The 57,671-nt window shown below is 65.9% G+C and carries 49 protein-coding genes, 1 tRNA gene and 1 pseudogene (2 of these 51 running past the window's edge); 23 read left to right on the top strand and 28 right to left on the bottom strand.

The annotated features are described in order from the left end of the window. On the top strand, positions 1-757 hold the 3' portion of the coding sequence (locus C8J47_RS11990; protein ID WP_121885814.1) for a LysR substrate-binding domain-containing protein. 128 nt of this gene lie to the left of the window's left edge; the window shows 757 of its 885 coding nt (coding positions 129-885); its start codon lies beyond the left edge, outside the window; it ends in the stop codon at positions 755-757. Between the two features lie 120 nt (positions 758-877). Here the strand turns inward: C8J47_RS11990 and C8J47_RS11985 are convergent, their stop codons facing one another. Next, the gene (locus tag C8J47_RS11985; RefSeq protein WP_121885813.1) at positions 878-1,336 is read right to left on the bottom strand and encodes a peptidylprolyl isomerase; all 459 of its coding nucleotides are present in this window, start codon (positions 1,334-1,336) and stop codon (positions 878-880) included. A gap of 108 nt (positions 1,337-1,444) precedes the next feature. Here C8J47_RS11985 and mgtE point away from each other — a divergent pair, with 108 nt between their 5' ends. Further along, entirely contained in the window at positions 1,445-2,854 is a 1,410-nt protein-coding gene (gene mgtE, locus C8J47_RS11980; protein WP_060526149.1) for a magnesium transporter, read from the top strand. A 31-nt stretch (positions 2,855-2,885) separates the two neighbouring features. Then, on the top strand, positions 2,886-3,290 hold the full coding sequence (locus C8J47_RS11975) for a DUF1489 family protein (RefSeq protein ID WP_121885812.1): 405 nt from the start codon (positions 2,886-2,888) through the stop codon (positions 3,288-3,290). A gap of 261 nt (positions 3,291-3,551) precedes the next feature. Here the strand turns inward: C8J47_RS11975 and C8J47_RS11970 are convergent, their stop codons facing one another. From C8J47_RS11970 to C8J47_RS11945, 6 genes are all read right to left on the bottom strand, one after another. Beyond that, complete coding sequence (locus C8J47_RS11970; protein ID WP_183129085.1) at positions 3,552-4,277, bottom strand: GIN domain-containing protein; 726 nt, start codon at positions 4,275-4,277, stop codon at positions 3,552-3,554. Positions 4,278-4,314: 37 nt separating this feature from the next. After that, a complete protein-coding gene (locus tag C8J47_RS11965; protein WP_121885810.1) occupies positions 4,315-5,046 on the bottom strand; it encodes a head GIN domain-containing protein in 732 nt (243 codons plus the stop codon). Positions 5,047-5,167: 121 nt separating this feature from the next. Next, positions 5,168-5,701 carry a CarD family transcriptional regulator gene (locus C8J47_RS11960; protein ID WP_056053923.1) on the bottom strand — a complete coding sequence of 178 codons (534 nt, stop codon included), beginning with the start codon at positions 5,699-5,701 and terminating at the stop codon, positions 5,168-5,170. Positions 5,702-5,903: 202 nt separating this feature from the next. After that, positions 5,904-6,245, bottom strand: a complete 342-nt coding sequence (fdxA, locus tag C8J47_RS11955) for a ferredoxin FdxA (protein ID WP_121885809.1) — start codon at positions 6,243-6,245, stop codon at positions 5,904-5,906. Positions 6,246-6,528: 283 nt separating this feature from the next. Further along, complete coding sequence (locus C8J47_RS11950; RefSeq protein WP_259467507.1) at positions 6,529-6,837, bottom strand: RNA-binding S4 domain-containing protein; 309 nt, start codon at positions 6,835-6,837, stop codon at positions 6,529-6,531. Then, entirely contained in the window at positions 6,830-9,322 is a 2,493-nt protein-coding gene (locus C8J47_RS11945) for a helicase-related protein (RefSeq protein WP_121885808.1), read from the bottom strand. Before C8J47_RS11945 ends, C8J47_RS11950 begins: the two co-directional genes overlap by 8 nt. A 198-nt stretch (positions 9,323-9,520) precedes the next feature. On the opposite strand from C8J47_RS11945, the gene C8J47_RS11940 reads away from it, so the two are divergent. After that, a complete protein-coding gene (locus C8J47_RS11940) occupies positions 9,521-11,023 on the top strand; it encodes a M23 family metallopeptidase (protein WP_259467506.1) in 1,503 nt (500 codons plus the stop codon). A gap of 49 nt (positions 11,024-11,072) precedes the next feature. Here the strand turns inward: C8J47_RS11940 and C8J47_RS11935 are convergent, their stop codons facing one another. From C8J47_RS11935 to C8J47_RS11910, 7 genes are all read right to left on the bottom strand, one after another. Beyond that, positions 11,073-11,279 (bottom strand): helix-turn-helix transcriptional regulator, encoded by a 207-nt coding sequence (locus C8J47_RS11935; protein ID WP_121885890.1) that lies wholly within the window; start codon positions 11,277-11,279, stop codon positions 11,073-11,075. Continuing rightward, entirely contained in the window at positions 11,272-11,697 is a 426-nt protein-coding gene (locus tag C8J47_RS18920) for a hypothetical protein (RefSeq protein ID WP_147454320.1), read from the bottom strand. Before C8J47_RS18920 ends, C8J47_RS11935 begins: the two co-directional genes overlap by 8 nt. Before the next feature lie 244 nt (positions 11,698-11,941). Then, complete coding sequence (locus tag C8J47_RS11930; protein WP_121885806.1) at positions 11,942-13,636, bottom strand: ATP-binding protein; 1,695 nt, start codon at positions 13,634-13,636, stop codon at positions 11,942-11,944. Positions 13,637-13,712: 76 nt separating this feature from the next. Next, a complete protein-coding gene (locus C8J47_RS11925; RefSeq protein ID WP_056054789.1) occupies positions 13,713-14,432 on the bottom strand; it encodes a TIGR02186 family protein in 720 nt (239 codons plus the stop codon). A gap of 56 nt (positions 14,433-14,488) precedes the next feature. Continuing rightward, the gene (locus tag C8J47_RS11920) at positions 14,489-15,403 is read right to left on the bottom strand and encodes a sulfite exporter TauE/SafE family protein (RefSeq protein WP_056053938.1); all 915 of its coding nucleotides are present in this window, start codon (positions 15,401-15,403) and stop codon (positions 14,489-14,491) included. Between the two features lie 43 nt (positions 15,404-15,446). Then, a complete protein-coding gene (locus tag C8J47_RS11915) occupies positions 15,447-16,466 on the bottom strand; it encodes a hypothetical protein (RefSeq protein WP_121885805.1) in 1,020 nt (339 codons plus the stop codon). Then, positions 16,463-17,329 carry a glycosyltransferase family 2 protein gene (locus C8J47_RS11910; protein WP_259467505.1) on the bottom strand — a complete coding sequence of 289 codons (867 nt, stop codon included), beginning with the start codon at positions 17,327-17,329 and terminating at the stop codon, positions 16,463-16,465. The genes C8J47_RS11915 and C8J47_RS11910 overlap by 4 nt, the downstream gene beginning before the upstream one ends. A 169-nt stretch (positions 17,330-17,498) precedes the next feature. On the opposite strand from C8J47_RS11910, the gene C8J47_RS11905 reads away from it, so the two are divergent. Continuing rightward, a complete protein-coding gene (locus C8J47_RS11905) occupies positions 17,499-18,041 on the top strand; it encodes a hypothetical protein (RefSeq protein ID WP_121885803.1) in 543 nt (180 codons plus the stop codon). A gap of 98 nt (positions 18,042-18,139) precedes the next feature. After that, positions 18,140-18,565 (top strand): annotated as a pseudogene (locus C8J47_RS19800) (hypothetical protein); the annotation flags it as partial. 93 nt (positions 18,566-18,658) lie between these two features. On the opposite strand, the gene C8J47_RS11895 reads toward C8J47_RS19800, so the two are convergent. After that, positions 18,659-19,594, bottom strand: a complete 936-nt coding sequence (locus C8J47_RS11895; protein ID WP_121885889.1) for a glycosyltransferase — start codon at positions 19,592-19,594, stop codon at positions 18,659-18,661. Between the two features lie 249 nt (positions 19,595-19,843). Beyond that, complete coding sequence (locus C8J47_RS11890; protein ID WP_121885801.1) at positions 19,844-20,353, bottom strand: outer membrane protein assembly factor BamE; 510 nt, start codon at positions 20,351-20,353, stop codon at positions 19,844-19,846. A 144-nt stretch (positions 20,354-20,497) separates the two neighbouring features. Here C8J47_RS11890 and C8J47_RS11885 point away from each other — a divergent pair, with 144 nt between their 5' ends. After that, positions 20,498-21,004 carry a ubiquinol-cytochrome C chaperone family protein gene (locus tag C8J47_RS11885; RefSeq protein ID WP_259467504.1) on the top strand — a complete coding sequence of 169 codons (507 nt, stop codon included), beginning with the start codon at positions 20,498-20,500 and terminating at the stop codon, positions 21,002-21,004. Next, positions 21,001-21,525: a DUF177 domain-containing protein gene (locus C8J47_RS11880; RefSeq protein ID WP_121885800.1), complete on the top strand. Its 525-nt coding sequence runs from the start codon at positions 21,001-21,003 to the stop codon at positions 21,523-21,525. The genes C8J47_RS11885 and C8J47_RS11880 overlap by 4 nt, the downstream gene beginning before the upstream one ends. A 247-nt stretch (positions 21,526-21,772) precedes the next feature. On the opposite strand, the gene C8J47_RS11870 is transcribed toward C8J47_RS11880, so the two are convergent. Together C8J47_RS11870 and C8J47_RS11865 are read right to left on the bottom strand one after the other, a co-directional pair. Then, positions 21,773-22,309 carry a histidine phosphatase family protein gene (locus C8J47_RS11870; RefSeq protein ID WP_121885798.1) on the bottom strand — a complete coding sequence of 179 codons (537 nt, stop codon included), beginning with the start codon at positions 22,307-22,309 and terminating at the stop codon, positions 21,773-21,775. 8 nt (positions 22,310-22,317) lie between these two features. After that, entirely contained in the window at positions 22,318-25,017 is a 2,700-nt protein-coding gene (locus tag C8J47_RS11865; protein ID WP_121885797.1) for an ATP-dependent DNA helicase, read from the bottom strand. A gap of 223 nt (positions 25,018-25,240) precedes the next feature. On the opposite strand from C8J47_RS11865, the gene C8J47_RS11860 reads away from it, so the two are divergent. From C8J47_RS11860 to C8J47_RS11840, 5 genes are all read left to right on the top strand, one after another. Further along, positions 25,241-25,546: a hypothetical protein gene (locus C8J47_RS11860; RefSeq protein WP_056053958.1), complete on the top strand. Its 306-nt coding sequence runs from the start codon at positions 25,241-25,243 to the stop codon at positions 25,544-25,546. Positions 25,547-25,603: 57 nt separating this feature from the next. Further along, positions 25,604-27,169, top strand: coding sequence for a lysine--tRNA ligase (locus C8J47_RS11855; RefSeq protein ID WP_121885796.1), 1,566 nt, complete (start codon positions 25,604-25,606; stop codon positions 27,167-27,169). Positions 27,170-27,387: 218 nt separating this feature from the next. Next, positions 27,388-27,945 carry a 2'-5' RNA ligase family protein gene (locus C8J47_RS11850; RefSeq protein ID WP_121885795.1) on the top strand — a complete coding sequence of 186 codons (558 nt, stop codon included), beginning with the start codon at positions 27,388-27,390 and terminating at the stop codon, positions 27,943-27,945. Positions 27,946-28,036: 91 nt separating this feature from the next. Then, entirely contained in the window at positions 28,037-29,041 is a 1,005-nt protein-coding gene (locus C8J47_RS11845; RefSeq protein ID WP_121885794.1) for a histone deacetylase family protein, read from the top strand. 1 nt (position 29,042) lies between these two features. Then, entirely contained in the window at positions 29,043-30,278 is a 1,236-nt protein-coding gene (locus C8J47_RS11840) for an MFS transporter (protein WP_259467503.1), read from the top strand. 168 nt (positions 30,279-30,446) lie between these two features. Here the strand turns inward: C8J47_RS11840 and C8J47_RS11835 are convergent, their stop codons facing one another. Then, positions 30,447-31,712, bottom strand: coding sequence for a dipeptidase (locus tag C8J47_RS11835; RefSeq protein ID WP_259467502.1), 1,266 nt, complete (start codon positions 31,710-31,712; stop codon positions 30,447-30,449). A 71-nt stretch (positions 31,713-31,783) separates the two neighbouring features. Here C8J47_RS11835 and C8J47_RS11830 point away from each other — a divergent pair, with 71 nt between their 5' ends. Then, positions 31,784-32,896 (top strand): acyltransferase, encoded by a 1,113-nt coding sequence (locus C8J47_RS11830; RefSeq protein WP_259467501.1) that lies wholly within the window; start codon positions 31,784-31,786, stop codon positions 32,894-32,896. A gap of 4 nt (positions 32,897-32,900) precedes the next feature. On the opposite strand, the gene C8J47_RS19735 is transcribed toward C8J47_RS11830, so the two are convergent. From C8J47_RS19735 to sucC, 4 genes are all read right to left on the bottom strand, one after another. Further along, positions 32,901-33,662 carry an energy transducer TonB gene (locus C8J47_RS19735; protein ID WP_121885791.1) on the bottom strand — a complete coding sequence of 254 codons (762 nt, stop codon included), beginning with the start codon at positions 33,660-33,662 and terminating at the stop codon, positions 32,901-32,903. Between the two features lie 435 nt (positions 33,663-34,097). Beyond that, positions 34,098-35,027 (bottom strand): electron transfer flavoprotein subunit alpha/FixB family protein, encoded by a 930-nt coding sequence (locus C8J47_RS11820; RefSeq protein ID WP_121885790.1) that lies wholly within the window; start codon positions 35,025-35,027, stop codon positions 34,098-34,100. Further along, the gene (locus C8J47_RS11815; protein ID WP_056064107.1) at positions 35,024-35,770 is read right to left on the bottom strand and encodes an electron transfer flavoprotein subunit beta/FixA family protein; all 747 of its coding nucleotides are present in this window, start codon (positions 35,768-35,770) and stop codon (positions 35,024-35,026) included. The genes C8J47_RS11820 and C8J47_RS11815 overlap by 4 nt, the downstream gene beginning before the upstream one ends. Before the next feature lie 246 nt (positions 35,771-36,016). After that, positions 36,017-37,219: an ADP-forming succinate--CoA ligase subunit beta gene (sucC, locus tag C8J47_RS11810; RefSeq protein ID WP_056053980.1), complete on the bottom strand. Its 1,203-nt coding sequence runs from the start codon at positions 37,217-37,219 to the stop codon at positions 36,017-36,019. Positions 37,220-37,539: 320 nt separating this feature from the next. Here sucC and C8J47_RS11805 point away from each other — a divergent pair, with 320 nt between their 5' ends. Beyond that, positions 37,540-37,869 carry a PilZ domain-containing protein gene (locus C8J47_RS11805; protein ID WP_056053983.1) on the top strand — a complete coding sequence of 110 codons (330 nt, stop codon included), beginning with the start codon at positions 37,540-37,542 and terminating at the stop codon, positions 37,867-37,869. Between the two features lie 205 nt (positions 37,870-38,074). Here the strand turns inward: C8J47_RS11805 and C8J47_RS11800 are convergent, their stop codons facing one another. Both C8J47_RS11800 and C8J47_RS11795 read right to left on the bottom strand, forming a co-directional pair. Next, a complete protein-coding gene (locus tag C8J47_RS11800; protein ID WP_121885789.1) occupies positions 38,075-38,746 on the bottom strand; it encodes an RlmE family RNA methyltransferase in 672 nt (223 codons plus the stop codon). Continuing rightward, positions 38,743-39,783 carry a Ppx/GppA phosphatase family protein gene (locus C8J47_RS11795; RefSeq protein ID WP_121885788.1) on the bottom strand — a complete coding sequence of 347 codons (1,041 nt, stop codon included), beginning with the start codon at positions 39,781-39,783 and terminating at the stop codon, positions 38,743-38,745. Before C8J47_RS11795 ends, C8J47_RS11800 begins: the two co-directional genes overlap by 4 nt. A gap of 185 nt (positions 39,784-39,968) precedes the next feature. Between C8J47_RS11795 and C8J47_RS11790 the strand changes: the two genes are divergently transcribed. Next, a tRNA-Gln gene (locus C8J47_RS11790) sits at positions 39,969-40,042 on the top strand. Between the two features lie 1,041 nt (positions 40,043-41,083). Here C8J47_RS11790 and C8J47_RS11785 read toward each other — a convergent pair. Next, positions 41,084-42,385 (bottom strand): UDP-glucose/GDP-mannose dehydrogenase family protein, encoded by a 1,302-nt coding sequence (locus tag C8J47_RS11785; RefSeq protein ID WP_121885787.1) that lies wholly within the window; start codon positions 42,383-42,385, stop codon positions 41,084-41,086. A gap of 268 nt (positions 42,386-42,653) precedes the next feature. Here C8J47_RS11785 and C8J47_RS11780 point away from each other — a divergent pair, with 268 nt between their 5' ends. The 4 genes from C8J47_RS11780 to C8J47_RS11765 all read left to right on the top strand — a co-directional run bounded on the left by C8J47_RS11780 (position 42,654) and on the right by C8J47_RS11765 (position 52,704). Then, positions 42,654-47,762 (top strand): hypothetical protein, encoded by a 5,109-nt coding sequence (locus C8J47_RS11780; RefSeq protein ID WP_147454319.1) that lies wholly within the window; start codon positions 42,654-42,656, stop codon positions 47,760-47,762. Positions 47,763-47,931: 169 nt separating this feature from the next. After that, positions 47,932-50,067: a type I secretion system permease/ATPase gene (locus tag C8J47_RS11775; protein ID WP_121885785.1), complete on the top strand. Its 2,136-nt coding sequence runs from the start codon at positions 47,932-47,934 to the stop codon at positions 50,065-50,067. Then, entirely contained in the window at positions 50,064-51,455 is a 1,392-nt protein-coding gene (locus C8J47_RS11770) for an HlyD family type I secretion periplasmic adaptor subunit (protein ID WP_121885784.1), read from the top strand. Before C8J47_RS11775 ends, C8J47_RS11770 begins: the two co-directional genes overlap by 4 nt. A 184-nt stretch (positions 51,456-51,639) precedes the next feature. Continuing rightward, entirely contained in the window at positions 51,640-52,704 is a 1,065-nt protein-coding gene (locus C8J47_RS11765; protein WP_183129084.1) for an acyltransferase family protein, read from the top strand. A 4-nt stretch (positions 52,705-52,708) separates the two neighbouring features. Here the strand turns inward: C8J47_RS11765 and C8J47_RS11760 are convergent, their stop codons facing one another. Beyond that, a complete protein-coding gene (locus tag C8J47_RS11760) occupies positions 52,709-54,040 on the bottom strand; it encodes a hypothetical protein (protein WP_121885782.1) in 1,332 nt (443 codons plus the stop codon). Continuing rightward, positions 54,040-55,176 carry an acyltransferase gene (locus C8J47_RS11755; RefSeq protein ID WP_121885781.1) on the bottom strand — a complete coding sequence of 379 codons (1,137 nt, stop codon included), beginning with the start codon at positions 55,174-55,176 and terminating at the stop codon, positions 54,040-54,042. Before C8J47_RS11755 ends, C8J47_RS11760 begins: the two co-directional genes overlap by 1 nt. Positions 55,177-55,461: 285 nt before the next feature. On the opposite strand from C8J47_RS11755, the gene C8J47_RS11750 reads away from it, so the two are divergent. The 3 genes in view from C8J47_RS11750 to C8J47_RS11740 are tightly spaced (each overlapping or abutting the next) and all read left to right on the top strand, a layout consistent with a single transcriptional unit that may run on beyond the window. Continuing rightward, complete coding sequence (locus C8J47_RS11750) at positions 55,462-56,778, top strand: lipopolysaccharide biosynthesis protein (RefSeq protein WP_133029714.1); 1,317 nt, start codon at positions 55,462-55,464, stop codon at positions 56,776-56,778. Then, positions 56,775-57,353: a serine O-acetyltransferase gene (locus tag C8J47_RS19535; protein WP_121885779.1), complete on the top strand. Its 579-nt coding sequence runs from the start codon at positions 56,775-56,777 to the stop codon at positions 57,351-57,353. The genes C8J47_RS11750 and C8J47_RS19535 overlap by 4 nt, the downstream gene beginning before the upstream one ends. After that, positions 57,350-57,671, top strand: partial view of a glycosyltransferase gene (locus C8J47_RS11740; protein WP_121885778.1) — the 5' end (the start) only. It continues 914 nt past the right edge of the window; only the first 322 of its 1,236 coding nucleotides appear in the window; the start codon lies at positions 57,350-57,352; the stop codon falls past the right edge of the window. The genes C8J47_RS19535 and C8J47_RS11740 overlap by 4 nt, the downstream gene beginning before the upstream one ends.

Below are 57,671 nucleotides of genomic sequence, written 5' to 3'. Positions count from 1 at the left end.
TGAGCGGTTCATCGCCAAGCCGCTGTTCGCGCGGCGGCATCAGGCAATGGTGCTCAATGCGGATGGCGAGCGGCTGCTGGCGCAGATCGCGCCGGTGCTCGATTCGCTGTCGGACGCGGTCGAATCGCTGACCAGCACGACCGAGGTGCTGCGGCTGCGTCTCGGGATCCTACCGCTCTATGCATCGCAGAAGCTGTTCCCCAAGCTCGGCGAGTTGCGGACGTCGCATCCCGAACTGCACCTCGATATTGATACTGCGGCGCATCTGGTGTCGCGGCTCGGCGACGGACTGGATGCGGTGATCGCCTTGTCGCGCGAGATCGATCCCGCGTTCTACGCGCGGCGGCTCGATCGCAACTCGGTGTATGTGATCGGCGCGCGGAGCCTGCTGGAGCGCGCGGACCCGGTCACGCGGCCGGAACAGCTCTCGACGCTGACGGCGCTGGTGCACCGCGACATGACGGACACGTTCACCGCGTGGCGGACGGCGGCGGGGCTCGACGAGATCGAGCCGCTCGCGATCGATCATTTCGATTCGGGGGCGCTGATGCTGGAGGCCGCCGCACAGGGTCTGGGTGTCGCGTTCATGCACGCGAGCCACTTCGAGGACGCGAACGATCCGCGACTGGTCCGGTTGTTCGATATCGAGGTGGAGAGCCCGTACAGCTACTGGTTCGTGTGCCGCCCAAGGGCGTTGCAGACCAAGCCGGTGAAGCTGTTCCACGATTGGCTGATACGGACGGTGGCGGAGGTCTAGCCGCTACTCCCCTCCCGCTTGCGGGAGGGGTCGGGGGAGGGGCGTGCCTCACTGACCCGACGCCAGTACGTACGTCGCTCCCTCCCCTAGCCCCTCCCGCGAGCGGGAGGGGAATTCAGCTTACGCTGCGCGTGCCTTGACGATCTTGCCCGGCGCCTTCGGTGGCTCGCCCTTGGGCAGCGCGTCGATCAGGTCCATGCCGTCGGTGACTTCGCCCCAGACGGTATACTGCTTGTCGAGGAAGCGTGCGTCATCGAACACGATGAAGAACTGCGAGTTCGCCGTGTCGGGCTGGTTGGTACGCGCCATCGAGCAGACGCCGCGGACGTGCGGCTCGGCCGAGAATTCCGCCTTGAGGTTGGGTTTGCTCGACCCGCCGGTGCCGTCGCCGCGACCACCGTCACCGCCCTGCGCCATGAAGCCCGGGATCACGCGGTGGAACGGAACGCCGTCGTAAAAGCCTTCGTTCGCCAGCTCGGCGATCCGCTCGACATGCTTGGGCGCCAGATCGGGGCGGAACTTGATCGTGACGTCGCCGCCGTCGAGGGTCAGCGTCAGCGTTTCGGGGGTATCGGACATTCATCGTCTCCTGAATTGATGCGCGGCAGATAGGGAGCCGCACTCCGACTGGCAAATGCATGCGTGTCGCGTTAGGGCCCAACCGACCATCTTTTAAGGGAGGCAGCCATGAGCGAACTCGAGCTTCCCGAGCCCGAAACCGAAACCGCGCCCGAGACGCAACTCGATCGCGACGACCATCTGCGGCCCGAATTCGTCCGGGCCGTGCTCGATGCGGTCGAGGACGGCAACGACGAGGCGGCGCGCGCGCTGGTCGAGCCGCTTCATCCGGCCGACATCGCCGATCTGTTCGAGCTGACCCCGCAGGAGGATCGTGCCGCACTGGCGCGGGCGGTCACCGACCTGCTCGACGGCGACGTGTTCGCGGAGATGAACGATTACGTCCGCGAGGATTTGATCGACGCGCTCGAGCCGCATCAGGTCGCCGATCTTGCGTCCGAACTCGATACCGACGACGCGGTCGCGATCATCGAGGACATGGACGAGGACGAGCAGCGCGCGGTGTTGCGCGCGCTCGATCCGGACGATCGCGCGGCGATCGAGGAGGCGCTGAGCTACGCCGAGGAGTCCGCCGGTCGCCTGATGCAGCGCGAGCTGATCGCGGTGCCCGAGCATTGGACGGTCGGCGACGCGATCGATTATCTGCGCGGCCATGAGGAGCTGACGACCGATTTCTGGGAGATCTTCGTCGTCGACCCCGCGCACAAGCCGATCGGCACGTGCCAGCTGTCGTGGATGCTGCGCACCCCGCGCGGGATCGCGATCGCCGACGTGATGAAGCGCGAACAGACGTTGATTCCGGTCGACATGGACCAGGAGGAAGTCGCGCTGCGCTTCCAGAAATACGCACTGATCTCGGCGGCGGTGGTCGATCATGGCGGCCGGCTGGTCGGGATGATCACGGTCGACGACATCGTCCACATCATCTCCGAGGAAGCGGGCGAGGATACGCTGCGTCTGGCAGGCGCCGGCGATGGCGACATCAACGAGCCGATCCGGCTGACGGTGCGGACGCGGTTCACGTGGCTGGTGGTCAATCTGGGCACCGCGATGGTCGCCTCGTCGGTTGTCGGGCTGTTCCAGGGGACGATCGCGAGCTTTGCATTGCTCGCTGTGCTGATGCCGATCGTCTCGGGAATGGGCGGCAATGCCGGCACGCAGACGCTGGCGGTGGTGGTGCGCGCACTCGCGACCAACCAGCTGACGAGTTCGAACACCGCGCGGATGATCGGCCGCGAGTTCCGTATCGCGGCGGCGAACGGCGTGATGCTGGGCGCGCTGATCGGATGCGGGACGTATGTCATTTTCCGCAACACCGACCTGTCGCTGGTGATCGCCGCGGCGATGCTGGTGAACAATATCACGGCGGGGCTCAGCGGCGTGCTGGTGCCGGTGACGCTCGACAAGTTCCGGATCGATCCGGCGGTGTCGTCGGCGGTGTTCGTGACGACGATGACCGACACGATGGGGTTCTTCTCGTTCCTCGGGCTCGCGAGTCTTTGGGGTCTGCACGGTTGATTGCCGACATTTAAGGCCCATTTCCAACGCCATGCCGCTCCACCTCACCAAAGTCGCGTTCGGCGCGGAAAGCGTCGATCACCTCGCCGAGCGGCTTCGTCTGCGTGGCGAGGAGGGGCCGGTGTTCCTTACCACGCGGTATCTGCCCAAGCGGCACGAGGAAGTGGCCGGGCAGGGCTCGATGTTCTGGATTCTCAAGCACCAACTGATCGCGCGCTCGCCGATCCTCGGGTTCGGCGAGGCCGACGAGGGGCGCGTCGCGATCCATATCGATCCGAAGCTGGTGCTGGTGCAGGCGCGACCCAAGCGCGCGCACCAGGGGTGGCGCTATCTGGAAGGCGCCGATGCACCGCTCGATTTGGGCGGGGATGCGACCGGGCTCGACGTGATGCCGCCCGCGCTGATGACCAAGCTGGCGGAACTGGCGCTCATTTAAGGGGTAGGGCCCGGAGCTCGTCGAGGTTCATACCACCCTATCAAAAGCTCCATCGTCATCCCCGCGCAGGCGGGGATCCATATCCTCAGAGGATAGCGATCTCAGCGTGAGGTCGCCAGTATGGGTTCCCGCCTCCCCGGGAATGACGATTGTTGGGAAGGTATGAGGGCCGATACGGATAGGGGTGACTGGCTCGATCCAGATGCTAATTCAGGTAGGAAGGTGCCGGTGTGGATCGGGCCACAAACGCGCCATCCCCTTCTACGGAGCAGAGACCCCCGCCGCCGGCTTCCCGCAGACCACCGGTCCGCCAGCCGCCGCATCCACCCGGCATTTCGCGTTGCCCGCGACCGTTACCGTTCCCAGCCCGCTGTTCGTCACCTGCGCGGTGTAGCGCGCCGCCGCCTTCACGTCGCCGACGCCGTCGAGGTGCACGGTCAGGTCGTTGACCGCCAGCCCGGTGGCATCGATCGCGCCCGGGCCGCTGGCGATGAGGCGCGCGCGGGCGGCACGGCCGGCGAGAGTCAACTCGCCGGTGCCGATCAGCGTCGCATTCAACTGGTCGGTGTCGGCCTCCGTCAGCGCGAGGCTGCCATTGCCGCTGACCGTCACGTCGAGCTTCATCCCGCGCATCTTCGCGATCGTCAGCCGCCCGCCCGCCGCGACGCTCGCCGAGACGAGGCCGGGGGTCGAGAGCGTGACGACGATCGGCCTGCCGCCGCCGCTTGCGCCACGCGGTTGCTCGCCCCAGCCGCCGGTGCCCTTGCGGACCGACAAGGTCGTGCCATCGACGCGCACCGCCACCCCCTCGTTCACGTCGCCGGCGATCGTCGCGCGCGGCGAACCGATCGTTACGCGCACCTCGAACGGGCCCTCCACACGGATCCGGTCGAAGCTGCCGACCGAGACCGTCCGGGTGGATGCTGGCGCCGGCGCCGCCAACCCCGGTGAGGACAGAAGCAGCAGCGGCGCGAGCAGATATCTCATGCCCGCAACCGTCGTCGCTTCCGCGCCCGCCGGCAAGTCAGTTCCCGCAGCGGACGCTCCCCGAGCCCGTCTTCGAAATGGTGCAGCGCGCGTTCGGGCCGAGATCGACATCGCCCGAGCCCGACAAGCCGACCGAGGCAGGGCCGTCGACGATCGCGCGGACCTTGCCCGAGCCGGAAATGTCGACCTTGGCGGACCGCGCCTGAAGCTTCGGCGCATCGACCGCGCCCGAGCCGGCAATGTCGATGGCGAGCATCCTGGCCGTACCCAAGGCACGCACAGTGCCCGATCCGGCGATCGAGAATGCGGCGTCCTCGACCCGAATCGCGGCGATGTTGAGGTTGCCGGAGCCGGGAATCCCACCTGCGAACTTCGCGCCCTCGACATGGTCGACTGCGATGGTGCCCGACCCCGAGACCGTCGCGTCGGTCAGTCGCGGTAGCGTGACGTACACCTTGACCTTGCCGCTCTTGTTCCAGCCGAAGCTCGAATTGGTCTTGCGGCCGACGTTCAGCGTCTCGCTGCTGCGCTCGATCGTCAGCCGGTCGAGCTGATCCGACGGCCCTTCCGCCCGGACCGAAAAGCCGGTGCCGACCCGCACGTCGATATCGTCCGAGCCGCGCAGGTCGATGCCGTCGAACCCGGTGACCTGATAGGTACGGGTCGTTCCCGATCCCGCCGCCGCAGCCCCCGAGCCCTCGCTGTCGTCGTTCCAGCTGAACGAGCAGGCCGCGAGAGGAATGATCAGTCCGAGCGCAAGAAAGTTCATCGCATCCTCCTGTGTATTGCCTATGCAATACACTCGCGTGCGACATCTGCAAACCGGAATTTAACGAAAAAGGGCGGCCCCGCAGGACCGCCCTTTCGCGTTCGGATCGAGTGCGAAGGCGTTATGCCGGCACCTTGTCCTTGTTGTAGATCGCGGCGGCCGCGCGGAGGATGTCGAGAATCTTCTCCTGCGCCTTGGGCTCGTCGAGTTCTTCCATCGCCGCCAGTTCGCGCGCGAGGCGGCTGGTCGCGCCTTCGAAGATCTGGCGCTCGGAATAGCTCTGCTCTGGCTGGTCGTCGGCACGGAACAGATCGCGGACCACTTCGGCGATCGACACGAGGTCGCCCGAATTGATCTTCGCTTCATATTCCTGCGCACGGCGCGACCACATGGTGCGCTTGACCTTGGGCTTGCCCTTGAGCGTGTCCATCGCCTCGCGCATCGTCTTGTCGGACGACAGCTTGCGCATGCCGACGCTTTCGGCCTTGTTGGTCGGTACGCGGAGCGTCATGCGCTCCTTCTCGAACCGGAGGACGTAGAGTTCCAGTGTCATGCCGGCGATTTCCGAGCGCTGGAGCTCGATCACACGGCCGACCCCGTGCTTGGGATAAACGACGAAATCACCGACATCGAAGGACAGTGCCTTGGCAGCCATTTGGGGCCTTTCCGGATCAGGCCTCGCCGCGACGCCTCGACGAAGGACTCGTCGCTGCTGCATCGGGGGAGGGATAGGTCTACACGTCAGGCGGATGACGTGAATCATCGCGCCCGTCGCGGACTCTTCTAGCAGCTTTGCAACAAAATTACCAGCCGAACGTGGCAGGCGGCTTGCCCTTTTCGGGATTCGCCGCCTCTTATCAGTCGCCTGCGCCGGGCTCGGGCGAGAAATACTTGTCGAACTTGCCCTCGACGCCCTTCATCGTGTCGGCATCCGGCGGCGTCTGGTTGTCGTTGCGCGTGACGTTGGGCCATTGCGCCGAGAAGGTCGTGTTCAGCTCGAGCCACTGCTCAAGGCCGCTCTCGGTGTCGGGGAGGATCGCTTCGGCGGGGCATTCCGGCTCGCACACGCCGCAGTCGATGCACTCGCTGGGATTGATCACCAGCATGTTCTCGCCTTCGTAGAAGCAGTCGACCGGGCACACTTCCACGCAGTCCATGTACTTGCAGCGGATGCAGGCATCGGTGACGACGTAGGTCATTGCAGAACTCCTGGGCCGGATTCCTTTCCGGCGACGAACGCGCCAGCGACTATGCGCGCACGCCGGTCGCGTCAATCATAGCAAGCCTTCTGCGAGACGTTATCACGCTTTGTCGTTTCGATCACATCCTGCCCAACACCCCTCCGTCATCCTGACGAAAGTCAGGACCCAGGATACCAAGGGCAGCGTCTCGTGGCTCTGGGTCCTGACTTTCGTCAGGATGACGGCGGTTGCTCTTGCGCCGTCAGCGTCTTCGACGATCGCTAGCGTCGAGCCTCTTCAATCATTCCGAAGCCGGATCGCGCACTGTTCCGGAAGGCGTCCTCCCGGCGATCAAATCCTGATAGCATCCCTGTGCCTCAGGCGCCGGCCCGCGCCTTACCGGCAGTGCCTCAACCCGGATCACCCGAACCCGGTCCTCCACCGCGAACGTCAGCACATTGCCAATCCTCACCGGGCAATGCGCGCGATCGATCGGGCGGCCGTCGATGCGCAGATGCCCCTTCTCGGCGATCGCCTGCGCGGCGCTGCGCGTTTTCGCGAGCCGCACGAACCACAGGAACCGATCGATCCGCATCGCGCCTTCAACCATGGCGGACCAGTGCGGCCAGCCCGGCAAAGGCGTTCTGTCGCGACGGATCGATCGGGGCAGGGACGACGGCGCGAGCCGGTGGACGACCGCGCCAGACCCAGCGCGGCGTGTCCCCCGCCAGCGCCTTGAACCCGAGTTCGGCCATCAACCGCTCCAGCGACGCAGGGTCGACGCCGATCGAGGTCGCCAGCGCCGGATCGGGCGCAAACGGCGTGCGGCCCTGCCGCGAGTCGTGCGCCGCCCGCGCAATGCGCTCGATCAGGTCGATCCGGACCGCCTGAAGCCCAAGCGGACGGAACCCTGCCTCCAGAACCGCACCCTCGCCGCCACGCGCCAGCACCGTCGCGCCCTCGCGCGGGGCGGTGATCGTCACACCGCGAGCCGCCGCGAGGATACGTCGCCAGCGCGCCGATTCGGGCTTGAGCAACCGCGCGTCGAACAGGTCGAGCGCGCCGACGGTAATCCCGATCTTGCGCAACCGCTTGCGCTCCTCGGGATCGATCGCGTCGAGCGCGAGCCGCATCGGCAACCGCGGCAGGATCCCGCCGGCCTCCTCGATCGCACTCGCGACCGCGCGCAACGCCGGCGTGGCATTCGGATCACGGCTCAATTCGGCAAGGTGAACCAGCACGGCGATCCGCCGCTTCAGCATACCAGCAAGCCACAGCGACAGCCGAGCCTCGATCCGATCGCGCGCAGGCTTGTCGAGGCAATCGAGCGAGCGATCGAGGATCAGCTGCGGCCGCGCGAACGACGGCCCCGCGCCCAGCTTGGCGACCGGATGCCCTGCCCAGATGACCTGCGCCGCATCGTCGAGCGCGATATCCGCATCGGGCGCATTGACCAGCGATTGCCCGCGCCGCGAACGCTCGCCGGTAAGCCGCTTTTCCGCCGCCGCCAGCAGCAGCCGCTTGTCGCTAGCCCGCGCGTCCGCCGCGACGGTGAAGCGGAACCCGTCGAGGCGACCGATCGGATGATCCTCGACCATCACCTCGCCCTCGGGCCCGATCACCACCGGCAACGCGCCCGCATCCGCGCCGATCTGACGCATCAGCGCGGTCGTGCGCTTGTCGACGAACCGCTGAGTCAGGCTGGCGTGGAGCGCATCCGACAGACGTTCTTCGAGCGCGGCAGTACGCGCGGCCCAGAGCGTCGGCTCGGCCAGCCAGTCGGCACGCTGCGCGATATACGCCCAGATCCGCGTCGCCGCGATCCGCCCGGCGATCACCGGCACGTCGCCCGCTACCGTATCGAGCCGCGCGATCTCGTCCGCGAACCACTGGTGCGGGATATGCCCGCGTCCTTCACTCAAATGTCCGAACAGCCGCGACACGAAGCGCGCGTGTGGATCGAGCCCGACTTTACGGAAATCGGGCACGCCGCATGCCGCCCACAGCCGCGCGACCATCGCCTGGTGCCGTGCGCGTTCGCGGACCCAGCCCTCCTCCGCCAGCCGTTTCAACACCCCCAGATCGAGAGCTTGCGGCGCGGCGCGCAAAACACCGGCGGGCGGGCGCGCCTCAAGGCTCGCCACCAGCGCGTCGATGCTGGAGAAATCAGGCTCGCCCTGCCGCCAATAGAGGTTTTCCAGCCGCGGAAACCGGTGTTCCTCGATCGCCAGCACTTCCTCGGGGAGGAATGCGCCGGGACCATCGTCCGACAGCGCGCCAAACGTGCCGTCGCGCTGATGCCGCCCCGCACGACCGGCGATCTGCGCCATCTCGGCCACCGTCAGGCGACGCTGGCGCTTGCCGTCGAACTTGTTGAGGCTGGCGAACGCGACATGCGCGACATCCATGTTGAGCCCCATGCCGATCGCGTCGGTGGCGACGAGGTAGTCGACCTCGCCTGCCTGGAACATCGCAACCTGCGCGTTGCGGGTGCGGGGGCTGAGTGCACCCATGACGACGGCCGCACCGCCACGCAGGCGCCGCAGCATCTCAGCGACCGCGTAGACCTCCTCCGCCGAGAACGCGACGATCGCCGATCGCTTGGGCAACCGGCTGATCTTCTTCGCGCCAGCATAGGTCAGCGTCGAAAAGCGCGGCCGGTTGACGATCTCCGCGCCGGGGACAAGCTTCTTGATCATCGGCCGCAACGCTTCGGAGCCGAGGATCATCGTCTCCTCGCGTCCGCGCGCGCGCATCAGGCGATCGGTAAAGACATGCCCGCGCTCGGGATCCGCCCCCAGCTGCGCCTCGTCTAGTCCGACGAAAGCGACGTCGCGATCGGGCATCGACTCGGCGGTACACAGGAACCAGCGCGCGTCGGGCGGCACGATCTTCTCTTCGCCCGTCACCAGCGCAACGCGGTTCGCGCCCTTGATCGCGACCACGCGGTCATAGACCTCGCGCGCCAGCAATCGCAGAGGAAAGCCGATCATGCCGCTGGAATGCGCGCACATCCGCTCGATCGCGAGGTGCGTCTTGCCGGTGTTGGTCGGGCCGAGAACCGCCGTGATCCCGTCGTTCGCGCCGTCGTTCATTGCAGCAACATCGGGGGTAAAGTCTGCGTGCGCAATGACCTGCGCAGAGTTTCCTCGGTATTAACGATCCGGCGCCAAGACCGCACATCTCGCCGCGATCCTGGCGATGCTCACACACCGGTTAATTTGACTTTAGCAGGTTGCGACCACAACGACCGCCTGACGCCGGGGGGACCGGCACCATCGGGGCGGGCCTGCGTGTATCTTCGTAACGATCAGGGCTTCGAATTGGCGGGCGCGGCACCGGGCCAAGGGTTCGGTCGTGCGCGCGCGTCGTCGCTGCTCCAGCCGACGCGGGCGCTGTTGCGCGACCGGGGGACGCGGATCGACTGGGTGCCCGATCTGGGCACGGCGATCGGCAGTCTCGACTGGTGGCGCGGGTTCGCGACCTGCACCGCGCTGTGTGCCGCGACCTGGATGCTGTCGCCGGGGTTCAAGCCGCTCGTCGGTGCCGTGCCGTCGCCGCTCGCCGGTGCGGAGTGGGAGGAGACGCGCGCCCAGGGCATCGCGTCCTTGGCGCAGGGCGCGACGACCGGGCGGCGGATGGCAGCGAACGACCTCGTCGCGCCGCTCGCCGACGTGCCCGAGCGGCCGAGTATCGACCTCTCCGCGACGCTCGGCGACGGGGACAGCTTCGACCGGGCGCTGATCCGCGCGGGCGTCGGTCGCAACGATGCCGAGGCCGCCGCGGCGCTAGTCGCGCAATCCGTCGATCCGAAGGCGATCCCGGCGGGCACGCGGATCGCACTGACGCTCGGACGGCGGCCGGACCGGACCGTCGCGCGGCCGCTGGAAAAGCTCGATTTTCGCGCGCGGTTCGATCTGGCGCTGTCGCTCGCGCGCGGTGCGGGCGGGCTGACCGTGGACCGCAAACCGATCGCGATCGACTCCACCCCGTTGCGGATCCAGGGGCTGGTCGGCTCAAGCCTGTACCGCTCCGCGCGCGCGGCCGGCGTCCCGGCCAAGGCCGTCGAGTCGTATATCAAGGCGATCTCGACGCGATTGTCGATCGGTCGCGACGTCACCGCCGCCGACCGTTTCGACCTGATCGTCGAGCGACAGCGCGCCGCGACCGGCGAGACCCGGGTCGGCGACCTCCTGTTCGCCGGGATCGACCAGGGGCGCCATAAAGTGCAGCTCGTCCGCTTCGCCCCCGATGCGGGCAATGGCGACCTTGACGACGAAAGCAGCCGCGGCGGCTGGTTCGACGCAGCCGGACAGACCGAGCGACGCGCCGTGTCTGCCATGCCGGTCATCGGGCGCATCACCTCGAATTTCGGCCTGCGCGTGCATCCGCTGCTCGGCTTCACGCGGATGCACAAGGGCCTCGATATCGGTGCGTCCTACGGCTCGCCGATTCACGCGATGACCGACGGCATCGTCACGTTCGCAGGGCGCACCGGCGGCTACGGCAATTTCGTCAAGCTGGTCCACGGCGGCGGGATGGCGAGCGGCTATGGTCATATGAGCCGGATCGCGGTGGCGTCAGGAACACGCGTCCGCGCCGGCCAGGTGATCGGCTATGTCGGCTCGACCGGCATGTCGACCGGCCCGCATCTCCACTGGGAAGTGTGGAAGAACGGCGCGGCGATCAACCCGCGGACGGTCTCGTTCGCCAGCGTCGCGCAACTGTCCGGTGGCAAGCTGCGCGCATTCAGCGCCAAGGTCGCGCGGCTGCTGGCGGTGCGGGTCGGCGGATAGCGTACGTTCTTGATGCGCAAATCAAGAGTTTTGCATCAGCCGCTTGGTATTATTCCTCGATCTGAAACAGCGCTTCGACCGGTCGATCCAACGTACGCGCAAGCTTAAGTGCAAGCAGCGTCGATGGGACGAAGATACCATTTTCAATCGTGTTGATCGTCTTACGGCTAACGCCGATAGCTTGTGCTAGCGCACCCTGAGTGAGTCCGAGCCGCTCACGCTCAGCCTTGAGGATATTGAAAAGGCGATCACCCACGAGCTGCACGCAATTCCAGCGTGGCAAAACTAATAAGTGCCGCTGCGATCGCTGCGGTTGCGACCACACGCACGGCGTCAAATGCGCTGATAGGAGCGGCTTCCTCTACGGTGATCGCGACAGCAAACGCGGATACGATCGAAGCCCAGAAGCCCGCTGTGCAGCTCATCCGTCGATGTTCTCGAACCCCATCATCATCAAGTAGCCGGGCTACGGCGCTATTAGGTTTCAGCCAGCGAGCGAGCGGCAACAGATTGATTGCCGCTGCGAAGCTCAGTCCTGTCCATATACCTCGCAGAAGATCACTTCCGGGCATTGCCATGCTGACCCACAAGGTCACCACGCTCATCGCGGCAAAAACGTAGAAACTGGTCGCCCGATAACGGCCTTTACGTTCTGATACATCGATTGCTGTCATGTCGATCTCCTTGTAACCCTAGGGTTACATGTAACCCATAGGTTACTAGAATCAACAAGCCGTTTTGGGCAGATTGATGCAAAAATCACAAGTTCTGCATGCGGTGACAAGTGGCGAAAAGCCCAGCGGTACGACGATGCATAAATCTGATGCACACTACGTGAATCAATCGGGCGTGTTCGACCTTGATACCCGTAGTCGCCCCGTCCGGTTTTCAAAGGCATACGTCCATAATGAGACGTAGCTATTTCCCCTGCGCGCGCCAGCGCTGGATCGTGCGGGCGATGATCTGCTCCTCGCTGCCGACGTCGCGCCAGAGTTCGGAGAACAGCGGGTCGCCCGAGGCGGGGCGCTTGGCGTCCTCGAGATCGTCGAACGAGACGCGGATCGGGATCGTCACGCCTTCGCCGCAGATGATGCATTCGCGGTTGCGCAGCGCCGGGATCGAATCGAGGAAACCGCGGGCGCCTTCGGGCATCGCGGCGCGGACGAACGCCTGATCGCGGTCGTTGTTGAGCCGCATCGCGATGATCGTTCCGCACTGCGACAACACCCCCTCCGCGAGATCGGACGGGCGCTGCGTGATGAGCCCGAGCGACACGCCGTATTTGCGGCCTTCCTTGGCGATCCGGCCGAGAATCCGGCCGACCGCGGTGTCGGTGTCCTGGCCGGCGGGGATGTAGCGATGCGCCTCCTCGCACACCAGCAGGACCGGGCGTTGTGGTTCGTTGCGCGACCAGATCGCGAAATCGAACGTCATCCGCGCCAGTACCGCGACCACCACCGCGGTGATGTCGGACGGGACGCCCGAGACGTCGATTATCGAGATCGGCTTGCCGTCGCCGGGCAGTCGGAAGATCCGCCCGAGGAACGCCGCCATCGTATCGGCGACCAGCATGCCCGAGAACATGAAGCCATAACGCGGATCGGCCTTGATCTCGTCGATCTTGGTCTTGAGGCGCAGGTAGGGCGCGGTATCGCCGGCACGATCCATCTTGCCCATTTCCAGGCTGATGATGTTGGTCAGGTCGCTGAGCAGATACGGGATCGGCGCATCGACCGTCAGCTTGGCGATCTCCTGCCCGAGCCGGCTCTTCGCCTTCGCCATCAGCAGGCATTTGGCAAGGATGTCGGCGTCGAACTGCCGCGCGGAGCCGCTGCTGGTCAGGAAGACCTCGCAATGCTCCTCGAAGTTCATCAGCCAATACGGCATCTGCAGGTTCGTGACGTCGTAGATCGCGCCGTTGGTCTTGAACGCCGCGGCATATTCGCCGTGCGGATCGATCATCACGATATGGCCTTGTGGCGCCAGTTCGCAGATCCGGTGCAGGATCAGCGCGGCGCCGGTCGACTTGCCCGTACCGGTCGAACCGACGAGCGCGAAATGCTTGCCGAGCATCGCGTCGACGTACAGCGCGGCGCGGATGTCCTTGGTCGGATAGACCATGCCGACCTCGATATTGGCGCGGTCGCCGGCGGCGTAGATCTGCTTGAGATCGGCGCTGGTGACCGGAAACACCTCGCACCCCGGCATCGGATAGCGGGTGACGCCGCGACGGAACGTGTAGAGCTTGCCGGTCAGGCGTTCCTCGTCGCCCTCGCCGAGATAGTCGATCTCCGCGGCGATGCAGGTGCCGGCGGTGTCCTCCAGCTTGAGCGAACGGATGTTGGCGACCAGCCACGACGCCCCGATGCGCATCTTGATCTGGCTGCCGACCTGGCCCGCAGCGGCGACGACGGGATCGGAGTCGTCGGACAATGCGACGATCGATGCGCGATCCAGGAGTACCCGGCTGCTCGATCCGGCGATCGCGTAGACCACGCCGATCGGGGCGGGCGCCTGCACGCCGCCCAACAGGTCGTTCAGCTGCGTACCGGCGAAAGGCCCGGCCAGAGGTGAGGCATCGTGAAACGCGTTCGAGCCCGGCATTTCCGTCATTGTTCGTGGACCCCGCTCATCGCACCGACGCTATGTCGTCAAAGGCGTAAATATCCGGTGAGGATGGAGAAATTCCTTACAGTTTGCGCGCGATCCAGCCTGCGGCCCAGCCCAGGAACACCGACAGCGCGACCGCAACCAGTCCGTAGACGACCGACGAACGCTCCGCGGCGCGCGCGACGAATCGTTCGAAGCCGGATTTGCGGATGTCGATATCGCGCACCGCGGCGGCCAGCACGCGGCCGTCGCGGATCAGGAACGTCTCCGCGGTGAAGCGACCGACGGGGACGCGGGCGGGGATCGTGACGCGCGCGCGATATAGCACGTCGTCGGTGATCTCGACCGCGCGCGGCGCCTCGTAATACAGGCCGGCGCGGCGTTTCAGGTCGACGAGCCCCTTCTGGAACCGGTCCTGCGTGTCGGTCGGCGCGCTGGAGGCGGGCGACAGCTGGAGACTGTCGAGCCCGAGTTCGTAGATCGCGCGCGTGCGATCATCGACGAGTCGCCCGATGGGCTTGGACGAGGCGATCGCGTAGAAGCTTGGGGCTGAGCGATAGCGCAGCCGCGACGCGTTGACCCAGATGCCCGCGACCTTTTCCTTTTCGCGCATCAGGATCGACTGGGTCGGGCCTTTCACCACCACGACGATATCGGTCGGATGCTCGCCGCTCGGCAGGCGGCCGCCCGGATACAGGATCGCGCCGAACAGCAGCAACTCGGCACCGGTGAAGCTGTAGGCGATCTCGATATTGCGCTGCGACACGTCGGGGACGAGCACGGGCTTGGCCTGCGCCATCATCAGTGGCGCGAGCAGGACCAGCCACGCCGGCTTCAGCGCCCGGGCCCCGACCCTCACGAAAGCGTGACCGAGAAGATCTCCTCGGGCCGCCAGACCAGGCCGAGCAGGATGCGGGCGCCGACCAGCAGCACCATCACCGCCAGCGCGAGGCGGAGATATTCGGGTTTGAACTTGGTCGCGAACCGCGCGCCGATCTGCGCGCCGACCACCGAGCCCAGCAGCAGCAGCCCGGCGAGCACGATGTCGACCGCCTTGGTGGTCGTCGCGTGGACCATCGTCGCGACCGCGGTCACGAACAGCGTCTGGAACAACGAGGTGCCGACCACTACCGATGTCGCCATCCCGAGCAGGTAGATCATCGCCGGGATCAGGATGAAGCCGCCGCCGATCCCGAGCAGGATCGTCAGGATGCCGGTGCAGAAGCCGAGCAGAAGCGGTGCGAGCGGCGATATGTAGAGTCCCGATGCATAGAAGCGCGTGCGGAGCGGCAGTGCGGCGACCAGCGGGTGATGACGCCGCTTGCGCGCTTTCGGCGGGCGTCCGGTCCGCGCGCGACCGATCGTGCCAATCGATTCCTTCGCCATGAGGCCACCGATCGAGCCGAGCATGACGACGTAGACGATCGCGATCACCGTATCGATCTGGCCGCTCTGCTGGAGCAGGCGGAACAGCCACGCGCCGAAGAACGAGCCGAGGATACCGCCCGCGACGAGGACGCCGCCCATCTTGGTATCGACGCCCTTGCGGCGGAAATGCGCGAATACGCCAGACACGCTGGCGCCGGTCACCTGGCTCGCCGACGAGGCGGCGGCGACGGTCGGCGGGATGCCGTAGACGATCAGCAGCGGGGTGGTCAGGAACCCGCCGCCGATCCCGAACATGCCCGACAACAGCCCGACTCCCCCGCCGAGCAGGATGATCACGAGCGCGTTGACCGACAGGTTGGCGACGGGGAGATACAGGTCCACGCACACGCGTTACACCGGAACCCGGCGGCGCGGCTAGGCTGTCTTAAAAGTCGCTGCCGATCGACAGGGCAGGGCCGGAACCGGGGCGTGCGGCGCCGGCCACGCGTTCGCGCCAGTCGAGCGTGAGACGCAGCGATTTGCCCGCGATCGGCACGCCGACGACCAGCGACGGGCCGATGTCGAGGCGTTCGGTGCCACGTTGCGCGCTGCCCCAGATCCCGACCCCGATATCGATCCGGGCGCCCGCGACATGGCCGAGCGGATGCGTGATCCGCGCCGACGCGTCTACGAACTTTTCGACGCCATCGCGGGCTATGACGCCGGCCTGACCGTAAGCCTCGATGCGGACGCCGGGTGCGATGTCGGCGGGACCGTAGCCGGCGATGATCCCCAGCGTCGGGCCGCCACGACCGCCGTCCAGCACGAACCGCTGCTCGGCAATCAGGCGGATCGGCAGCGTGGTGGGTTGCCATTCGACGCCGAGCGCGGCTTCGCGGCCTTTGCCCCGCAACGGCGCCGCAAGACGCGCGGCCAGTGCGAACCGGCGACGGCTTCCCAGCGCGTAGGTCAACCGCACACCGCCCTGCGAGGCGCCGAGCTGACCGCCCGACACTGTGCCTGCGGGGCCGCCGCGGACGAGCAGCCACGCGCTGCCGTTCAATCGTTTTGCGTCGCGCACGCGCGCTGGTGGTGCGAACGGGGACGGTAGCGGGACGATTTGCCGTTTCCACTTAGGGGGAGGCGGGGGCGGGGGCGGGGGCGCCAGAAAGCGGAGATCGGTCCGTTCGGGAATGCCGGATGTCCGCGCACGGGCGAGGACGGGCAAGCTCGTCGTGAAGATCGGTGCGTTACTCGGCGCGGCGATGCGGCTGCCGGCCTCGCGCCGTCCTTCCGTCCGCGCCAACACCGTGGCGACGGCATCGGGAACCAGAATCCTGATCACCGCGGGAAGGGCGCCACCAACGGGCAGCGCCCGGCCATCGGACAACACGAACGCGATCCTGATCATCGTCCACCCGCCCAGCGCCATTGCCAGGAACCGCAGCGGACGGCCGCCCGTCATCCCGCGGCGGCGATGGACTGCGGCCGGCTTGACGGGAGCGTATCGGTGTCGGCCGGCCCGGTGGGGAACTCGTGGCGCGTCTTGTCCCAGACCGGCGCCGCACCGCGCAGCATGCCGATATAGACGATGACCGCGCGCGGTGCCGCGATCAGCGAGACGAGATTGCCGACCAGAAAGCGCGGCAGCGACCACAGGGCCTCGCGCAGGCCATAGCTTCGTGCGGTGAAGATCATCCGCATCGCGAGCCGCCAGATCAGCAGCGCGGCGTTGGCGACGAGCAGGACGAAGGCGATCGGGTGCGGCGCGGGATAGGGCGTGGCCGCACCGATCTGCCAGTGCAGCAACAGCGCCGTGGCCCACGCCGGAATTGCGACATAGGCGACCGCGAGGACGACGACGGCGAGCGGCGCCCGGCGGTCGCGCATCCGCATCCAGTGATCGGCGAACGCGCGGGGGGATGCCCATCCGGTACGGTCCCATCCGGCCAGCGCGATACCCGTCATCCAGCGGGTCTTCTGCCGTACCGAGGTGGTGATCGTCCCCGGGAAATATGCACGGACCGCGACCACCCCGCCAGCCTCGTCGGTCGCCACCCGCGCGAAAATGCCGCGTGCGCCGAGTTCGGCGAGGCGCAGGCCAAGCTCGTAATCCTCGGTCAGGCTGGTCGCGTCGAACGGTTCGCCGCCGCGCGCCTGGGCGATCATCGCCAGGACCTCGGGCGCGATGGCGCAGCCCGTCCCCGCCAGCGGCATCCCCGCGCCGAGCGCCGTGCGGACGATGATCTGCTTGGCATGCGACTCAGCGGCGTGCGCGTTACCCCAACTATCGTTTCGTACTGCGCCGAGGCCAACGACCTTCCCCATAAATTGCAGCGGATTGCTCGTCATTCACCGCTGCGGCGGTGTGCCCGATTGGTCAGGCGAGGAATCTGCAAGGCCACTGTTGCAAGTTTGCCCCTATCACGAAGGAAGGTTATCCACAGGTATTAACCATTTCATATTTGTGTTTGCGTTGTGCTCACAACACCCGTACATGAACCACAAGGAGTCTGAGATGGAAGCCGAGTGGATTGATCGGGCGAGGCAACTGCGGGCGGAAGCTTGGGAGGCTGTTCAGGCGACCTCGGCATTTGTGGCGTTCAAAAAATTCGATGATCTGGTTGTAGATATGGGCGGCACGACCGCTTTGGGGGAGGTTGACGTAGCCGCAACCTGGAAGGCTACCACGCAGCGGGCCATGGAAGCGGTCGCTCGCAGGCTGTCTGAAACGAAGAAGCTGAGTCAAGCCGAGGCTGCCGAAGTCGCGCTCATGCAGCGACGCGAGCCTACCCCGATCGGCTTGTTGCTCGAGGCAGCTATCGAGCGAGGGGCGGAGATAAGGGGCACTGACCCGCTAGCAAATTTTCGTTCCGCATTATCGAAAGACGATCGGTTTTACGTTCTTCGTCGGAATAACATGCACTTTTGGTGGCTGAAGGGCGAGCAAGTCCCTCCTGCTTGGCACAATGCATCCGACGAGTATCCAAAGGACGTTATCGAGGATCGTCCAAACGGCGGGGAAGCCGAAGCGACATAGCTTTCCAATCGTGCAGACTGGGGCGGAAGCGCTTCAAAACAAAAACCCCGGTCGCCTAGGGCGCCGGGGCTGTCAGGCTGAGAACAGCGTGACGTTGTGTGGAGCCACCTAGAGTGTCAGAATCAGATAGTCAACCCCCGGAAGCCGCTCCAGTCCTGCCGCCCCCCGTGCGCGCGGCAATATATATTGACGGGTTCAATCTATATTACCCGATCCATGAGTCTGGTATGCATCAGCTCAAATGGGCAAACCTGTGGAAGCTAGGAGAGCTCATTTGTGCGCCACATCAGGCGACGTTGGTAAAGGCCGTGTTTTGCACTGCTCTGCCAAAGCATTACCCCGAGAAACATGAGCGCCACGTTACCTTTAATGCAGCCCAGCGCGCCAATGGCGTGACCGTAATTCTGGGACACCATATGCATGATGGTGAAAAGTGGAATGAAAAGCAGACCGACATCAACGTAGCGCTGTCACTTATCGTTGACGGCATCGACGACGCGTATGACATCGCTATTTTGCTGAGCGCCGATTCCGATCAAGCGGCGACTGCGAAGATGTTCGCAGACCGATTGCCGAACAAAAAGCTTTTGGCGGTCTCCCCTCCCTCTCGCCCCGTGTCAGACAAAGTTAAGCCTTATGTCTGGAAATCTTTCACCCTCACCTTCCCGATGATTGAGCAGTGCGTGATGAACCAGCCAGTCATGGGGAAAACCGGACCGATTAACCGACCGCCGGAATACGATCCTCCCGCCGATTGGCTTCATCCCGACGATCGTCCGAAAGGCAAGCCGGGAAAGCCACCTAAGGTATGGAGCAAGGCATACAAAGGGTGAGGTGAGATGATTCGGCGCGCGTCCGATTTCCTCCGGACGGGAATTGAAGTCGCCGAGAAGTTGAGGTGGCATCGCGCCTAGCGAGTGGGGGGTCGCGTTCGATTCCGCGAACTCGTCGGCATAATGGCCTGACACGAGCCGCGACCCGTGGTTGACCAGCGGCAGCACCGGCAGTTGCACCACCTCGTATCGGTCGATCAGGCTGTCGAAGACGCGCAATTCCTGCGCATGGACGACGTCCTCGGCGTCGTGGAGGACGATCGCCTTGGTTCTGGCGTCGTCGCGCGCATCGTCGCGGCGCAGCGCCTTCCAAAGCGTGTTGAGGCAGTCCGCCTTGGTGGTCGGGCCGTCGCGCGGACCTATGACCAGGCGTATCCGCGGGTCGCGCTCTGCTACTGCCGCGGCGGCGTCGATCGTCGCTCGATCATTGGGATAGAGACCGACATAGATGCGGTAGTCGTCATGCTCGTAGCGCTCGACCGCCGCCGACAACATGCCGCCGATCACCGCCACTTCGTCCCATGCGGCGACGAACACCGCGATCCGACCGACGGTGTGCGGCGGCGCCAGCGTGGCGAGCGTCAGGCGCGGCCGGCGCCCATAGAGGATGCGCCTGACGATATAGACAAGGTCGATCAGCAGGTCGTCGATGCCACCGAGCAGCAATCCGACTCCGGCAAACAGCAAGGTCTCGTGCGCGAATGCGTCGACGATCCACAACGACTCGCGCACATCGCACCCCCGCAGCGGAGGGTATAGGAGGTTGTATCCGTTTCGGTCTCAACCTGATCCGAATCGAATGTTTGCCGTGCGCGGGAATGGGAGAACCTTCGCGCACCTTGCGCGTTAACCAGCCGATCCCTTTCCCCCCTTTCGGGATCGGCGCCGAACCGTTATCGGGCCGGCCGCGCCGATGCGTAGCACGCGGCGCGGCCAAACCGGCCTTAAGACGCGCGAATCACACCGAAATTACGGCCGGTCGCGGCCGCCGCCACCGGTATTGCTGCCATTGCCCGCACCACCGCCGCCGGCCCCCGCTGCGCCGACCGTGCCGATGTTGCCGAACAGATCCTGGAAGAACCCGCGTTCGCGACCCAGCGTCGGCGTCTTCTTGCCATACGGCTTGATCGAGGCGACTTGGTCGAGCCCGCCGCGACGGATCGCGGTGACGGTGCCCTTCTGGTCGAAGCTGATCTGCAACGTGATCTGCGCGTTCGGGCGCGGATTGCGGAAGGCGAGGTTGCGGCTGTCGCGCGCGAGGTAATACCAGTCGCCCTGGTCGAACTGGCCGGCGATCGTCGGCTTGCCCAGCGTCGCGAGCACCGACTGGCGGTTGTCGACGCCCGGCTGGACCGAGTTGACGAGGTCGGTGTCGACGACATAGCCCTGGTGCGAGCGCAACTGGGTGCAGCCCGCACTCGCCAGCGCGACGAGGCCGATGGCCGCGACTTGGACGATACGGGTGGAAACGACGCTCATATACTCTCCCGGGGCCATACTAAGCCGAGACTGGGTCACGCGGAACACGAGCGAACGCATTTGCATCGGCCGCCGATCGCCTCGATATGCGAGGTTGCGCGGGCAAACAAGCCGAAGCGCGGTTGCGACCTGAAGGACGACGGATTGGGCTGGTTCGGAAGACTGCTCGGCGAGAAGCCGGACGAGGCGCTGCCGCTGTATAATGCGGTGGTCGGTCGGGCGCGCGCGGAACATTGGTATGTCGAGGGCGCGGTGCCGGACACGGTCGACGGCCGCTTCGACATGATCGCGACGTTGCTGGCGATCGTCATGCTGCGGCTCGAGACGGAGCCGGCTGGTGGTGAACCTGCGGCACGTCTGGCCGAGCGATTCGTCGACGACATGGATGGGCAGCTGCGCGAGATCGGGATCGGCGACATCATCGTCGGCAAGCATATCGGCAAGATGATGAGCATGCTTGGCGGGCGGCTTGGCGCCTACCGCGACGGGCTGGCAGCGGGCGATATCGCGCCGGCTTTGGTGCGCAACCTGTACCGCGGGGTGGCGCCCGAAGATGCCGCACTGGCGCATGTTCGCGAGTCGGTGATGGCGTTTCATGCCGGGTTGGCGGCGACGCCGTTACCGAACCTGTTATCTGGAGAATTGCCGTGAAGCCCGAGTTCAGCCGCCCCGAACGCCTCGACACGATCGGCGAGCGCGAGCGGATCGTCGAAATCGCCGCGACCGAGGACGAGCGCGCGGCACTGGCCAAGCGGTTCGCGCTGCTCTCGATCACGCGACTCGACGCGCGATTGGGGATCAAGCGTACTGAGAGCGGTATCGTCGTTAAGGGGCGCGTTACCGGGGCTGCGGTGCAGGCATGTTCGGTGACCGACGAGCCGCTCGATACGAAGATCGACGAGCCGGTTGCGCTGTTGTTCGTCGATCAGTTGGTTTCGGAGGGCGACGAGGTCGAACTGTCCGACGATGCACTCAACACGGTCGCGATCGAGGGCGGCACGATCGATCTTGGCGAAGCGGCGGCGGACACGCTAGCGCTGGCGATCGACCCGTTCCCAAGGGGGCCGAATGCGGCGGCGGCGCTGACGGCGGCGGGGGTGATCAGCGAGGACGAGTTCCGGCCTGCGAATGCGTTTTCGGATTTGAAGGCGCGGATGGCGGGGAAGAGCTGAGCGGCGGCGACGGATGTGAAGGCTAGCCTATCCTAATACCCACCCCGGCGAAGGCCGGGGCCCAGTTGGAAAGGTCGTCGTAGCGAAGCGATGTCCTTCGTTAGCGACGTCCCCCAACTGGGCCCCGGCCTTCGCCGGGGTGGGGCGCGTGGCGGAATCGGTCCGCGTGGGAGAATCTCCCGCCCCCTTGTTCTCCCGCGAGGCGGGAGCCCAGACTGGGTCCCCGCCTTCGCGGGGAAACAACTCTTTATTCCGCGTCGGGGCCTAGGGTCGGATCGAGATCACGGGGGCGGATGAAGCGGATCAGGCGGGCAGTGCCGGTTGCGATGCTCGCCCACTCTCCCTCGAACTGAAGCTCCGCAATGCTCGCAGTCGGATACTTGTCCTCGACCGCGTCGCGCAGCGGATCGGCCCCATCCGCCACCAGCATCAGGACAAGATCCTCCAACCCGGGATTGTGCCCGACCAGCAACGCACTCTCCGCCTCGGCCGGAAATCCGTGCACTACGTCGAGCAACGTCGCCGCAGACGCCAGATACACCCGTCGATCCAAGTCCGGCGCAATCGTCCTGCCATAGCCGGATTCGATCTGCTCCAAGGTCTCCGAAACGCGCACCGCGGGCGACGCGATCGCATGATCGAAAGCGAGCCCCAGCGACCGCATGTGCCGCCCCACCATCGCCGCGGCACGCTTGCCCTTGGCGTTGAGCGGACGGTCGAAATCGCGCGCGACCGGATCGTCCCAGCCGGACTTGGCGTGGCGCAACAGCGTCAACGTCTTCATGGCAATCCTCAAGCCGGTTCGCGGCTTTCATGCCCTACGCGCGGGCTGGAGGAAAGCCGGCTTGCGACTCGGGCCACCGCTTCTTCGAGCGTCACGCGGGCGATCGGCACCCCCGGCGGGAACGCGCTGAGCAGACGTGATGGCATCGCGGCGGACAGCATCACGAACACGCCGGAGTCGTCGGCGCGGCGGATCAGCCGGCCGAATGCTTGCGCGAGCCGTGCGCGGACGAGCCGGTCGTCATATGCCGAACCACCGCCGGCTAGCCTGCGAGCAGCGTGCAGAACAGACGGTTTCGCCCAGGGCACGCCCTCCATCACCACTAGCCGCAGCGATTCGCCGGGAACGTCGACGCCATCGCGCAGCGCATCGGTGCCGAGCAGCGATGCCCCCGGATCATCGCGGAAAATGTCGACCAACGTGCCGGTGTCGATCGGATCGACGTGCTGCGCGTGGAGCGGCAGGCCTTCGCGTGCGAGTCGATCGGCGATGCGGCCATGCACGCCGCGCAGGCGCCGGATCGCCGTGAACAGCCCGAGCGTCCCGCCGCGGCTAGCGACGATCAGCTGCGCATAGGCGTTGGCGAGCGCACCGATATCACCGCGCTTCACGTCGGTTACGATCAGAACTTCGGCTTGGCGCGTATAGTCGAACGGGCTCTTCGCCTCGAACCGCGCAGCGGGGCGCAGGAGATGCGGTGCGCCGGTGCGAGCTTCCGCCACTTCCCAGTCACCGCCGCCGGTCAGCGTCGCCGACGTGACGAGCGCCCCATGTGCCGGTTTCAGAACGATCTCGGCGAACGGCCGGGTCGGATCGAGCCAGTGGCGGTGCAGCCCAATATCGAACTCGCGGCCCTCGATACGGTCGACCGCGAGCCAGTCGACGAAATCGGCGTCGACCGGGCCGCCGACGCGCGCGAGCAGCGACAGCCAAGACGCCACCGTCTCCGCCCGCCAGCCAATCGAGGCGATCGCGCCTTCGACTCGGGCTCGGGCGGGGGCGTCCATCCAGTCGGGGGCTTCGGCGAGGACGGCTTCGAGGCGACGGCCGAGCGTGACGAGCGGACGGACGAGTCCGTCGAGCGCGGCGGCGGCGGGCGCGGCGGCCTCGATCAGCGTCGCGTCGGGTTCGGCAAGTTCGGTCTCCAGGCCGTACCCCGCGTCGCCGGGTTGTTCGGCTCTCGCGTAGGTGAGCCCGCGGACGGCGGCGAGCAGCGTTTCGATCGGCCCGAACGGCGCGCCTTCGCCGAGGCGTTGCAGCCAGCCGTCGGACGCCAGCGCCCCCGCCGCGGTCACCGCGTCGGAGATCGCCCTTGCCCCCTGTTCGTCATAACTGGCGAGATCGGACAGGCGTGCGGCGAGCCCCCGCCGCCGCCCGCGACCGCTCGATTCGGGGCCGAGAATCCAGCGGCGCAGTTCGATCGTCTCCGCGCCAGTCAGCGCGGTCGCGAACATCGAATCGGCCGCATCGAAGATATGATGCCCCTCGTCGAATACGTAGCGCGTCGGCCGGGTCGACAGTTCGCGCCCTCGTGCGGCGTTGACCATCACCAGCGCGTGGTTGGCGATGACGATGTCGGCATCGGACGAGGCGCGGGCGGCGCGCTCGATGAAGCATTTCCGGTAATGCGGGCAGCCGGCATACACGCACTCGCCGCGCCGGTCGGTCAGCGCGGTCGAGCCGTTGCGGCGGAACAGCGTCGGCAGCCAGCCGGGCAGGTCGCCGCCGACCATGTCGCCATCCGCGCTATACGCGGCCCAGCGCGCGACGAGGTGCGCCAGAATCGCCGCGCGGCCCGCGAACCCGCCTTGCAGCGCGTCCTCCAGGTTCAGCAGGCAAAGGTAATTCTCGCGGCCCTTCCGCGTGACGACCTTGGCTTTCCGGATCGCCGCGTCGGGATAAAGCCGTGCGGTTTCCTGCCCTAACTGGCGTTGCAGCGTCTTGGTGTAGGTCGAGATCCACACCGCGCCGCCGGCCTTCTCCGCCCAAAGCGACGCCGGCGCGAGGTAACCCAATGTCTTGCCGATCCCGGTCCCCGCTTCGGCAAGGACGAGATTAGGTGTGTCGCGCATCGCCCGCGGCGCAAACGCGGCAGTCGCTGCACCCGCATAGGCGCGCTGCCCGGGGCGCTCCTCGGCACCGTGGCCGGTGAGATCGACGAGCCGCGCCTCCGCATCCCCCGGCTCGATCGTCACGGTACGCGGCGCGGGTCGCGGCGCGTGCTCCTCCCATTCGGGGAGCGATGAGAACAGCCAGCGTTCGTTGACCGTCGGCTTCTTCAGCCGCTCGGCAACGACCGGCGCCCAGGGCCAGCGCAGGCGGAACAGCGACTGCGCCGCCGTCCACGCGCCCTCACGCTCGGGCCAGTCGCCATCGGTAAGCGCCAGCATCGCCTCGGCCGCACGCAGCAGGAACGGCGCGACCTCCGCATCTTCGCTCGGCACGTCGAGCCCGGTAACCCGCGCGATCCCCTTCGGCGTCGGCACCGCGAACTGCGCCGGGCGAAGGAACGCGTAGAGTTCGAGCAGATCGAGCCCCGACAGATCGGGATACCCGAGTCGCTGCCCGACCAGCGGCGCGTTGAGCATGATGACCGGCGTATCGGCGGCGATCCGGATTGCCTCGCCACGCCCGATCGGACGCGCGCCGTCCGCGTTCGCGATCCAGATGCCGGCGTGGCTGGCGTGGAGGGCAGGACAGCGAAGCACCGCGCGACCTTGCTGCAATGAGAACGAAAGGGCAACCTTTTGTGCCGTGAACTCGCGTATTTGAAGGTGTCGCCACTAATAAAGCGCCGCCGCCGATCATCCCAATGCAAACAAGGCCGCCGACTCCGGCCTGTTACGCAACCGACATGAAGCGCGTGCGTTGCGCCTGTATCGATACCGAACCTTATCTACATCATCATCTACATAAACAGGGACGATCATCATGCGGAAGTTTCTCATGGCGCTGAGCGCGCTCTCGCTCGCAATCCCCGCCGCAGCCGTGATCCCCACGGGCAAGGCCGAGGCACGTTCGAAGCGCGAATATCGCGGGCATGATCGTCGTTACCGCGCCAAGCGTTGCCGGCATTCGAGCGGCACGACCGGCCTCGTCGCAGGCGGCGTCGGTGGTGCGGTGCTCGGCAATGCGGTCGGCGGCGGGCTGCTCGGCACGCTGGCCGGCGGTGCAGCGGGTGCGCTCGGTGGCCGTGCAGTCGACCGGACGATCACTGCGAAGGATCGTTGCCGCTGAGTCGCGAGCGGCGGTGGGGGTGACGGACACGAATGCACGCGCTAGTCGCGCTGTATCATGACCGACGAACTCCGCACCGCCGCCCTCGAGTCCAAAGCCTGGCCGTACGAGGAGGCGCGCAAACTCCTCAAGCGGTATCCGAACGGCAAGTCGGGCGACCCGGTGCTGTTCGAGACGGGCTATGGACCGTCGGGCCTGCCGCATATCGGCACGTTCAATGAAGTGTTGCGCACGACGATGGTGCGCAACGCCTTCCACGCGCTGAGCGATACGCCGACGCGGCTGATCGCGTTCTCGGACGACATGGACGGCCTGCGCAAAGTGCCGGACAACGTCCCCAACGGCGACATGCTGCGCGAGCATCTCGGCAAGCCGCTGACGCAGATCCCCGATCCGTTCGGCACGCATTCGAGCTTTGCCGCGCACAACAACGCGATCCTGCGCGAATTCCTCGACCGTTACGGCTTCGACTATGAATTTGCGTCGTCCACCGAATATTACACGTCCGGCCGCTTCGACGAGGCGTTGAAAGGGGTGCTTCGCCACTTCCAGGGTATCCAGGACGTGATGCTGCCGACGCTGCGGGCCGAGCGTCGTGCTACATATTCGCCGGTGCTGCCGATCTCGCCGACCAGCGGCATCGTGCTGCAGGTGCCGATCGAAGTTATTGACGCCGAAGCCGGGCTCATTGCGTTCGAGGATGACGGCCAGCGGATCGAGCAGAGCGTGCTCGGTGGCAAGGCCAAGCTCCAGTGGAAGGTCGACTGGGCGATGCGCTGGGTCGCGCTCGGCGTCGATTACGAGATGGCGGGCAAGGACCTGATCGATTCGGTGACGCAGTCGTCGAAGATCGCGCGCGTGCTCGGCGGCCGCCCGCCCGAGGGCTTCAACTACGAGATGTTCCTCGACGAGAATGGCGAGAAGATCTCGAAGTCCAAGGGCAATGGGCTGAGCCTGGAGCAGTGGCTCACCTATGGCCCCGAGGAATCGCTGGCCTTCTACGCATATCGCGAGCCGAAGAAGGCGAAGTCGCTGCACATGGGCGTCATTCCTCGCGCAGTGGACGAGTATTGGCAGTTCCGCGGCAATTACGCGGGCCAGGACCTGAAGCAGAAGCTCGGCAATCCGGTGCATCACATCCACGACGGCAAGCTGCCGACGGGCGAGCTGCCGGTGACGTTCGGGCTGCTGCTCAACCTCGTCGGCGTGATGGGCGATGCAAGCAAGGAGCAGGTCTGGGGGTATCTGGCCAATTATGTGCCCGATGCGTCGGCGGCCAAGTATCCCGAACTCGACCGGCTGATCGGCTATGCGCTCGCCTACAGCCGCGATTTCGTCGCGCCGACGCTGAAGCGCCGCGCGCCCGAGGGTGTCGAGGTCGCGGCGCTGGAGCGGCTGGACGCAGAACTCGCCGCGTTGCCGACGGAGGCGAGCGCGGAGGATATCCAGAACATCGTCTACGAGATCGGCAAGACCGGCGGGTTCGAGAACCTGCGCGACTGGTTCAAGGCGTTGTACGAGACGTTGCTCGGCTCGGAGCAGGGCCCCCGGATGGGCAGCTTCATCGCGCTGTACGGCGTGGCGAACTCGCGGAAACTGATTGCGGAAGCGTTGGCGCGGTAGAAGGGCGAACTAGCAACGATGCACCACCCCGGCGGAGGCCGGGGCCCAACTGGGGAACGTTGCTAACTCCCCTCCACGCTTCGTTACTGTGACCTTTCCAATTGGGCCCCGGCCTTCGCCGGGGTGGTGCATGAAGCTCATAGATTTCGCGCGCTACCTAGACGAATTTGGTAGAACATATTAGCAACAAGTCCGCCTCCCCCGATTCGGAAACCGGCATGTTTCATCGACCGCTTGCCCTTCATCGCCTGTTCTTCGCGCTCCGCCCGCCACTCCCGTTAGCGCGCCAGATCACCGCCGCAGCGTCGTGGTTCGAGACCGACGGCGACAAGCTGCGCCCCGAGCATCTCCACGTCACGATCGACATCCTCGACGACCAAGACCGCGTGTCGACCGCGCTGGAGCGAGACCTGAAGACGATCGGCGATGCGGTCGAGGCAGCGCCGTTCGCGCTCCAGTTCGACACAGCGGTCGGCAGCGAACGCTCCATCGCGCTACGGCCGCGCCACAAGAACGCATCCTTCGCCGCCTTGTACCAGCGGATCGCCGTAGCGCGTGAGGCGGCGGGGCTACGCGCCCGCGCTGGCTTTCGCTCGAGTGCTCACATGACGCTCGGCTACCGCGACGGCGCGCCGTTCACGCAAGACATCGCGCCGATCGGCTGGACGGCGGATGCGTTCGTACTGGTCCACAGCCATGTCGGCCGAACGCGACACGACGTACTCGGGCGATGGCTGCTGAGCGGCGACGACGATCGGCAACTGGCGCTGTTCTGAGGCCTCGAATTTGCCGGGCGCGCGCGATCCCGTAGGACCCCGGAAGCGATCGGTTGGTTCTTCCCTCGTGACCGCGCACCAAGGAGCAACAATGCGGCTGTTCTTCGACGACGCCCAGCGAACCCATGCGCCCGCGCGCGAACTCCACAACGGCGCGTTCACCGCCTATGCCGAGACTCCCGCGCGCGTCGACGCGATCCTGCACGCGATCGGTCCGGTCGAGACGCCGCAGGATCGTGGTGAAGGACCGATCCTCGCGGTGCACTCGCCCACCTATCTCACCTTCCTGAAAGACGCCGCGCGACTGTGGCGCGAGGCGGGGCGGGAAGGCGATGCGATCCCCTACACCTTCCCGATCCGCGGCCGCCGTCCGCTCGACCTCACCCGGATCGACGCGCTGATCGGCGCGCACAGCTTCGACGCGACCACGCCGATTACGCCCGAGACCTGGGCCGCCTCCTACGGCAGCGCCCAGTCCGCGCTCGCCGCGACTCACGCGGTCCTCGACGGTGACCGCGCCGCGTTCGCGCTGTGCCGGCCGCCCGGCCACCATGCCGGCGCAGACTATTGCGGCGGATACTGCCACCTCAACACCGCCGGGATCGCCGCGCAAGCCGCGCGCGATGCCGGTGTCGCGCGCGTCGCGATCCTCGACATCGACTATCACCACGGCAACGGCACGCAGGACATCTTCTACGCTCGCGGCGACGTGTTCTACGCCTCGGTCCACGCGGATCCCAAGACCGACTACCCCTTCTACTGGGGCCATGCCGACGAGACTGGAGAGGGCGAAGGAGTCGGCACTACGCTAAACCTCCCGCTTCCCCACGGCACGCAGATCGATGCCTTCCGGGCCGCGCAGACGACCGCGCTCGACGCAATCGCCACGTTCGATCCCGGCCTGCTCGTCGTCAGCTTCGGCGCGGACACGTGGGAGGGCGATCCGATCTCGCACTTCAAGTTGACCACGCCAGATTACGCGGTCCTCGCGCGCGATATTGCGGCACGCAACTGGCCTACCGTCATCGTCATGGAAGGGGGATACGCGGTCGATGCGCTAGGCCACAATGTCACGAGCTTCCTCAATGGGTTCTGACGTGCCAATTGCCTTGGGCACGCCCGCCTATCGTCGGCTGACGCTGGCGATGCTGTTTGCAGGGTTCTCGACCTTCTCGCTGCTGTATTCGGTACAGCCCTTGCTGCCGCTGTTCGCTGCACAGTTCGGACTGACCGCGGAGGGCGCGTCGCTCGCGGTGTCGCTCGCGACCGGGCCCTTGGCGATCGGCATATTGTTCGCCGGGTTCGTCTCTGATCGCGTGGGCCGGCGCTCACTGATGATCGTGGCAATGTTTGCAGCCGGTGCGCTGACGCTGGCGGCGGCGGTCGTGCCGGGTTGGAGTGGGTTGCTCGTGCTGCGCTTCTTGACCGGCGTCGCGCTCGCGGGCGTGCCGGCGGTCGCGATGGCCTATGTCGCGGAGGAGGTCGATTCGGGCTCGGTCGGCGCGGCGATGGGGCTGTATATCGCCGGCAGTGCGCTCGGCGGGATGGCGGGGCGACTGGTCGTGAGCGTCGTCGCCGATCTCGAAGGCTGGCGTTGGGCGCTTGCCGCGGTCGGCGTCGCTGGCCTCGCAATGGCGGAGGCATTCCGTCGGCTCGCGCCGCTCTCGCGCAATTTCACGCCAAGCGTCGGACGGTCGGGCGCGCTGCTGCGGAGTGCCGGAGCGCTGTTCACCGATCGCGCGATGCCGCTGCTGTACCTCGAGGCGTTCCTGCTGATGGGCGTGTTCGTCACGATCTATAACTATGCAGGCTTCCGGTTGATGAGCCCGCCCTACGGCCTCAGCCAGGCGGCGGTCGGCGCAGTATTCCTGTTGTATGTTCTCGGGTCCGTCAGTTCGGCAAAGTTCGGGACGCAGGCGGGACAACTCGGGCGGCGGAAGGTCTTCTGGATACCCGTCGTGCTGCTGATCGCCGGCGTCACGCTGACCGCGATGACGCCGCTGGTGCTGGTAATCTCGGGGATCGCGGTCGTTACGATCGGCTTTTTCGGCGCACATTCGATCGCGAGCGCCTGGGTTGGCCGCCGCGCACAGGTTGCAGGCGGCGGCGGCTCGCGCGGGCAGGCGGCGGCGTTCTACCTGTTCTTCTATTACATGGGGTCGAGCGTGCTGGGGTCCGCCGGCGGGTTCGCCTGGACTCACGCCGGTTGGCCGGGAGTGACGGCGTTCTGCCTGCTGCTCGGCGTGGCCGCGCTGGTGATCGGGCTGGTGCTGCGGACGGTGCCGCCGCTGATGGTCGAGCCGCCGGCGCCGCAACGGATGCCGGATCCCTGAAGCGCGGTAAACTGTCCTCGTGTTCGCTCGCAGTACAGCCAGGTAACCGTCATTCCCGCGAAGGCGGGAACCCATATTGGCTGGCTTCAGGAAGGAATCGCAAAGCGCTGAGGATATAGATCCCCGCCAGCGGGGGGATGACGATTGGGTATGTGTCGGGAACCTGCTCTACCGCGACGCCACGTCCGTCGCATCGACCGGCCGCATACCCGCCATGCTCTTCGCGACGACCTCGACCCGCTCCATGACGCGGAGGACGTTGCCGCCGGACAACTTGGCCATGTCGCCATCGCTCCACCCCCGCCGCGCCAGTTCGGCGAACAGCAGCGGATAGCCGTCGACTCCCTTCAGGCCGATTGGTCCGGTCCCCTGGATCCCGTCGAAATCGCCGCCGATCCCGACATGATCGTGACCGGCAATCTTCGCGATATGCTCAACATGATCCGCGACCGTCGCGGCGGTGACCTGCGGCTCCGGATGCGCGGCGTCCCACGCCACCAGAGGCGCAGGCGATTTCGCGCCGTAGACGTTCGCGGGCACGCCGGCCGACTTCGCATAGGCCGAGCGTGCGAGATCCCAGGCGCGCCACTCGCCTGACAGGAACGACGGGTAGAAGTTCACCATCACCACGCCGCCGTTCGCGCCGATCGCGCGCAGCAGGTCGTCGGGGATATTCCGCGGCGCATCCGCGATCGCCCGCGCGCTGGAGTGCGACGCTATCACCGGCGCCTTGGTCGCCGCCAAGGCAGCCGCCATCGTCGCGTCCGAGACGTGGGAGACGTCGACGATCATCCCGATCCGGTTCATCTCCGCGACCACCTGCCGTCCGAAATCGCTGAGCCCGTTGGCACGTGGTGCGTCGGTCGAGCTGTCCGCCCAGTTCAGGCTCTTGCCGTGCGTCAGCGTCATGTACGCCACACCGAGCGCGCGATATTGGCGCAGCACCGACAGCCGCCCATCAATCTGGTGCCCGCCCTCGACGCCGATCAGCGAAGCGATTCGCCCCGCCTTCTCGATCCGACGGATGTCCGCGGCGGTGGTGGCGAGTTCGAACGTCGCCGGGTTGGCCGCGACGAAGCGGTGGACGATGTCGATCTCCTCCAGCGTCATCTCGACCGCGCGCGGCGCATCGGCGGGGATGTAGACCGACCAGAACTGGCCGCCGACATGACCTTCGCGCAGGCGGGGAATGTCGGTTTGCAACGGGTTCGGCAACCGCGCGGTGTCCACTGAAAGATCGACCGCCTCGACCTTCGCGTCGTGCAGCTCGCGGATCTCCCACGCGAGATCGTTATGCCCGTCGATCACCGGGCTGCGCTCCAGCACGCGCGCGACGCGCCGCGCGATCTGCGGGTCCGGCACCGCGGCCGGGCTCGCCTGCGCGGCGATGAGCAGGAAGGCGGCGATCATCTCTTGGTCCCCCGTAACGGCCATTTCATCCTGAAGTAGGTGTTCGCGCGCGACAAGCCGGGTACGCCGCGCCGAACCAGAGCGAAGTGGCGGACTTGAGCACTAGAGCTATCGATATACGCGCCGGAAGCAGTGCCCGGACCAACGACACGCGCCTGTCCACTGCGATCGCGATCGCGCGGCTGATCGGGATCCTGGGGATCGTCTACGTCCACGCCTGGACCGGGCGGACCGCGGAAGAGCTGGCTGCGGTGGCGTTCAGCTGGCAGGCGGTGCTGCGAACGCTGCTCGGCGAAGTGTTCGGACGTAGCGCGGTGCCGTTGCTCGGGATGATTTCGGGCTGGCTGGTCGTCTCGACCGCGACGAGGCAACCGTACGGCGCGTTCCTGCGTGGCAAGGCGCGCACGATCCTGCTGCCGATGGTCTTGTGGAATGCAATCGCGCTGGTGTTGGTCGGGGCGGCGGCGACGTTCGGCGATCTGAAGGCGCCGACGCCGTCGAGTATCGGATGGACGTTGAACGAACTCGTTCCGATGGTGCATGCCGACGATATCAACGTGCAGATGCCGTTCCTGCGCGACCTGTTCGTCTGCATGATAATCGCGCCGGTTCTGGTGCGCGCGTCGAGCGCGTGGCTGGCGGTGGTCGCGCTGATCGTGGTGGTGTGGAGCGTGGCCGGGGTTCACGTTCCGTTGTTGCTGCGACCGCAGATACTGCTCTTCTTTACCGCTGGGATCGCCGCGCGGCGATTTGGCGTGGCGGAGCGGGTGGCGGGGTGGCCTGTCGCCCTATGCGCGCTGCCATTCGTCGTACTGATCGCGCCGCGGCTGTGGACCGCGCTGCTCGGGAACGCGTTCTTCGACGCACATCCGCATCTGATGGCGGCATTCGATATTGTGTTTCGACTGGCCTCCGCGGTGCTGTTCTGGCGGCTGGCCTGGGGCTTGGCGGGGAGCGACGTTGCGGACCGGTTGCGCGGAATCGAGCGCTACGGGTTTCTCGCATTCTGCGATCACCTGGTGCTGCTGTGGCTGTTCGGGCCGGTGATCGGGCTTGCGACCGGCGCGCTGGGGGCGGGGCTGTATCCGGCCTATCTGCTGGTCCAGCCGTTGCTGGTGCTCGGCGCAACGATCGTCCTGGGGCGGATGCTGCTGACGATCTGGCCCGCGGCGGCGCGGGTACTGAGCGGGGGGCGGTTGGGACGCTAGCTCGTCAGGGGCGGCGCGCTGGCGGGTCGAGCTGGTTCACCCATTCCTGGTTGTGGACGACGGTGGAACGGACCGGCCAACCGGTGGCGTCGAGCCAGGGGCGGTAGCGGAAGCGCAGTTCGATGAGGCGGCAGGTGGTCGCATCGAGCACCCCGTTTCCGCTGGAGCGCGTGACCATGCAGTGCGTGACGCTGCCGTCGGTCTCGACCGTGTAGCGCACGCCGACGACCCCGCCCGCGCCGATCACCGCCTCGGCGTTGGGGAAGTCCTTGTTCTTGAAGCGACCTTTCAAAAGACGGGGTGGAGTCTCGTCGCCACCGTCGCCGTCGCCATTTCCCGAGCGCCCGCTGCCGGTACCGTTCCCCTCGCCGCCTGCGCCCGTGCCGGGTCCGGGGACGGGCGCGGCGCCCGTCGTGGCGTCGTTGCCGGGGCCTGGTCTCAGTGTGGCGATAACCGGGGGCGGTGGAACGATCGGGGGGACGATCGGCTTCGGGACGACGAGTTCGGTCGCCTTCGAGCGGAGGTTCGCGGGGGACGCCGCGCCTTCGGGACGGTGGCTTTTCGCGGGGCGGGGGACGATCTTTTCGGGCCGCGGCGGTGGAGGGGATTTCGGGCTAACCGCGAACGTCTTCAGCGCGTCGGGGATAGCGGTAGGAATGCTGACACCGAGCCCGATGATAAGCGCGTAGCCGATGACGGCGCAAAGTAGCGCGGCGCTCGCAGCAGATATCAGGCGGTCGCGCGGGTTCGAGTGGACGCCGTACATGCTGGGTAATTGGGGAGGCGGTCGGTGGGCGGCAACTGCGCGTGAGAGCGCGAAAACGATCTTGGTACTCCGAACGTAATCGGTAGGTATCCCGCTTCAATAGATGCACCTCCCCGGCGCAGGCCGGGGTCCAATTGGAAAGGTCGATGTAACGAAGGACCGTCGGTCGTTACCGCCGTTTCCCAATTGGGCCCCGGCCTGCGCCGGGGAGGTGGTCACTTCGGGTGAAATAGACCTCGGTTTAGAAACAAAACCGGTTCGGCGTCGGCAGACCTGTGCGTTCGGCAGATGCTAGAACGGGCGGCGCGACTTAAGTCACACCGCCCGTTCGTGGCGCGCGCCGCGAGAGTAAATCCCGCGTCGTCGGTCGGCGCTGAAGCGCCGCCGGCCGGGCTTGCTGTTGCGCGAGGCTCCGCCTTGCGCAGCGGCGTTCGCCTACAGCTTCGCCGTCAATTCCGGCACGATCTTGAACAGATCGCCGACCAAGCCGATGTCCGCGACCTGGAAGATCGGCGCGTCCTCGTCCTTGTTGATCGCGATGATGACCTTCGAGTCCTTCATCCCCGCGAGATGCTGGATAGCCCCCGAGATACCGACCGCGACGTAGACTTCCGGGGCGACGATCTTGCCGGTCTGGCCAACCTGATAGTCGTTCGGGGCGTAGCCTGCATCGACCGCGGCGCGCGAGGCACCGACGCCGGCGCCGAGCTTGTCCGCCAGCGGATCGATCATCGCATGGAACTGGTCGCTCGAGGCGAGTGCGCGGCCGCCCGAGACGATGATCTTCGCGCTGGTCAGCTCGGGACGCTCGTTCTTGGCGATCTCCGAGCCGGCGAAGGTCGAAAGACCCTTGTCGCCGGTCGATGCGACCGCTTCGATCTCGCCCGAGCCACCCTCGGTCGCGGCCTTGGCGAATGCCGTGCCGCGCACCGTGATGACCTTCTTCGCGTCGGTCGACTGGACGGTCGCGATCGCGTTGCCTGCGTAGATCGGCCGGGTGAACGTGTCCTCGCTCTCCACCGACAATATGTCGCTGATCTGCATGACGTCGAGCAAGGCTGCGACGCGCGGCGCGATGTTCTTGCCGTGCGTGGTCGACGGCGCGACGAATGCGTCGTGGCTGGTCATCAGCTCGACGATCAGCGGCGCGACGTTCTCGGCGAGCGCATGCGCGAACGCCGCGTCGTCGGCGACGTGCACCTTGCCGACGCCAGCGATCTTGGCGGCTTCGGCTGCGACGCCGTCGACGCCCTGGCCGACGACCAGCAGATGGACTTCGCCAAGCTGCGATGCGGCGGTCACCGCCGACAGCGTGGCATCCTTGACGGCCTGACCGTCATGTTCGACCCAGACGAGCGTCTTCACTTGGCGACTCCCATTTCCTTGAGCTTGCCGACCAGCGCGTCGACATCGGCGACCTTGATCCCGGCCGAGCGCTTGGCGGGCTCGACCACTTTCAGCGTGGTCAGGCGCGGCGTCACGTCGACGCCGAAATCGGCCGGCGTCTTCTGCGCCATCGGCTTCGACTTCGCCTTCATGATGTTCGGCAGCGACGCGTAGCGCGGTTCGTTGAGGCGAAGATCGGTGGTGATGATCGCGGGCAGCTTGAGCGTATCCGTCTCGGCGCCGCCATCGACTTCGCGAGTCACGTTGACCGAACCGTCGGCGATCTCGACCTTCGACGCGAACGTGCCCTGGCCCCAGTTCAGGAGCCCGGCGAGCATCTGCCCGGTCTGGTTGTTGTCGTCGTCGATCGCCTGCTTGCCGAGGATCACGAGGTCAGGCTTTTCTTCCTCGACGATCTTGGCGAGGATCTTGGCGACGCCCAGCGGCTCGACTTTGGTTTCGCTGACGACGAGGATCGCGCGGTCGGCACCCATGGCGAGCGCGGTCCGCAGCGTTTCCTGCGATTTCTGTTCACCGATCGAGACGACGACGATCTCGGTGACGCCCTTGTCCTTGAGGCGGATCGCTTCTTCGACCGCGATCTCGTCGAACGGGTTCATGCTCATCTTGACGTTCGCCAGATCGACGCCCGTTCCGTCCGCCTTCACGCGAGGCTTCACGTTGTAGTCAAGCACGCGCTTGACCGGCACCAGCACCTTCATCGGGGTTCCTTCCAAGGTGGATATAGTTCGTTCGCTGACGGCGTTACCCGGCGGCGTTGGCCGGACAGATGGCGGTTTCGCGTCGTTTTCGCAAGTCCGGTATGGAAACATCACGATGCCGTAGCGTCACGACGAGATGCCGACCGGACCACCTGCCGAACAGTGTCCGACATCAACGAAAAAGGGCCCGGACGTTTCCGTCCGAGCCCCTCTTTTCGCAGAATCAGTATGCGAGGTCGACAGCGGTTACGCCGCGACCTTCTGCACCTCTGCGACGATCTTCTTGGCGGCATCGCCAAGGTCGTTTGCGGGGACGATGGCGAGGCCGGAGTTCGCAAGGATCTCCTTGCCCTTCTCGACATTCGTGCCCTCGAGGCGGACGACGAGCGGCACCGAGAGGTTCACTTCCTTAGCCGCAGCGACGATGCCGTCGGCGATGATGTCGCACTTCATGATGCCGCCGAAGATGTTGACCAGGATGCCCTTCACGTTCGGATCCGCGAGGATGATCTTGAACGCCGCCGTCACCTTCTCCTTGTTGGCGCCACCGCCGACGTCGAGGAAGTTGGCCGGGAACATGCCGTTGAGCTTGATGATGTCCATCGTCGCCATCGCGAGGCCGGCGCCGTTGACCATGCAGCCGATGTCGCCATCGAGCTTGATGTAGGCGAGGTCGTACTTCGAAGCCTCGAGCTCGGCGGGATCTTCCTCGGTCTCGTCGCGCAGTTCGAGCAGGTCCTTGTGGCGGAACAGCGCGTTGCCGTCGAACGCGACCTTCGCGTCGAGCACCATCAGCTTGCCGTCGTTGGTGACCGCGAGCGGGTTGATCTCGATCTGCTCGGCATCGGTGCCCATGAACGCGTCATACAGCTTCGACGCGGTGTTCGCGGCCTGTTTGGCGAGATCGCCCGTGAGCTTCAGCGCAGCAGCGACGGCGCGGCCGTGATGCGGCATGAAGCCGGTCGCCTGGTCGATGTCGATCGACTGGATCTTCTCGGGCGTGTCGTGCGCGACCGCCTCGATGTCCATGCCGCCTTCGGTCGAGACGACCATCATCACCCGACCGGTGGTGCGGTTGAGCGTCAGCGCGAGGTAGAATTCCTTGTCGATGTCGACGCCGTCGGTGACGTACAAGCGGTTGACCTGCTTGCCCGCGTCGCCCGTCTGGATGGTGACGAGCGTGTTGCCGAGCATGTCGGTCGCGGCCGCGCGAACCTCATCCTCGGTCTTGGCGAGGCGGACGCCGCCCTTGGCATCGGGGCCCAATTCGACGAACTTGCCCTTGCCGCGGCCGCCGGCATGGATCTGCGCCTTGACGACATAGAGCGGTCCGGGAAGCTTCTTCGAGGCTTCGACAGCCTCCTCGACGGTCAGTGCCGCGAAACCGGCAGGCACGGGGACGCCGAACTTGGCCAGCAGTTCCTTGGCCTGGTATTCATGGATGTTCATCGGGAAGGCTCCACGCAATTTTTAGGAAACTCGGGAATTGGTTGGCCGTAAAGCACAGGGCGGGCTGCAAATCCACCCTTAAGGCATATGCACTTGCGTCTCGTTCGCAATAGGTGCGAATTGGCTGACCAAGCGCATTGAGTTTTGGGTAGTTTTTGCGTGCCAGCGTTCCCGCGTTAGCTCTAGCTACAGCCCAAGCCTCATGTCGCGTTCCGATCGTGACGTCCTAAGATTGCCGAGAAGTATCGCCAAAACGCAGATATGTTCGGCCTGCGACCACGTTTGCATAAAAGTAACCCTTTTCAGAGCATTATCCTCGCATGACACAGCCTGCGACTCCATTGCCCCACGATCTGACCAGCGAAGAGCTCCGTCAGTCGCTCCGCAAAGCGGTGAAGATGCGGGCGCATTTGCGCGATCGTGGTCAGACACGGTTCGAGATCGAGGTCACCGACCTGTCGCTCTCGGGGTTTCGCGCGGAAACCAGCTTCACGCTCTGGCCGGGAACGGTGGTGTGGCTGACGCTACCGGGACTCGCCGCGCTGGAGGCGGTCGTGGCGTGGCGCGACAAGTTCAAATATGGCTGCGCGTTCGCCAAGCCGCTGCATCCGGCGGTGTTCGATCATATTGTTGCGCTAAGCCAGCGATAGACGGCGTTAGGCGGGGCGACGACCCCGCCGATGCGCAAAGCGCAATCGCCGGCTCGGTCGGTGGGTCGCACCAGCGAACCCATCCGACGACGGCTTTGCCGGCGGCCTTAATAGAGAGAAGCAGGTCGCGCCGTGGCAAAGCCACGTCGTCAGTCGTCGCTGTGCGACGCTGGCCGGGCTTTCGACTTATCCGAAAATAGCTGCGCTATTTCGGGTCTCGGCCTTTAAACCCCTGCGCGACCACGAACCACTCGACCGACCCCTTGCGACTCGCCGGTGGCTTGGCATGCTTCACCGTCTTGAAGTTGCGCTTCATCTCCGCGACCAGCTCCGAATCGGCACCGCCCGCGAACACCTTCGACACGAACGTGCCACCCGGCTCCAACACCTCGCACGCAAAGTGCAGCGCGGTCTCGACCAGGGCCATCGTCCGTAACGCGTCGGTCTGCGGATGCCCGACCGTGTTGGCCGCCATGTCGGACAGCACCAGATCCGGCGCGCCGCCCAAGGCCTCGATCAGCTTGCCCGGTGCCGCATCGTCGAGGAAATCCATCTCGAAGATCGTCACGCCCTCGATCTGATCGACCGGGAGCAGGTCGATCCCGACCACCGTCGCCTTGGGGATCCGCCGCCGAATCACCTGCGCCCAGCCGCCCGGCGCGAGGCCGAGATCGACGACGCGCTTCGACCCGCGGATCAACTCGAATCGCTCGTCGAGCTCGATCAGCTTGTACGCGGCTCGGCTACGATAGCCGTCGGCCTTCGCGCGCTTCACATACGGATCGTTCAACTGGCGCTCGAGCCAGCGCGTCGACTGCGCGGTGCGCTTCCGCGCGGTGAGGACGCGGACGTGCCCGCCGGAACCACCGCGACTCATGCCGCCACTCCCGACTTGCCCGGTTTGGGCGCGCCCATCAGCCGGCGGAGGATGCCCTCGCGAATGCCGCGGTCGGCGATGCCGAGCCGTTCGGCGGGCCACAAATCCATGATCGTCTCCAGAATGGCACAGCCCGCGACCACCAGGTCGGCGCGCTCGTTGCCGATGCACGGCAGCTTGGCGCGCTCCGTGATCGACATGTGGGAAAGGTCGGCGCTGATCTTCCGCATCGCCGAGGCAGGCACGATCAGCCCGTCGACCACCGAGCGGTCGTAATGGCTGAGCCCGAGATGCACGCTGCCAAGCGTCGTCACCGTGCCGCTGGTGCCGAGCAGCCGGGGGCGCGCGACGTGCCGGGGCAGGCGACTGGCGAACCCCGCGAAACTGTCCGCGACCACGCTGCGCATCCGGGCATAGGCGGCACGGCGACCGTCTTCCCCCTCGCCACCACCGGCATGCTCGGTCAGCGACACCACGCCCCACGGCGCCGAATGCCAATCGAGCACGGTCGGGATCGGCGTCGAGGTATCGATCAGCACGAGTTCGGTCGACCCGCCGCCGATATCGAACACGAGCGCGGGATCCTCGCCAGGCTCGATCAGCGCATGGCAGCCGAGCACGGCCAGCCGCGCCTCCTCCTCGGCGGAAATGATGTCGAGATGGATCCCCGTCTCGGCGAGCGCGCGGGCGATGAAGTCGGGGCCGTTAGACGCCTGCCGACACGCCTCGGTCGCGACCGACCGCGCCAGCGTGACGTTGCGGCGCTGCAACTTGTCCGAGCATACCCGCAACGCCGAGATGGTCCGCTCGATCGCCGCATCGCTCAGCTTGCCGGTCGACGCCAGACCTTCGCCCAACCGAACGATTCGCGAGAACGCATCGATCACCGCGAACCCGCCCGCCTGCGGTCGCGCGATCAGCAATCGACAATTGTTGGTGCCGAGATCCAGCGCGGCAAACGCCTGCGCATCGGCCCACCGCCCTCGACCGGGCCGGGTCGCCGCCGGACGGGCAGGAGACCCCTGCCGGAACGGCATTCGGGTGGAAACATCCCCCATCGCCGTAAAACTCGCTATCTATATCTGCCGCCGCAGGAAAATACCCGCCCGGTGCTTGGCATCGAATGTAGCGGGGTGCAGCGATTACGCAAGCGATGTGGCGAATCCCTACGATCTTGGCGTTGACAGCCTGACCTCCCCCGCCTAGATCGCGCCCTCGCTGATGCCCCGTCGTCTAATGGTAAGACTGCGGTTTCTGATACCGCCTATTGAGGTTCGAATCCTCACGGGGCATCCAGCGATCCCTCTGAAATCGTCGTGTGCTACCGGTGCCGATCGTAGATTGCCGTCTGCTGCGCGAGTGGGGAGGGGGCGTTTCGATTGCCCAGTCGCGAATCTCGCTTGCGGCTGGTCGGCGAACAGCTCCGTGCCGTCCACGGCGACACTGCACTCCTGATCGGGGCGGGGGCTCCTTGGCCGATATTTGGGCGGACGATGTCGTATCCGCCGACAGCGAGCGCTGACGATCGGTCAGACATGCTGGGCGCATGCGAAGCATCGGGTGCTTGAATTATCCGCTACGCGTCGAGGCGGGGCATAACGCGTCAGATCGGCCGGCGGATCGCGGCGAGGATCTATCGGACGTGCTTTGGCGCTGGTTACGTTGAACCACTCGCCGCGCGGGCAGGGACGGGCGCTGCTACGCGTTCAGGCTCGCCGCGTGGGCAATTCGCAATCGCAAACGACCATCCGCGAAAATACCGCTGCCGAATCTCAGATCCGGTGGCCGTGTATCACATTCGGTTTGTCACGGGTCCGAAACGACTCGGCGTGGATCCGTGGATCGATCAATGAAGTACGACGAAACCGATCGCGATCGCCCAACAGGCGGACGACATCGACAATAGTACCAAAGCGCCCTTTGCCTTGCGCGCGTCCCAGGTCGAGCTCAAATCCATCATCTCTCTCCAGCGGCGATTAGCGCCGTCTTGGTAAAAATGTTCTATTGTGAGACAAACATCAAGATATTTTTAGTCATAAAACCGTAACGGCGCGCGATTGTTGTCGCGCCTCGGCTGCACCCGAGTTCGGCACGCCCGCGGAACGGGCAAAAGACGGTTTCTTGGGCGGAAAAACCGGCAGGATATCTGGGTCAAAATCCGCGGTGCCGGGCACGCGAAAGGCCCCGCAATACCGGCGAGACAGTGCGAGCGGCCAAATCGCGATGCGCGTTTGCGCCAAGCCTAAACAGGTTTCACGCTAGTTCGCGATGGCAGGCGTCGGCGGCCCTTCGCGGTAACGCGACCCGGCCACGTGCGTGGCCGGGTCGTCGCAGCGATCAGCGACCGACCGCGATATATTTGAAGCCGGCGGTCTCGACGACTTCGCGCGGATAGATGTTGCGGAGATCGATCAGGATCGGCTCCGACAGCAATGCCTTGACCCGCTTCAGATCGAGCGCGCGGAACGCGTCCCATTCGGTCACGATCACGAGCGCATCGGCGCCTTCGATCGTCGCATAGGTGTCGGTCTTGAAATCGACGTTCTGGAGCAGCTTGGCGGCCTGTTCCATGCCCTCGGGGTCATAGGCCTGGACGCGCGCGCCGGCATCCTGGAGCAGCTGGATCACCGCGATGGCGGGGCTGTCGCGCATGTCGTCGGTATTCGGCTTGAACGTCAACCCGAGCACCGCGACGGTCTTGCCGCGGACGTCCTCGCCCATCGCGGCGATGACCTTGCGGCCCATCGCGCGCTTGCGGTTCTCGTTCACCGCGACCACCGCCTCGACGATCCGCTGCGGCGCTTCGTAATCCTGGCTGGTCTTGAGCAGGGCGAGCGTGTCCTTGGGGAAGCACGAGCCGCCATAGCCCGGCCCCGCATTGAGGAACTTCGACCCGATCCGCTTGTCCAGGCCGATGCCGCGCGCGACCTCCTGGACGTCGGCGCCGACCTTTTCGCACAGGTCCGCGATCTCGTTGATGAAGGTGATCTTGGTCGCGAGGAACGCGTTGCCGGCATATTTGGTCAGCTCGGCGCCGCGCCGCGACATCTCGATCACCGGCGAGCTGTTGAGGCTGAGCGGGCGATAGATTTCGCGCATGACGGCCATCGCACGCTCGTCATGGCCGCCGATGACGACTCGGTCGGGGCGTTTGAAGTCGTCGATAGCGGCGCCCTCGCGGAGGAATTCGGGGTTCGAGACCACTGCGAATTCCGCGTCCGGGTTGTTCTCGCGCAGGATCCGCTCGACCTCGTCGCCGGTGCCGACCGGGACGGTCGACTTGGTGATGACGACGGTGAAGCCGCTCACCGCGGTGGCGACTTCGGCGGCGGCGGCGAAGACATAGCCAAGATCGGCATGACCATCGCCGCGCCGTGAGGGCGTGCCGACCGCGATGAAGACCGCCTCGGCGCCCTTGACGCCTTCGGTCAGGTCGGTGGTGAAGCCGAGGCGACCCGCCTTGACGTTGGTCTCGACCAATGCCTGGAGGCCTGGCTCGAAGATCGGGATGCGACCCGCGTGCAATGCGTCGATCTTGCTCTCGTCCTTGTCGACGCAAATGACGTCATGACCGAAGTCGGCGAAGCAAGCCCCCGACACGAGTCCGACATATCCCGTTCCGATTACTGCGATCCGCATGGTCGTTTACTCACATCTTGCGAAGCCCGCGCGCGGGCGGGCAATCTATGCTGCAAGGCAGCGTGTAGACAGTGCTGGTGCCGCGTCTGGCCGATTTTGGCAAGTGGCGCACAGGGTTCCGTCGCCCGCATGGCGCTGTTCGACGCGTCGCTGCAGCGCGAAACGTTTTTGTAAATATAATACGGTTAATCGGAATTTAACGGCCTTGCTTAGGGTTGGTTGCAGGACTTTCTGCGATTGCACGAGTGACGTCATGGAGATGCAAACCGTGCCCACCACACCCGCTTCCGCTACATCCTTCCTGTCCACGCTGGGCGTCAACGCTCATTCCGGGAACGCCAACAACGCGTACGGCAATGCGAGCTTGACGATCAACAGCCTGAATTATCTCGGCATTGGCACCGTGCGCGACACGTTGCCCGGATCCGGGATCGGTAACGCCGTCGTTAACGCGATGGCGGCGGCGGGCGTCAAATTCGACTTCGTCACGTCGTCGGCGCTGCCCGCGACGGGCGCGTCGGGGTTGGCGAGCTATGTTGCGACGCTGGCGGATTTCCAGACGCGGCATGCCGGCAGCATCGTCGCGGTCGAGGGCTTGAACGAGGTCAACACGCAGCCGTTCAGCTATAACGGCAGCGGTTCGCTGGCGGCGGCGGTCGATTACCAGAAGGCGCTGTATACCGCGGTCAAGGGCAGCACCGGCCTGTCCGGCGTGTCGGTCATCAACCTGTCGGTCGCGCTGGAAAGCCCGTCGGCCTATGCGGCGATCGGCGATCTCGGCGCGTATTCCGATTACGCCAACGCGCATGCCTATACCGCGTCGGGCAGCACCTCCGACAAGGTGATGGAGGCGTCGATGGCGCGCGCGGGCGCGGCGTCGAAGGGCGACAAGGTGGTCATCACCGAAACCGGCTATACCACGCTGTCGAGCGACCCCGGCCTCGGCGTCAACGAAAGCGCGCAGGCCAAGCTGACGGTCAATGCGCTGCTCACCGCGTTCGAGAACGGATCGAGTCAGACGTTCCTGTACGAACTGTTCGACAGCAGCCTCGATCCGAGCGGTGCGGAAAAGGAATTCCACTTCGGTCTGTTCAATGCGGACGGGACGCCCAAGATGGCGGCGACCGCGGTCCACAACCTGACCAGCCTGCTGTCCTATGTCGATGCCGGCACCGGCACGGCGGCGTCTGCCGCGACCGCCTATTCGCTGGGCGGCATGCCCGCGGACGGCCATTCGCTGACGCTGACCAAGGCCAATGGCGCCTATGACATCCTGCTGTGGCGCGATGCCAATCTGTGGAACACCGCGACCCAGTCCGAAACGACGCTGGCGGCGAAGACCGTGACGATCGATCTCGGTGGCCTGCAGAAGACGGTCTATGTCTATGATCCGCTGAAGGGCAGCACGCCGATCGCGACCTATACCAACGTCAGCCAGATTACGCTGGCGGTCGGCGATCATGCGCTGGTCGTCGAAGTGGGGTCGAAATCGGCCTATACCGATACGGCGACGGCGGTTCCGGCGACGTTGAGCACGACCGCCGATGGCCTCGTCGCGCAGATCGACAAGCTGGCGGCGTCGACCGGGCTGCAGACGATCGCGTTGAGCGACAGCGCGGTGCTGAGCGTCGCATCGGTATCGACGATGCGGTACATGATCGCGAACTACGGTTCCACGCTCGCGAAGGTGTCGGGCGGCTATTCGTTCCTGGTGACGCAGACCGGCGATGGCTGGAAGGAAGACCAGTCGTTCGACGCGAAGGGCGTCCTCGTCTCGACCGCCGACTACGGCTATGTCGGTGGTGTCGTCTCGAACATCCACACCGAATTCGCGGGCGGCGTGGTCAGCGATCAGAGCTTCACCACGGGCAAGCTGTCGGCGACGATCGTCAACGATCCGAAACTCGGTCGCACGGTCACAAGCTACGACATCACCACCGGCAAGCCGACGACGATGACCGTCACCAATATCGACGGCAGCAGTGCGGCGACGGTGTACAAGAACGGGATCGTCTCCACCTACACGGCGATCGCGGCGAATGGTGCCAGGATCACCGACACCTTCGATGCCAACGGCGCGCGGGTCAGCGAAGTGCAGGTCGACACCGGCAATGTGTGGACGACGTTGCAATATGACGCGAACGGCGCGGTCGCGCGCAAGTTCGTCCAGCGCCCGGACGGCAGCAGCGAGAGCTATGGCTATAATCTGACCGGTCTCGCCTATGTAACCGAGCATCAGGTGATGAACGCCAAGGGCGTGGTGACTCTGGTCGAACGGTCGCGCGCCGACGGCACGCTGGTGACCACCGCGCAGGTCCTGGCCGATGGCGGCAAGGTTTCGAGCAGCTTCGGACCCAAGGGTCAGTTGCTGACCAAGGTCACGAATGCGGCGGACGGCACGATGACCTCGCTCACCTACGACGCGACCACGGCCAAGCTGTCGTCCAGCGTCGTGCAGACGTCGGCCGGTGCGACGACGACGATCAACTATGTCGCAGGCGTGATGTCGGATCGCACGCTGGTCCGCGCCGATGCCAGCCGCACGGCGGAAACCTTCGACACGACCGGGATGAAGACGCGGCAGGTCGATGTCGACACCGCCAAGACCTACACCACGCAGGTCTTCGACGCGACGACCGGCAAGCCGCAGCGCACCTATGTGCAATATGCCGACGGTCGCAGCATCGTCACCAGCTACAACGTCACCGGCAAATCCTACGTCACCGAGACGCAGACCACCGACAAGGCGGGCAAGGTCGTGTCGGTCGTGCGCAGCCATGCCGACGGCACGCCCGATTATACCGACTCGTACGCAAGCGACGGCGTCCGGACGACGATCGCCTATGACGCCACCGGGCACAGGCTCAACAAGACCATCACCGCGGTCAGCGGCGCACGGGTGATCACGACCTACGATACGGCGACCGGCGGACTGAAGAGCCGCATCGAACAGGCCGCCAACGGCGCGATCATCAGCAACCAGACCTACAGCGGCGGCGGTCTGGCGAACGAGGAGGTCGCGAGCGATCAGGGCAAGGTCAGCTACACTTATAACAGCGCGGGCGCGAAGCTCTCGCAGGTGCAGACCGCCACCGACGGTACCAAGACCACGACGCTGTACGACGCGACGACGGGGGCGGTCACGAAGGTCTATCTGGCCAATCCGGACGGCAGCAGCGAAACCCGCGCCTACGGCCTGACCGGGCTCGCCTGGACCACGGAAGTCCAAGTCGCCGACGCGGCGGGCAAGCTGGTGTCGCTCACCCGCAGCGCAGACGGTGGGCGGATGGTGTCGACCGATATCGTCCAGGGCACGTCCCGGGTGACGACCGCGTACGACTCGCAGGGCCGCCGCCAGACCGAGACGACGGCGACGGGCGACGTGACCAAGGACGGTACGCGGACGATACTGACCTATGATCCGGCGAGCGCGACATTGGTGTCTCGCGTGTTTCAGTCGGCGGCCGGCGGGACGGTCACGACCAGCTTCAAGGCAGGGATCGTCGCACAGATCGTCTCGGTCCTGCCCGACGGCAGCCGTTCGACGATGACCTACGACGCCGCCGGCAAGAAGACCAACGAGGTGACGGTCGATGCCGCCGGGACCTGGACCACGACGGTACTCGACGCCACGGGTGCGGCGTCGAGGCGCTATATCCAGAACGCCGACGGCAGCGGCGAAACGCAGCTGTTCGGTATCGCCGGCCAGGCCTGGACCACCCAGCGCAGCGTGTTCGACGCCAAGGGCAAGGTCACGCTGGTGGTGCGCAGCCACGCCGATGGTAGTGCGGCTTATCAGGAGGCGAATGCCGCCGACGGATCGCGTCTGCTCCAGACCTACGACGCGACCGGCAAGCTCGTTCAGTCGGTGACGATCGCGGTCGGTGGCGAAACGCATACGCAACAATTCGATGCGACCACCGGGCTGATCACGCGCGATATCGGCCAGCTGGTCAATGGCGACGTCGCGACCTCGCTCTACACCGACGGGAAACTCGCAAGCCGTCGTACGCAACTCGCGGCAGGCGGCAGGATCGTCGAGGCGTACAACACCGACGGATCGCGCACCGCGGATACCTATACCGCGGCGGGATTGCGCACGACGGCCGTCGTCGTCGATGCGGCGGGCACCTGGAGCACGACCCTGTATGACGCGGCCGGCAAGCAGACGAGCAACTTCGTCGAACGCGCCGACGGCACCGCCGAGAACACGCTGTATAACCTCACCGGCAAATCCTACGTCACGCAGACGCAGCAGGTCGATGCGAAGGGCGCGGTCGTTTCGGTCGTGCGCACGCATGGCGACGGCACGCTCGACTACACCGAAACGCGCGATCCCGACGGCACCCGCACGCTGACCTATTACGATGCGAAGGGGCGGAAGACGCAGGCTGCGACGGTGAGTGGGAACACGACGCAGACCAGCGAGTACGACGTGGCGACCGGCAATTTGCTGACCCGCACCGAACAGGGCGGGGGCATCACGCACAGTCGCGGGTTCGACTCCGCCGGGTTGCTCACCAAGGACGTCACCGTCACCGCGACGGGGCAGTGGACGACACTGCTGTACGATCAGTCGGGGGCAGTCACGCGCCGCTATGTGACGGCGCCGGACGGCTCGGCGGTCAACACCGTCTACATGCCCGCAGGCTCCGACTATGCGGTCGGCGTGATCAAGACCGATGCGACCGGCAAGACGATCTCGGTCGATCGCACCCGCGCCGACGGCAGCCGCGCCTATGCCGAGGTGAGCGACGCGACCGGGCAGACGCAGCAATATTTCGACGTCGCCGGCCGCGAGCAGGGCAAGGTCGTGACCGATGCAGCCGGGCGTACGACGATGAACTTCGATACCGCGAAGGATCAGCTTTACGCCAGCAAGACCGAGCTCCCCGGCGGCGGCAGCATTGCCCGCACCTATACCGCGGGCGTCATGACCGGGCGCACGACGACCACCGCCGCGGGTGTCGCGACGACCGAGAGCTTCGCCACTGCGGGCCATGCGATCGCCGATGTCCGCAGCGCGGCAAGTGGCTATGACGCGATCCTGGTCGGCGATGCGGGCGGGGTCACCGGCTCGGTGGCGGACGAACTGCTGCTCGTTGACCGCAGCGGTGCGACCGTCGCGGGCGGCGGTGGCAACGATCGCTTCCTCGTCACGCTCGGTACCTCGGCGACGATCGCGGACTTCGGTGCGGGTCACGACCTGCTCGATCTCTCGGCGTTCGCCAAATCGGGGTATCAGCCGATGATGGAGATTTCGGGCAGCGACCTGACCGTGAAATACGATCAGGGGGCGACGATCACGCTGACCGGGGCGGCGGCGCACAAGCTCGTCCAGACCTCGGCGAGCAGCGGGGTTTACGCCTTCGGCTGACGCTTTGCGGCGCGCGTACCGGTTTAAGCGGTGAAGCGCGCCGCACCGCAACATCCGATTAGGATTTAGGGCTTAACCATAAACAACACCGAATCGGTTTTGTGGAAGATGTTATGACCCCAGTCCGTAGTCCCGCCGCCCGCGCGCCGGCCGCCGATCGGGCCGGCGCATGAAGTATCAGCCGATCCAGGACGATAGCGGGCTGGTCGCGCTGACCGCGCTGCTGGCGATCCACCGCATTGCGGTAGATTCCGATCAGTTGCGCCACGGTCTCGGGCATTTCCATTCGCTCGACGCCGATGCGCTCGTCCGGCTGGCGGGGGGGATCGACGGTGTCCGTGCCAAGACGCGGACCGCCAAACCCGAGGATCTCGCCCGCCTGCCGTTGCCGGCGCTGGCGGATGGGCCCGAGGGCTGGTTCCTGATCGGCCGGATGCAGGGCGACGAGGTCCTGATCCAGCGCGCGCACCAGCCGGTCGAAAAGATCGATCTCGCGACGCTCGCGACCCTGTGGTCGGGGACGCTCGTCCTCGTGACCACGCGCGAGAGCGCGGCGCTGGCGAGCAAGGGGTTCGACTTCTCGTGGTTCATCCCGCAGATCGTCCGCTATCGCCGGCTGATCGGCGAAGTGTTGCTGATCACGCTGGCGCTCAACCTGCTCGGGCTCGCCGCGCCGTTGTTCTTCCAGAGCGTGGTCGACAAGGTTCTGGTCCACGGCACGCTGTCGACGCTGTCGGTGCTGACGATCGGGTTCGTCGCGGTGTCGTTCTGGGAGACCGCGTTCGGCTGGCTGCGCACGCGCCTGTATTCGGAGACGAGCCAGAAGATCGACGTCGAGCTCGGCGCGCGGCTGTTCCGGCATCTGTTGCGGCTGCCGCTGAGCTATTTCGAATCGCGCCGCGTCGGCGATACCGCGATGCGAGTCCGCCAGCTCGAGACGATCCGCGAATTTCTCACCAACGCGTCGCTGACGGTGCTGATCGACCCGGTGTTCGCGGTCGTCTTCCTCGCGGTGATGGCGCTGTATTCGGTCAAGCTGTTCTTCGTCGCGGTGCTCGCGATCCCCGCCTATCTCGCGGTCGCGCTGCTGGTGACGGGCCCGCTCCGTAGCCGCCTCGACGAAAAGTTCGAACGCGGTGCCGCCAACAACGCATTGCTGGTCGAGAGCATCGCCGGGATCCAGACGGTCAAGGCGGCCGCGGTCGAGCCGCAGTGGCAGGACGCGTGGGAGCGCCGCCTTGCGGGCTATTCCGCCGCCAACCAGCGCGTCATCGACCTCGGCAATACCGGCAACAACGCGATCCAGCTGATCTCCAAGCTCAACATGGCGGCGATCCTGTATTTCGGCGCGCAAGCGGTGATCGCGCACGACCTGACCGTCGGCGGGCTGGTCGCGTTCAACATGTTCGCGCAGCGCGTGTCGGGCCCGGTGATCCGCATGGCGCAGCTCTGGCAGGAGTTCCAGCAGGTCCGGATCGCGGTCGAGCGGCTCGGCGACGTGCTCAACCACCGCGTCGAGCCGGGTGCTGGCAGCCAGACCGCGCTCCCTGCGATCCGCGGCAGCGTGACGTTCGAGAATGTCCGCTTCCGCTATGCCGACGACGGTCCGTGGACGCTCGACGACATCGACCTGGTCGTCCCCGCAGGCTCGACGCTCGGCATCGTCGGCTCTTCGGGATCGGGCAAGTCGACGCTGACCAAGCTGCTCCAGCGGCTCTACGTCCCCGCCAACGGCCGCGTGCTGGTCGACGGCGTCGACGTCGCGCAGATCGATCCGGCGTGGCTGCGGCGCCAGATCGGCGTCGTGCTACAGGAGAACGTGCTGTTCAACCGCACGGTGCGCGAGAACATCGCGCTCGCCAACCCCGCGCTGCCGATCGACAAGGTCATGGCCGCCGCCGAGATGGCCGGCGCGCACGAGTTCATCACGCGGATGCCGCAAGGCTATGACACGATGATCGAGGAGCGCGGCGCCAACCTGTCGGGCGGCCAGCGCCAGCGGCTCGCGATCGCCCGCGCGCTCGTCACGCAGCCGCGCATCCTGATCTTCGACGAGGCGACCTCCGCGCTCGATGCCGAGAGCGAGGAGATCATCCAGACCAACCTCAAGCAGATGGCGGTCGGCCGCACCGTCATCATCATCGCCCACCGCCTGTCCGCGATCCGCCAGTGCGACCGCATCGTCGCGCTCGAGAAGGGGCGCCTGGTTGAACAGGGCTCGCACGACGAACTGCTCAGCCACGGTGGCCGCTACGCCGACCTCTACCGACGCCAGATGGGCGTCCTGTACGGAATCGCCTCATGACCGCGCTCACCCACCATCTGTCGCTCGTCCGTCGCGCCTGGATCGAGGATCGCGCGACGCGCCGCGATCGTCGCATCCCGCTCGAGACCGCGTTCCTGCCCGCCGCGCTCGAGGTGATCGAGCGCCCGGTGTCGCCGACCGCGCGGATCACCGCGTGGCTGCTGCTCGGCGGGATGGCCGCGAGTGGGCTGTGGCTGACGCTCGGCCATGTCGACATCGTCGCGACCGCAGAGGGGCGGACGATCCCCGCCGACAGCGTCAAGCTGGTCCAGTCGGTCAGCGGCGGGCTGGTCCGGCGGATCTGGGTGCATGACGGCGACGTCGTCAAGCGCGGCCAGCCGCTGGTCGATCTCGATCCGACCTTGTCGTCGGCCGATGAAGCGCAGGCGCGCCAGGCGTTGCTTACCGCCGAGATCGACGTCGCGCGCAACGCCGCGATCGTCGACGGGCTTAGCGGCGGGCGCGGCGTCTTCACGGCGCCGCCCGGCACCCCCGCCGACGTGCTCGACACGCAACGCCGGCTGGTCGCCGCGCAACTCGGCAGCGCCCGCGCGGCGGATGCCGGGCTCGCCGCCGCGCGTCGGTCGGCGCTTGCCGATGCGGCGGGGGCGGGGGATCAGATGCGCGCGCTCGACGCCAACCGGCCGCTGATGGAGCGCCAGGTCAAGGCGATCGAGACGCTGGCGGCGCGCGGTTATGCCAGTGGCCTGCGCGTGCTCGACATGCAGCGCCAGCGGCACAGCGAGATGGGCAGCCGCGATGTCGCCGCGCAACAGCGCACGCGCGGGCTGTCGGAAGCGCAGCGGTTCGGCGAAGAACTCAACCATTCGCGTGAAACGGCGCGGCAGACCGCGCTTGGCGATCTCGCCAAGGCGCAGTCGGATGCGATGCAGCGCCGCCAGGATCTCGCCAAGGCCAGCCAGCAAAGCCGGATGCAACGGCTGGTCGCGCCGGTCGACGGCACCGTCCAGCAACTCGCGATCCACACCGTCGGCGGCGTGGTCGAGCCGGTCCGCGCGCTGATGGTGGTGGTCCCCGACGGCAAGCTGACCGTCGAGGCCAAGCTGCTCAACCGCGATGCGGGCTTCGTTCACGCCGGCCAGCCGGTGGCGCTCAAGCTCGAGGCGTATCCGTTCACGCGGTTCGGCACCGTGCCGGGCCGGATCGTCTCGGTCAGCCGCGACGCGGTCCAGGACGAGAAGGGGCCGTCCTATTACATGGCGCGGATCGCGATGGATCAGCGCACGGTCACCGCGGACGGGCGTCAGATGATCCTGACACCGGGTCTCGCGGTCACCGCGGACATCCGCACCGGTCGTCGCCGCCTGCTCGATTACATGCTCGACCCGGTATCGCGCGACGTCTCCGAAGCGGCGCGCGAGCGGTAGGGGTGGGCGCATCCGAACCGGATGTGCCGCATCATCTTGCGCCGATGCTGCAAGATGACCTAGAGGGCCCGCGGCGCGATATCGCGGGCCAGGCCTCTTGGTCCATCGACCGAACGCGGGTTTCCCCCAGTCCGTTTCGATCGACTTCGGATGCGACGGGCGAGGCGGATCGGAACGAATGCAGATGACGGATAAGCCCGGAACGGTAGTTCGGCGAGAGCGCGACGTCGCCGCCGATATCTTGCGCGGGTTGGCGATCGTGCTGGTCGTCTATGGCCATCACGCGCGTGGCGTCATGAAGAATCCCGATGCCGCGGGTATGCTGCAGGTGCTCCAGGCGATCGATTTCGCGATCTACACGACGCACATGCCGGTGTTCTTCCTGGTCGCGGGCTACAACGCGTTCTTCTCGATCCGCAAGGTCGCGGCCGGGCACTATCTCCGGTCGCGGGGATGGGCGATCGTTTATCCCTATGTGCTGTGGTCCGCCCTGTTCTGGGCGAGCATGACAGCGGCGCGGCTGATCATCCACGTCAACGGCGATCTGCCTCTCGATGCGCTGCTGCATATCGCGACGCACCCGATCGGCATCTTCTGGTTCCTGTACGCGCTGCTGCTGATGCAATTGGCGGCCCTTCTGTTCGCCGGGCGCGCCACTGTCGCCGCCGTTGCCGCCACGCTCGCCTTGCTGACTTTCACGTTTCTGTCAGACGCGCCGCCGACCGACGTCGTGCCGCAGATGATCGTCCACGCGCCCTATTTCGTGGCGGGTCTATGGCTGGCGCAGCATGGCCGCAAACTGATGCACCCGATCCGTTCGCCGATCGGCATCGCCGTCGCCGCGATCCTGTTCGTTGCGGCCGCGCTGGCGCTGTGGCGGCGTGGCGACGTCGTGGCGGTCAGCCTGTGGACGATCCCGGTGTCGATGCTGGGGCTGTCGCTGATGATGACGCTGGCCTGTGCGCTGGCACCCGCCGGGCGCGCCGGTCGTCATCTGGCATGGCTCGGGATGGTATCGCTGCCGATCTACCTGATGCACGTCATCTTCCTGCCGACGGCGCCGCGGCTTCTCGCGACGCTGCACCTGCGCAGCGTTCCGCTCGATCTGGCGTTCGGCACGGCCGTCGGGCTGTATGTTCCGGTCGCCGTCTTCATGCTGGCCGAGCGGCTCGGCATGGCGGACTGGGCCGCGCTGACCGGCAAGTCGCCGTTCAAGCGGCACCGGCCGGCCCCGTCACCGATCAGGTAGCGACTCAGGTAGCGATCGCGGCGTCGGCATCGGCATCGGTCGAGTGGCGCGCGCGCCGCTGCCAGGGCTTGCCGCGCAGGAACATGTCCGAAAACGCATAGCCGATCGAGATCGTCGCGAACGACGGACCGTAGCACTGCACCGTGATCGTATAGATGTTGAGGATGAAGATCATCACCAGCTTCGACCGGATCTTGGTGCGGAACGGCGCGATCGCCATGCCGACCATGAAGACCAGCCACGGGACCCCCATCATCAGGTACGTGCTGAGATAGAAATTATCGACCGGTACGGTGTATCCCGCCATATCCGTATAGGCCATCGGATAGGAGAAGCAGCCGAGCCCGCAGCCGACGAACAGGCCGGCGGGAAAGAGATCCGACAGGTAGGTGAAGGGTAGCTGCCAGCTGTTGTTGATTCGGTCCTGGAGACTGAACAGGGACGAACTCATCTCGGACAGGTCGACGCCGCCGAGAACCGCGATCAGCACGAACGGAATCGGCACGCACAGGAACGACCATTTGGCGAGATTGCGCTCGATGTCGTATTTCTTCAACGAGGGCATCAGGATCTCGGTAGCGAGATAATAGAGCGCGAAGCACACCGCGACCAGCATCGCCGACCGGCTGGTGCTGATATGGATCGCCCAGTAGATCACCGGCCACAACGCCAGATTGAGCCACTTGGGAATCCGGTGGAACAGCATCAGATACGGAAAGACGACCATGTACGCGGCCATCGTGCTGTCGCCGGCCAGTCCGCCGTACCGCACGACGCCGTCGATCCACCAGACCCGGCCGACTTCCTTGCTGTTGCCGAAATTCTCGAACTCCGCGCCCGTCCACGGATAATCGAAATAGGGCGCGGCGATCAGGCCGACGATCGAGGCGATCATCAGCCCGATCATCATATACCGCACGAACTTGTACTGCGTGATGTCGCTGCCGCAGAGCGCCAGACCGACGTAGAACGGAAAGAACAGCTTGAGCGACGAGATCAGCGCAAACGGCGATTCGGACATGAAGATATAGCCGACCATCGCCGCGGTGATCGTGTTCAGGACCAGCAGAATGGCGAAGGGCGAGCGGTCTCGAAACGCGATATGCCAGGCGAAATAGCCGAAGGCGCCGATCGAGAGCAGGTCGGGGATGAACCACAGCGGCGACAGATGCGTCAGCGCCAGCGCCCAGCGCAGCACCGCGGTCAGCGTATCGCGAAACGCGAACATCAGGAACAGACCGGCCAGCAGCTTGTTGGCCAGTTCCTGGTTCATGCTCGTCGACCAGTTCCGCTGGACCGTCGTCCGGGCGGGAAATGCATCGATCGTGGTAGCCATCAGCGAGTTTCCGGTTCTTCAGTGACGATGACGCCGGCGCGGCCGGGCGCGGGCTGGCCGTCGCCCATACCAGTGCTGCCGAAGCGACTCCAGCGGCGGCTGAGAAAGGCGAGCATCGGCTTTTCGATGAAGCGGTGGACGATGACCGCGCCGATCACCGCGCCGACGAACACGAGCGGCAGCAGCAGTTCCGGTGCGCGGTCCAGGATGCCGAGCTTCTGCGCGATCACCTGGGCCAGCTTGATCGCGATCGGATGCGACAGGTACAGCGCGTAGGACGCGTCGCCACCCGCGACCAGCAGACGGGTCAGACCGGTGGGGGCGACCTGACGTCCGCCGACCGGCTCCAGCCCGAGGACGGCCGCCGCCATGATCAGCGTGGCGGGGATACCGCCGGTGACGATCCGGCCGATCGTGTCGTAGGCGTCGGTCTGATACCCGATCACCGCGAGCACCAGCGCGAACGGGATCGTCGCGAGCGCGACCGGGCGGGGAATGCGGACGCCCTTCAGGAACAGGTGCGCGAGCCCGATCCCCGCGAGGAACTCACCGGTCAGCGGATAGCCCCAGAAATGCAGCATCCGCCAGTCGGCCGGGGCAAGATGCGCGACGGCCATCAGCCCGAGGATCGCGGCGACGATGATCGCGATGCCGGTGGCGCGGCGGAACGGCAGCGCGATCGCGAACACGGCGTAGAACATCATTTCGTAGTTCAGCGTCCAGCCGAGCGTGAACACCGGAAAACAATAGTCGCCGCACACCGGCCCCGGCAGGAACAGGTACGAGAACACGATGTTCAGCGTGCCGGGTCGCGGCGCGCCGGTCGCGACCAGTACGGCCAGCGCAAGCGTGGTGAACAGCCAGTAGAGCGGCGCGACGCGGATCAGACGACGGCGCAGAAAGTCTGCGGCGGCGCCTGCCTTCCCGAACCGGTCGTGCATCATGTAGTACATCACGAAGCCCGAGATCACGAAGAAGACGTCGACCCCCAGTCCCCAGTCGAGCGGGACGAAGCTCCAGTATCCGGCGCGTGCGCCGAGATGATCGACCAGCGCGTGCTGGCTATGCCCGCAGAGTACGAGAAAGGCCGCTAGGAAACGCAGGATCTGGAGGCTGTCTATCCGGCCTAGACGCATCGGGAAAACCTTAGGTTGGGAATCTACTCACTGCTGAATGCACTCTGCAACGTCAATTGCGGAAAATTACGGTGCGGTGCAGCACGCCCCGAAACGAGGCAGGTCGGCCGCCCGAACCGATCGTTTTTCGCGGTCCGCCGGTCGCGAGTAGGGTCGGGTGGGATCGGCGTGGGTGGACGTGCGGGACCGAAATCGCCTAGTGGCATGCTGTAGTGCAGTATGACCCGGCAGTCGGCCGGCGATCGGGTTCTGTGCCGATGTCCTAGCGGAGAGACCGCCCACATCATGTCTGTCTTACTGACACGATTGATCCGCGGTGGCGCGCCGAACATGGTTCTGCGTGGTTCGACGCTGTTCCTTCGATTCGCGCTGTCCTTTTACATCGTCAGCCAGCTCGGTCTGGCGGCGGCGGGCGTCTATGGCCTGGCGATCGGTGCGATCGGCATCGTCCCCGCGACGGTCGGCTGGGGCCTGAACTATTTCGTCTCGCGCGAAGTGGTCGGGCATACCCCCGCGACCGCCGCGCCGCTGATCCGCGACCGGTTGATCATCACCTTCGCGTCGTTGCTCGCAGGCACGCTGATCGCGGTGCCGGTGCTGGTCTGGCAGACCGGCGGGATCACGCAGACGCAGGTGCTGATCTTGATCCTGTTGTGGCTCGAGACGGTCGCGCTCGACATCTACATGCCGATGATCGGGCTTGAACTCGCGCTGTTCGCCAACGTCCTCGTGTTCGTCCGCTCGGCCTTGTGGATTCCGATCGTCGTCGCGATCGGGTTCGCGCTGCCGGCGCTGAGGACGCTCGACATGATCTTCATCGGCTGGATCCTCAGCCATGTGCTCGCGATCGCGATGCTGTTCGTCTATCTGCGCCGCTGGCCGATGAAGGCGAGCCTGCGCGAGGAGAAGAAGCTGAGCGTGCTCGTCACGCGGGCCCGCCGCGCCTGGTATATCTATTTCAGCGACCTCGGCATCGTCGGGCTGGGCTATGCCGACCGCTTCATCCTGAACGCGCTGCTCGGGCTGGTCGCGACGGGTATCTACAGCTTCTATTTCTCGATCACCAACGCGCTCCAGACCTTGATCTCGACCGCCGTCGTGCAGCTCGCGCTGCCGCGGATGGTGCGCGCGTTCCGCGGCGGCGACCCGGTCGAGTGGCAGGCCGAGCTGCGCCGCCAGATGATGAAGACGATGACCTTCGCCGCGGTGTTCAGCGTCGGCATCTTCCTCGCGACCGAGATGATCTTTTACTTCGCGCCGGCGGGGCGCTTCCCGGTATTTCGCGTGCTGCTCGCGATCATGCTGTTGGCGGCGACGATCCGTTCGGGGTCGGACCTGCTCAACGTGTCGATCACCAGCATGGGGCGCGACCGGATGTACGCGGTCAACAACGTCGCAGGCGTGATCGTCGCGATCGCGTTCGGCACCGGATTCATGTATTTCTTCGGCCTGATCGGGGCGGGGCTGTCGGCCGCAGCTACCGCCAGCACGCTGTTCATCGTCCGTTTGCTCTATCTGCGGCATGTGCTCCGCAAGATGAAGCAGCCCGAGCCTTTCTCGCAGACGGGGGGCGGCTCGGCAACGGAGATGCCCCGCCCATGACCGATACGCCCATGACCGACACGCGCAAGACCGCTGCCTGGGCTACGTTCGCCGAGCATCTTCGTGGCGACCTGGTGCGTGTCGCCAAGGTCGGCGGGCAGCGGCCGGGCGGTGCGTTCCTGGTCTATGCGTGGCTGTTCCTGCCGGGCTTCCGCTTCATCCTGCAGCACCGGATCCAGCGGCTGCTCGCGTCGCTGCCGGTGGTCGGACGGGTCGTCGCGCGGCTTTATTGGGCGCGGACCTGTCGGCGATCGGGATCCGAGATCGCCGCGATCGCGAATGTCGGCCCCGGCTGCTACATGCCGCACCCCTATGCGATCGTGCTCGGCGACTGCACGCTCGGCCGCAACGTCGCGGTTCTGCAATGCGTCACGATCGGCAAGCGCGGCGACGATGCGCCTCGGGGACCGATCATCGGCGACGATGTCGAGATCGGCGCAGGCGCGACCATCCTCGGCCCGATCACGATCGGTCGCGGTGCCAAGATCGGCGCGAACTCGGTGGTGCTGAAGGACGTTCCCGCGGGCGCGGTCGCCGCCGGATCGCCCGCGCGCATCCTCGGCGGCGCGCGATGACGGGGACTGCGGCGTCCGGTCGCCGAGCGCTGCGAGTCTTCTATATCGGTGCCGGCGATCCGGTCGATCCGCGGTCGGGCATGGACGTCGTCGCACGCGCGCACATCGCCGAGCTGGCCGCCTCACCCGCGATCGACCTGACCGGCGTCTTCACGACGTTGCCCGCCGACACCCCGCCGCCCGCGTTCGGCGGCGTTACCGGCTACCGCGCGGATACGAAGACGCCGTCCAAGGCGCGCAAGCTCGCGCATCTGCTGTCGGGCAAGCTGCTGATGAGCATCGGCTTCGCCTCGACCCCGGCGCGACGTGCGATCCGCG

It is taken from the genome of Sphingomonas sp. PP-F2F-G114-C0414, from assembly GCF_003688595.1.
In the GTDB taxonomy this organism is placed as follows: domain Bacteria; phylum Pseudomonadota; class Alphaproteobacteria; order Sphingomonadales; family Sphingomonadaceae; genus Sphingomonas.
The sequence above is the reverse complement of the archived record's forward strand: the minus strand, read 5'-3'. Positions and strand labels throughout refer to the sequence as shown.

Coding starts and splice junctions, on each gene's coding strand:
- C8J47_RS11985 (WP_121885813.1), bottom strand. CDS start 1,336: ATGTCCGATACCCCCGAAACGCTGACGCTGACCCTCGACGGCGGCGAC.
- mgtE (WP_060526149.1), top strand. CDS start 1,445: ATGAGCGAACTCGAGCTTCCCGAGCCCGAAACCGAAACCGCGCCCGAG.
- C8J47_RS11975 (WP_121885812.1), top strand. CDS start 2,886: ATGCCGCTCCACCTCACCAAAGTCGCGTTCGGCGCGGAAAGCGTCGAT.
- C8J47_RS11970 (WP_183129085.1), bottom strand. CDS start 4,277: ATGAGATATCTGCTCGCGCCGCTGCTGCTTCTGTCCTCACCGGGGTTG.
- C8J47_RS11965 (WP_121885810.1), bottom strand. CDS start 5,046: ATGAACTTTCTTGCGCTCGGACTGATCATTCCTCTCGCGGCCTGCTCG.
- C8J47_RS11960 (WP_056053923.1), bottom strand. CDS start 5,701: ATGGCTGCCAAGGCACTGTCCTTCGATGTCGGTGATTTCGTCGTTTAT.
- fdxA (WP_121885809.1), bottom strand. CDS start 6,245: ATGACCTACGTCGTCACCGATGCCTGCATCCGCTGCAAGTACATGGAC.
- C8J47_RS11950 (WP_259467507.1), bottom strand. CDS start 6,837: ATGGTTGAAGGCGCGATGCGGATCGATCGGTTCCTGTGGTTCGTGCGG.
- C8J47_RS11945 (WP_121885808.1), bottom strand. CDS start 9,322: ATGAACGACGGCGCGAACGACGGGATCACGGCGGTTCTCGGCCCGACC.
- C8J47_RS18920 (WP_147454320.1), bottom strand. CDS start 11,697: ATGACAGCAATCGATGTATCAGAACGTAAAGGCCGTTATCGGGCGACC.
- C8J47_RS11930 (WP_121885806.1), bottom strand. CDS start 13,636: ATGACGGAAATGCCGGGCTCGAACGCGTTTCACGATGCCTCACCTCTG.
- C8J47_RS11925 (WP_056054789.1), bottom strand. CDS start 14,432: ATGGCGCAGGCCAAGCCCGTGCTCGTCCCCGACGTGTCGCAGCGCAAT.
- C8J47_RS11915 (WP_121885805.1), bottom strand. CDS start 16,466: ATGACGGGCGGCCGTCCGCTGCGGTTCCTGGCAATGGCGCTGGGCGGG.
- C8J47_RS11910 (WP_259467505.1), bottom strand. CDS start 17,329: ATGGGGAAGGTCGTTGGCCTCGGCGCAGTACGAAACGATAGTTGGGGT.
- C8J47_RS11905 (WP_121885803.1), top strand. CDS start 17,499: ATGAACCACAAGGAGTCTGAGATGGAAGCCGAGTGGATTGATCGGGCG.
- C8J47_RS11890 (WP_121885801.1), bottom strand. CDS start 20,353: ATGAGCGTCGTTTCCACCCGTATCGTCCAAGTCGCGGCCATCGGCCTC.
- C8J47_RS11870 (WP_121885798.1), bottom strand. CDS start 22,309: ATGAAGACGTTGACGCTGTTGCGCCACGCCAAGTCCGGCTGGGACGAT.
- C8J47_RS11860 (WP_056053958.1), top strand. CDS start 25,241: ATGCGGAAGTTTCTCATGGCGCTGAGCGCGCTCTCGCTCGCAATCCCC.
- C8J47_RS11855 (WP_121885796.1), top strand. CDS start 25,604: ATGACCGACGAACTCCGCACCGCCGCCCTCGAGTCCAAAGCCTGGCCG.
- C8J47_RS11850 (WP_121885795.1), top strand. CDS start 27,388: ATGTTTCATCGACCGCTTGCCCTTCATCGCCTGTTCTTCGCGCTCCGC.
- C8J47_RS11845 (WP_121885794.1), top strand. CDS start 28,037: ATGCGGCTGTTCTTCGACGACGCCCAGCGAACCCATGCGCCCGCGCGC.
- C8J47_RS11835 (WP_259467502.1), bottom strand. CDS start 31,712: ATGGCCGTTACGGGGGACCAAGAGATGATCGCCGCCTTCCTGCTCATC.
- C8J47_RS19735 (WP_121885791.1), bottom strand. CDS start 33,662: ATGTACGGCGTCCACTCGAACCCGCGCGACCGCCTGATATCTGCTGCG.
- C8J47_RS11815 (WP_056064107.1), bottom strand. CDS start 35,770: ATGAAGGTGCTGGTGCCGGTCAAGCGCGTGCTTGACTACAACGTGAAG.
- sucC (WP_056053980.1), bottom strand. CDS start 37,219: ATGAACATCCATGAATACCAGGCCAAGGAACTGCTGGCCAAGTTCGGC.
- C8J47_RS11805 (WP_056053983.1), top strand. CDS start 37,540: ATGACACAGCCTGCGACTCCATTGCCCCACGATCTGACCAGCGAAGAG.
- C8J47_RS11800 (WP_121885789.1), bottom strand. CDS start 38,746: ATGAGTCGCGGTGGTTCCGGCGGGCACGTCCGCGTCCTCACCGCGCGG.
- C8J47_RS11795 (WP_121885788.1), bottom strand. CDS start 39,783: ATGCCGTTCCGGCAGGGGTCTCCTGCCCGTCCGGCGGCGACCCGGCCC.
- C8J47_RS11785 (WP_121885787.1), bottom strand. CDS start 42,385: ATGCGGATCGCAGTAATCGGAACGGGATATGTCGGACTCGTGTCGGGG.
- C8J47_RS11775 (WP_121885785.1), top strand. CDS start 47,932: ATGAAGTATCAGCCGATCCAGGACGATAGCGGGCTGGTCGCGCTGACC.
- C8J47_RS11770 (WP_121885784.1), top strand. CDS start 50,064: ATGACCGCGCTCACCCACCATCTGTCGCTCGTCCGTCGCGCCTGGATC.
- C8J47_RS11765 (WP_183129084.1), top strand. CDS start 51,640: ATGACGGATAAGCCCGGAACGGTAGTTCGGCGAGAGCGCGACGTCGCC.
- C8J47_RS11760 (WP_121885782.1), bottom strand. CDS start 54,040: ATGGCTACCACGATCGATGCATTTCCCGCCCGGACGACGGTCCAGCGG.
- C8J47_RS11755 (WP_121885781.1), bottom strand. CDS start 55,176: ATGCGTCTAGGCCGGATAGACAGCCTCCAGATCCTGCGTTTCCTAGCG.
- C8J47_RS11750 (WP_133029714.1), top strand. CDS start 55,462: ATGTCTGTCTTACTGACACGATTGATCCGCGGTGGCGCGCCGAACATG.
- C8J47_RS19535 (WP_121885779.1), top strand. CDS start 56,775: ATGACCGATACGCCCATGACCGACACGCGCAAGACCGCTGCCTGGGCT.